Source organism: Paludisphaera sp. (genome assembly GCF_037189885.1).
GTDB lineage: Bacteria > Planctomycetota > Planctomycetia > Isosphaerales > Isosphaeraceae > Paludisphaera.
On record NZ_JBBCIR010000064.1, the window covers coordinates 1 to 56971 of the forward strand.

The window sequence follows — 56971 nt, forward strand, 5'->3', positions numbered from 1 at the left end:
TCCCCTTCTCCCCTCGTGGGAGAATGTGACCCGGCGGGGCGGCTGGGGGGGGCGGCGCGCGACCGAAGGCCGGCCGAGCCCCCCTCATCCGGCCTTCGGCCACCTTCTCCCACGAGGGGCGAAGGGACGCTTGGCGACGCCAAGCGGTAGGCCCGGACGCCGTCCCAAAAGTGTCGGGTCGTCAGCCCCCCGGGAGAGGGGACAGGATCGGGCCGGCGACCCTCTTCCATTGTGGTAGGCGTGGACCCTTGCCCACCACGCCACTGCTTCCGGATTGTCAAGGATCGGAGGAGACGGGCCCCTCCATCTCGACAACATCCGCGGGGCGGGCGGCCGGATTTCATGATTCCGGGGAAGTCGTCGGGACGATGTCGGGGGAGCGTTCCTCCACGACGGGGCGCGGGGGCGTGGCGGCGGCGACGGGGGGGCGGGCGGCGTAGGGGGAGCGCGAGGGCTCCAGCGGGAGGTGGATCGAGAAGCACGAGCCGCGGCCGACGGTCGACTGGACCTCGATCCGGCCGTTGTGCTCGCGGACGATGCCGTAGCTGATGGAGAGCCCCAGGCCGGTCCCCTGCCCCAGCGGCTTGGTGGTGAAGAAGGGGTCGAAGAGGCGCTCGCGGATCTCCGGCGGGATGCCGGCGCCGTTGTCGTCGATGTCGACGCGGACTCCCATCGCGTCGGCCTCGGTCCCGGTGCGCACCACGACCCGGCCGCCGTCGCCGCAGGCGTCGATCGCGTTGGTCAGCAGGTTGAGGACGACCTGATGGATCCGCGCGGCGCGGCAGCGGACCGGCGGCAGCGCGCCCAGCTCCATCGCGATCTCCACCCCCTTCTTCCGCGCGTACCCCTTGACCATGTTGATCGACGATTCGATGCCCGGGTTGAGGTCGACCTCGTTCCACTCCCCCTCGTCGACCCGCGCGAACAGGCGCAGCTCCTTGACGATCCGCTCGATGCGCCGGAGGCCCTCGCGGGTGCGCTCGATCAGCCGGGGGAAGTTCTCCAGGCAGTAGCGCAGGTCGACTCGCTCGACGATGGCCGCGGCCTCGGCGACGGCGGCCGGCCCGGGCGCGCGGCCGGGGTCGTCGGGCTCGGCGAATAGCTCGACCAGCCGCAGCAGGTCGACGAAGTCGCGCTCCAGCACGGCCACGTTGTTGCTGACGAAGGAGAGCGGGTTGTTGATCTCGTGGGCGACGCCGGCGACGAGCTGGCCGAGGCTGGCGAGCTTCTCGTTCTGGACGAGGAGGCTCTGCGCCTGCTTGAGCGCCTCGTGGGCCTGGTGCTCGGACCGGGCCAGGCATTCCAGCTCGACGTTCGTCTCGCGGAGCCGTTCCTCGGCGCGGACGCGGGCGGTGACGTCCCAGAAGATGGCCTGGGTGCCGATGAGCGAGCCGTCGGCGGCGTACAGCGGGGTCTTCATGACCTGGACGTGGAGCGTCTCGCCGCGAGGGGTGACGTGCCGCTCCACCACGTCCAGCATCCGGCGGGATTCGAGGACTTCGCGGTCGTCGGCGCGATATTTCTCGGCCAGGCCGCGGGGGAAGAAGTCGAAGTCGGTCTTGCCGATGACCTCCTCGCGGGGGTGGCCCAGCTCGTCGCAGAAGCGCTGGTTGGCGAAGGTGAAGCGGCCTTCCAGGTCCTTGCGGAGGAAGGATTGGGGGAGGGACTCGACGAGCGAGCGGTAGATGGCCGCCATCTCGTCGATGGTCTGCTCCGCGTCGGCGACGCGGTCGATCGCGCCGCCGGCGATCGCGTCCATCCGGCGCGTCTCGGCCCGGGCCCGGCGGGCCGCTACGGTCGCGACGACGGCCGCCGCGGAGGCGACGATCGCGACGGTCAGCAGCGCCCACTCGGCCGCCGGCGGCAGGGCCGCCAGCAGGGAGGAGGATTCGCCTTGTCCCAGGGGGAGCGCGGTGTCCATGACTGGAGGCCCGTGGAGGAGGACGACGGAGTCCCGGGGCCGGCACGACCGAACGATCCCCATCCTAGACGATCGCGTCGCGGAACGATACGACCCGGTGCTGGGTCGCCGCGGAGAGGACGGCCTCGCACAGGGCGATGGTCCGCAGGTTGTCGCGGCCGGGGATGTCGGGCTCGCCGCCGCGCTCCAGGGCGACGAGCAGGCCGGCCATGGTGCCGGCGAAGGCGTCCGGGAACCACGCCTGGGGCCATCGCGGGCGATGCCACGCGCCGCCGTCCGACGCGAGGGAGTAGTCGATCGTGCTGGGGGCGACCCGCGGCCAAGAGGGCCAGCCGATCGTCCCTTTCGCCAGGCCCTCGGTCCCCTCGAACCGCCACCGGACGCCCAGGTCGGCGGCGGCCCCCTCGCGCGCGGGGCCGGCCCAGACGTCGTCCCAGCACGACGCGCGGGCGCCGTCGGCGTACTCCAGGATCGTCAGGTTGATCCCGTCGACGTGCGGGAACTTCGTGCGGGGATCCGGCCGGGTGCTGGCGAGGACCCGCTCCGGGTCGCCCAGCCAGTATCGCATGGCGTCCAGGTGGTGGATGCTCATGATGAACGTCGACAGCGATCGGCCGTCGCGGGCCCAGGGCATCCAGTGGGGGATGGCGCGCATCTCGATCGTCGCCAGGACCGGCTCTCCCAGCACGCCGCGATCCAGCAGCCATTTGAGCGCCCGGACCGAGTGGTCGAGCCGCATGTTGTGGTTGACCTGGAGCGCCACGCCGGCGGCGTCGCAGGCGGCGACCAGCTCGCGGGCCTCGGCCAGCGACAGGGCCAGCGGCTTCTGCGCGAGGATGCCGCGGACCTTGCGCGGGCGGGCCAGGATCCGTCGGATCACCCCCGGCTGCTCGGCGGGGGGGACGGCCACGTCGACGACCTCGATCGCCGGGTCGTCGAGCATGGCCTCCAGCGTCGGGAAGACCTTCGGCACGCCCCGCAGCGCGGCGACCTCGCGGGCCGTCGCCTCGGTGCGCGAGGTGATCGCCGTCGCGGGGAATCCGGCCTGGCGATACGCCGGCAGGTGGCAGTCCCGGACGATGAACCCCGCGCCCACGACGCCGATCCCCCAGTCCTCGCGACGGGGAAGCTCCGGCAGGTGGGCGTCGGGGGGGAGGGTCGTGGCGGGCATGGGGGCCTCCTGGGTTGGGGCGACGTCGGCCGTAGGGGAGGGGACGGAGCTAGTATCGCGTCGGGGCGGGGGCCGAGGAAGGGCGCGGGGAGTAGGCTGGACGAACGGCGGCGGAACGGGGACAATCGGCGTCTGGCGCGCCCGGCGCGTGATCCCATCCCCGGAGAGGCTCGGCGGACTCATGCGGCTTCGGCTCGATCGACGGCGGCTCCTGGCCCTGGGGGCCTGCCTGGGGCTGGTCGGCTGCGGCGTGGGCGACCTGACGCCCGCGCCGACGATCATCATCGACGGCTCCAGCACCGTCTTCCGGATCAGCAAGGCGGCGCAGGAGGCGTTCGCGGACGTCGAGCCCGACGTCACGGTGATCGTGGACAACCACGGGACCGGCGGCGGGTTCTCCCGCTACCTGGAGGGCGAGGTCGACATCATCGACGCCTCGCGCGACGCCAAGCCGGACGAGAAGTCCAAGGCCTGGGCCCGTGGGATGGAGTGGACCCGGCTCCTCATCGCGTACGACGGCATCACCGTCGCGGTGAACCCGAAGAACGACTTCGCCCGCGAGCTGAGCGTCGAGCAGCTCAAGAGGCTGTGGGAGGCGGGCTCGACCGTCAAGACCTGGAAGGACCTGGACCCCTCCTGGCCCGATCGCGAGATCGTGATCTACTCGCCCGACGACGACTCCGGGACCTACGAGTTCTTCGTCGAGGCGATCCTGGGCAAGGGGAAGCAGCCGCGGGACGACGTCCAGCAGAACTCCGACGACAACATCCTGATCAACGGCGTGGCCGGCGACGTGGACGGCATCGGCTACTTCGGATACGCCTACTATAACGCCAACAAGGACCGGATCCGCCCCGTGGGAGTGAAGGCGACGGCCGACGCCCCCGCCGTGATCCCGTCGCCGGAGTCGATCGGCGGCAAGACCTACGTCCCGCTCTCGCGGCCCCTCTACCTGTTCGTCAAGAACTCGGCGGCGAGGCGGCCCGAGGTGGCGCGGTTCCTGGGCTTCTATCTCGACGAGATCTCGACGCTGGCGACGACGGCCGGTTACGATCCACCGACCCCGGAGGACGTCCAGGCCGGCCAGGCCGCGCTCGCCGGGATCACCGCCGCGGCGAAGGCCGAGGCCCTCGCGCCCGCCGCCGGCGAGCCCGCGACCCCCTGAGACAGCGATGTCATCGCCCCAAAAGCCCCCGAATCCACCCCCGCCGGGCGACGACCCGTGGCGGGGGCAGTCGCGCGCCTCGGCCGTCGCCGAGGTCGCCGCGCCGTCGATCCTGGCCCTCTGCGGGCTGGTCACGGTCCTGACCACGCTGGGCATCCTGGTGGTGCTCGCGGCGCAGTCGGTCCAGTTCTTCCTCAAGGCCGAGATCGGCCTCGGGGAGTTCCTGTTCGGCACGGTGCTGAAGCCCGAGGCCACGCCGCCGAAGTTCGGCATCCTGCCGCTGATCTGGGGGACGTTCCTGGTCGCGTTCGGGGCGTCCTGCATCGCGCTTCCGATCGGCCTGCTGAGCGCGATCTACCTGAGCGAGTACGCCCCCAGGGCCGTCCGCGCGGCGCTCAAGCCGACGCTCGAGCTGCTGGCCGGGGTGCCGACGATCGTCTACGGCTACCTCGCGCTGCTGATGGTGACGCCGGCCCTGAAGGCCCTGCTGGAGCCGATGGGGCTGCGGGTGGACCAGTTCAACGCGCTCTCGGCGTGCATCGTGGTCGGGGTGATGATCGTGCCGCTGGTGTCGTCCTTGAGCGAGGACGTCCTCTCGGCCGTGCCCCAGGGGCTGCGCGAGGCGGCCTACGGGCTGGGGGCGACGAAGTTCGAGGTCTCGACGCGGGTGGTGCTGCCGGCGGGGCTCTCCGGGGTGGCGGCGTCGTTCATCCTGGCGATCAGCCGCGCGGTGGGCGAGACGATGGCGGTGGTGCTGGCGGCCGGGACGATGGCGCGGTTCACGCTCAACCCGCTCACCTCGGTGGAGACCATGACGACGTACATCATCCAGGTGATCGGCGGCGAGGCGTCGTACGGCACGGCGAAGTACCTGTCGCTGTTCGCCGTGGGGCTGACGCTGTTCGCGATCACCCTGGGGCTCAACGTCCTTTCGAGCCTGGTGCTGCGGCGCTATCGCGAGGTCTACCAATGAGCGCGAAGTCGGCCGAGATGTTCCGGCCGCGTCGCCGGTCGCGGACGCTGGCGGGGCCCCTGTTCGCCGCGGCCTGCCTGCTGGCGACGCTGACGGGCGTGGTGGTGCTGGCCGTGCTGGTGCTGGCCGTGGTCGCCGCCGCGCTCTCGGGGGTCGAGGGGGGGCCCGACGTCGCCGGGGCCGCCCGCGAGCTGTACGACCTGCTGGCCCGGCTAATCTCCAACCGGCAGTCGAGCGACCCGGCGCGGGCGGGGTTCCGCGTCGGGATCGTCAGCAGCCTGTGGCTCCTGGCGCTGACCGCGGCGATCGGCATCCCGCTGGGCGTGGGGGCGGGGGTCTTCCTGGAGGAGTACATGCCCGACGGCCGGCTCCGGCGGCTGGTCCAGACGAACATCGCCAACCTCGCGGGCGTGCCGTCGGTGGTCTACGGGATCCTCGGGCTGGCGGTCTTCGCGCGGGGGTTCGGCTACCCGGGGCTGGCGCTGGGGCCGACCCTGCTGGCCGGGGCGTTGACGCTCTCGCTGCTGATCCTGCCGACGATCGTCATCACGACGCAGGAGTCGCTGCGGACCGTGCCGCCGTCGCTGCGGCAGGCGGCGCTGGCGCTGGGGGCGACGCGGTGGCAGGTGGTCAGCGGCCACGTCCTGCCGTCGGCCCTGCCGGGCATCCTGACCGGGATGATCCTGGGGCTGTCGCGGGCGGTCGGCGAGACGGCGCCGCTCCTGATGGTGGGCGCCGCCGGCTCGCTCCTGCGGGCTCCGGGCGGGCCGTTCGACCGCTACACCGCCATGCCGGTGGAGATCTACAACTACGCCAAGGAGCCCGGCCAGGCGTTCCAGCCGGTGACCGCCGGCGGTATCCTGATCCTGGTGGCCCTGCTGCTGTCCATGAACGCGGTCGCCATCGTGATCCGGAACCGGTACGGCCGCCGATGAGGCGGGCACGCCGGGCGCGGGCCCGCGAAACGACGACCATGTCTGTCGGTGCACCACGGCCGGGCGGCCGTCCCGTGGATCGAGGAGGGGCGGATGGAATTGACGGCGGTGTTCATGCGGGTGCCGGAGGGGGGCTACGTCGCCTTCGTCGAGGAGCTGCCCGGGGCCAACACCCAGGGGGCCACGCTGGACGAGGCCCGCGACAATCTCCGCGAGGCCGTGACGATGGTGCTCGCCGCCAACCGCGAACTGGCCGAGCAGGCGGTCCGCGGCCATGCGGTGATCCGCGAGCCGCTCGCGCCGAACGCATGAAGCGGCGCGATCTGGTCCGGCACCTGGAACGGCACGGCTGCCGGCTGCTACGCGAAGGCGGCAGGCATAGCATCTTTTTCAACCCCGCGAACGGCACGACCTCGGCCGTGCCTCGTCATGCCGAGATTTACGACTTCCTGGCGCTGAAAATCTGTCGCGATCTCCAGGTCCCGTCCCCGTGACCGGCCGAGGTCCGCTCGACTTCCGGCGGTTGGCCGACCGACCGTCCGACCGACCATGAACGCTCCGGAGCCCCGCCCGATGTCGGCCACGCTCGACGCCCCCCCGACCGCGCCCGCGACCGCCGCCCCCGACGACCCCGCCCTGCAGGCGCGCGGCCTGCGGGTCTGGTACGGCCGGTCGCTCGCCCTGAGGGACCTCGACCTCGACGTCCCGCGCCACAAGATCACCGCCCTGATCGGGCCGTCCGGCTGCGGCAAGAGCACGCTCCTGCGCTGCTTCAACCGGATGAACGACCTGATCCCCGACGCGCGCGTCGAGGGCGATCTCCGGTTCGACGGCGAGTCCATCATCGGGCCGAGGGTCGACCCGGTGACGCTGCGGCGCCGGATCGGCATGGTCTTCCAGAAGCCGAACCCGTTCCCCAAGAGCATCTACAACAACATCGCCTGGGGGGCGCGGATCAACGGCTACCGCGGCGACATGGACGAATTGGTGGAGCGATCGCTCCGCCGCGCCGCCCTGTGGGACGAGGTGAAGGACAAGATCCACCGCTCCGGGCTGGCCCTCTCCGGCGGTCAGCAGCAGCGGCTCTGCATCGCCCGGACGCTCGCCGTGGAGCCCGAGGTGATCCTGATGGACGAGCCCTGCTCGGCCCTCGACCCGATCTCGACGGCGAGGGTCGAGGACCTGATGAACGACCTGAAGGACGACTACACGATCGTCATCGTCACGCACAACATGGCGCAGGCCCGCCGCGTCAGCGACCTGACCGCCTGCCTGATGCCCGACGTCGACGCCGCCCGCGGCCAGCGGACGGGCGTGCTGGTGGAATTCAGCCCCACCGACCTCCTGTTCACCAACCCCAAGGATCCCCGCACCGAGGCCTACATCACCGGCCGCGTCGGCTGACGCCCGCCGCGCGGGGGCCGGTCCGTCGGGGGGGATCCACGTTCGCGAGGCAACGGGAGGCGTCGGTCGCATGGGAGTCATGGAGTATTTCGAGCGCGGCTACGTCATCAACCTGCCGCGCCGCCGCGACCGCCGCGCCGAGACCGAGGCGATGTTCGACCGTCGAGGCCTGCCCGGCTGGCGCGATCGCGTCGAGTTCTTCCCGGCCTTCGCCCCGGAGTCGGCCCCCGGCTACGCCTCGATCGGCGCGCGCGGCGGCCTGCTCAGCCACGCGGCCGTCCTCCGCCGGGCGCTGGACCGGGGCGCGAGGAACGTCCTGGTGATGGAGGACGACCTGGAGATCGGCCCGGAGTTCCTCGCGCGGGGGGACGAGATCGTCGAGCTGCTGGGGTCGCGCGACTGGTCGTTCGTCTACTTCGGCCACAACCTCCCGGACTCGACGACGCCGGAGGGGCCCCTCCTGCGGCCGCACGTCGGGCGCGTCATCCTGGCCCACTTCTACGCCGTGAACGGGCCGATCCTCCCGCGTCTGGTCGAATTCATGGAGACGGTCGACACGCGCCCCGCCGGCCACCCCGACGGCGGCCCCATGTTCGCGGACGGCGCCCTGGATTTCTTCCGCTCCCGGAACCCGGACGCCACGACGCTGATCGCCGACCCGAACCTGGGCTGGCAGCGAAGCTCGGCCAGCGACATCTCCACGAACTGGTTCGACAAGGTGCCGATCCTGGCCGGGATGGCCTCGACGGCCCGCAAGGTGAAGCGGCTCCTCCGCTGATCGACGAATCCCCCCGGAGGCCCCCGCGAGCCATGTCGGACTGGCGATTGATCCTGGACCGTCACATCGAGTCCCGCGCCGGGCGGATCCGCGACGTCCGCCGGCACCTGCACGCCCACCCCGAGCCCAGCCGCGAGGAATACCGGACCACCCGGTTCCTCGCCGATCGGCTGGAGGAGTCGGGCGTGCCGTGCTCCGTCGTCCCCTCCGGGCGCGGGCTCCTGGCCGGGGCGCTGGACGCCGACCGCCCGCTGGTGGCGTTCCGGGCCGACATGGACGCCCTGCCGATCGCCGACGCCAAGGACGCGCCGTACCGCTCGACGCGCGAGGGCGTGATGCACGCCTGCGGCCACGACGCCCACGCCGCGATGGCCCTGGGAGCCGCCGAGGCCCTCTGGGCCGCCCGCGACGCCCTGCCGACGCCCGTCCGCTGGCGCGCCGTGTTCCAGCCGTCCGAGGAGGTGGGCGAGGGCGCGCGCGAGATGGTCGCCGCCGGCGCGATGGGGGGGGTCAAGGCGATCGCCGCCCTGCACGTGGACACGGATCGGCCCGTCGGCCGGGTCGGCTGGCGGGCCCGCGAGCTGACCGCCTTCTGCCAGGATCTGGGCGTCGCGGTCCGGGGCTCCGGCGGCCACGCGGCGCGCCCCCACCTGTCGCGGGATCCGCTCCAGGCCGCGGCGCAGTTCATCACGTCGGTCTACCAGCTCATCCCGCGCGGGATCGACTCGCGCGACCCGACCGTGGTGACGTTCGGGATGATCCGCGCCGGGTCCGGCGGCAACGTGATCCCGACGGAGGCGACGCTCGGCGGCACGATCCGGACGCTGTCGCGCCAGGCGTCCCAGCGCGTGGCCGAGCGGCTCCAGCAGATCGCCCGCGGGATCGGCGAGGCGACCGAGACCCGCTTCGAGCTGACGCTCGGCAACCGGACCGACGGCGTCTTCAACGACCCGTCGTTGACGGCCGTCTGCGCCCGCGCCGCGGGCGAGGTCGTCGGCGTCGACGGCCTCGACGAGATCCGCCTGCCGAGCATGGGGGGGGAGGACTTCGCCGCGTACCTGGAGGAGGCCCCCGGCTGCCTGCTGCGGCTGGGGGTGGCGGGGGGGGGCGGGCCGACCCACCACCTGCATTCCCCCTCGTTCGACATCGACGAGCGGGCGCTGGCGCTGGGGGCGAGGATCCTGGCGCGGTCGGCCGTCCTCATGGCCCTGGAATTCGCCCCGTGAACCCCCCGCGACGGCGGGGGCGCCGTCGCCCCGGGGGGGGGCCGTCAGCGCTGCATCTCGCGATGCCGCGCGGGCCTGGGGAGGCGGCCGGCCGCGGCCTCGCGCTCCGGCACCAGCTCGGCCCGGACGACCGAGACGTCGCGAGGCGCCTCGATGCCGAGACGCACCTGGCCCCCTTCCAGCCGGACGACGGTCACGCAGACGTCGTCGCCGATGTAGAGCCGTTCCATGAGCTTTCTCGTCAGTACCAGCATGGCGTCGCGTCCTCCGGTCGTCCCTGACGTGCTCGTCGTCCCTCGCGGCGGCCGTCGCGGCCCCGCCCCTCTCCGGGGGTGTCTGCTGGAAATCTAGGTCATGAGCCTCTACGATTGGGATCGATCGGCGAGATTGCTCGGAAATTCTCCGGGAGCGAAGACCCGGCCGTCCCGACGCCGACCCCGATCCCGACGCCCGCTCTCCCGGAATCGGAAAGGGATATGATGCCTGCCGCCCATGCGTCCGTGATCGTCATCGGTTCGGGATCCGCCGGCCTCACCGCCGCGATCTACGCCTCGCGAGCCAACCTCGCCCCCCTCGTCTTCGAAGGCAGGGAGCCCGGGGGCCAGCTCACGCTGACGACCACGGTCGAGAACTTCCCCGGCTTCCCCGACGGCGTCGAGGGCCCCGAGCTGATGGACCTGATGCGCAAGCAGGCCCAGAGGTTCGGCGCCGACACGCGCTGGGAGACCGTCTTCGAGGCCGACCTCTCGAAGCGCCCCTTCACCGTCAAGACCACCGACGACCCCAGCGGCGACCCCTCCAGCGGCGAGATCCGCGAGTACACCGCCGACTCCCTCATCATCGCCACCGGCGCCTCCGCCCGCTGGCTGGGGATCGAGGGGCCCTACCGCGGCAACGGCGTGACCACCTGCGCCACCTGCGACGGGGCCTTCTACAAGGGGAAGGAGATCGCCGTCGTCGGCGGCGGCGACTCGGCCGTGGAGGAGGCCACGTTCCTCACCCGCTTCGCCACCAAGGTCACGCTGATCCACCGCCGCGACGAGCTGCGCGCCTCCAAGATCATGCAGGACCGCCTCGAGAAATTCCCCACGATCGAGTACGCCTACGACTCCGTGGTGGAGAAGATCCTCGGCGACGACTCCGACCGGCTCCCCGTCCTCCAGGGGGTCCGCCTGAAGTCGACGAAGGACGGATCCACGCGCGACCTGCCGATCGCCGGGCTGTTCCTGGCCATCGGCCACGACCCGAACTCGAAGGCCTTCAAGGGCCAGCTCGCCCTCACCCCCGAGGGCTACGTCCTGACCCGCGCGGCGCTGGCCTGGAAGGACGTGGAGGCCCCCGCCGGCATGCTCGACAGCCTGCCGAACTACGGCACCGCGACGAGCGTCGAGGGGGTCTTCGCCTGCGGCGACGTCGTCGACACTCACTACCGCCAGGCCATCACCGCCGCCGGCTCCGGCTGCGCCGCCGCGATGGACTGCGAGAAGTGGCTCGAAACCCAGGGCGAGTAAGGCGCGGAGCCGGATCACGGGCACGAGGATGGGTGGCGGCCCGACCCCGTCCCGTCTCCCGCCGGGTTGATGACCCGACGCTTATCCGGCGAGGCCGCATGGGCTTCGCGACCTCGCCGACGATTCCCGAGCGGCCATCCTAACGGCCTTCCCCCCTGGTGGGGGAAGGTGGCCCGCGGGGCCGGATGAGGGGGGGACCAGCGAAATGACCTCCGGGATTCGGGGCGGGGCCTCCGGGTCCGACGGCCTGGGCGGGGTCGCGAAACGCGAGGCTCCGCGGGCGGGCTCCCCCTCATCTGACCGCTGCGCGGTCTGTCTTCCCCCACCAGGGGGGAAGACCGTCGCCGTCCCGAGCCCGCGGTGATTGCGACGGCCCCCGGCATCTGTCCCCGAAAAAGCGTCGGGTCGTCATCCCTCCCGGAGAGGGGGCTCACGTTTCCCCGCTCGGGGATTACGGGGTCCCCTGCGCCGCGTCCAGATGCTTGCGCAGGCATTCGATGGAACGTCGCGCGGTCTCCTTGGCGCCGGGGGAGAAGTCGAAGACCTCGACGGAGACCCAGCGGTCGTAGCCGGAATCGACCAGGGCCTTGAGGATCGGCCCGAAGTCGACGTCGCCCATGCCGGGGCCTTGGAGATTCACGTCCTGGGCGTGGAAGTGGCCGGCGGCGCGGGCGTGGCGGCGGATCAGGTCGGGGACGGATTCCGCCTCCGAACTCTGCGCCTTCACGTCCATGTGCAGCTTGAAGTTGGGGTGGCCGACCCGGGCGATGACGGCCTCGGCCTGGGCGCAGGTGTTGAGGAAATTTGTCTCGGACGGCGCCAGCGGCTCCAGGCAGAGGTCGACCCCGTGGTCGCCGATCGCGGGCATGATCCGGCGGAAGGCCTCGACGGCGTAATCCTCGGCCTGCTCATAAGAGACCCCCGGCAGGAGGTCGCGCTGCTTGGGGGAGCCCAGGACCATGAGCGAGCCGCCGAGGTCTCGCGCCGCCTCGGCCAGGGCGACGAGGTAGTCGCCGGTGCGGCGACGGACGTCGGCGTCGGGGGAGGTCAGGTAGAAGCCGTCGGTCTTCGCCAGCAGCCAGTGCAGGCCGATGGTCGCCAGGCCGGCGTCCTCGACCGTGGCCCGGATCTCCCGGCGCTTCTCCTTGGAGAGGTCCGTGATCAGCGGGGCGAGGGTGAATGGGGCGATCTCGACGCCGTCATACCCCAGGCCCTTGACGACGCGGCAGACGTCGGCGAGCTCCCAGCCCTCGAACAGCTCGTTGCAGATTCCCAGCTTGATCACGGCGTCAGCCTCGGGGTGCGGCGGCGAGCCTGGCGGCGGCCAGGGTGTTCCTCAACAGCATGGCGACGGTCATCGGGCCGACGCCGCCGGGGACCGGGGTGATCCGGCCGGCGACGGGGGCGACCTCGGCGAAGGCGACGTCGCCGCAGAGCTTGCCGTCGGCCTTGCGGTGGATGCCCACGTCGATCACGACCGCGCCCGGCTTGATCCAGTCGGCCTTCACGGCCTCGGGGACGCCCATCGCGGCGATCACCACGTCGGCCTCGCGGGCGAACCGGGCGGGGTCCTTCGTGCCGGTGTGGCAGACGGTCACGGTCGCGTCCGCCCCCCTGCCCTTCTGGAGCAGCAGCAGCGAGACCGGCTTGCCCACGACCTGCGACCGCCCCAGCACCACGACGTGCGCGCCGCGGGTCTCCACGCCGGCCTCCTTCAGCAACTCCACGATCCCCAGCGGCGTGCAGGGGACGAACCGGGGCCGCCCCAGCGCCAGCAGGCCGACGTTCTCGGCGTGGAAGCCGTCGACGTCCTTCCGCGGGTCGATCCGGTCGAGGACCGCGACCGAGTCGATCCCCTTCGGCAGGGGGAGCTGCACCAGGATGCCGTGGACCTCGGGATCGGCGTTGAGCCGGTCGACGACCTCCAGGATTTGCTCCTGGGAGGCATCGGCCGGGAGCCGGACGACGGTGCCGTCCATGCCGGCCGCCTTGACGGCGTTCTCCTTGTTGCGGACGTAGACCCGGCTCGCCGGGTCCTCGCCCACCAGGACCACGGAGAGGCCCGGCGTGACGCCGGTCTCCGCGCGGAACGCGGCGACCTCCCCGGCCAGTTCTCCGCGAATCCTCTCCGCCAGGGCCTTCCCGTCCAGGATCTCGGCAGGCACTTCGCACGCCCCTCGTTCGGCTCGATGTCGGAACCACGGCTCTCGCCCCGGCCCGCCATTATGCCGGATGCGGGCCCCCCGTGACGAGCCGATACCGAGGACGCCCCGCGCGGCGGTCGCGGTCGGGGGCGGGCGAGTCGCTCCTCAGTTCCGGGCGGGCCGCTTGTTGCTCGGCTGGAAGTCGCGCTCCTTCCGCATGATCTCCATCTGCTTCTCCTTGAGCGCGGCGATGTCGCCGGCGTCCGGCGGGGGGGCGACGGCCTCCCCGCCGCACCCGGAGAAGGCGGGGGCGAGGGCGAGGATCGTCGCGAGCGTCGCCGGGATCGCGAAAATGGGCTTCACGGTAAGCTCCGGTGGATGTGAGGGGGGATGTGCGCGCGGGGCGCTACGCGACCGGGCCCGCCCGACGCGCCGGTCGGGCGGGGGGTCGGCGCGCTCAGTACGAGTCGGACGAGACGACCTCGCCTCCGCCTCGGGTGCTCAGGGCCATCCAGACGGGCTGGCTGATCGACTCCTTGAAGAACCGGACGCTGCCGTCGCAAAGCACGGCGTTGACGCCGCCGGAGTGGTAGGACGAGGCCGGCTTCATCAGGTACCACCACGACTCGGCGAAGACGCACGACTGGTTCGGCGTCCGGATCGTGTTGAACCAGCCCCGCCAGTGGCTGGCCTCGACCCAGGGATACCCCTTGTACCGCCAGCCGCCGGTCCAGGGGATGCTCGCCATGGTTTGCGGCGTGGCGTTCGCCCCGGCGATCGCCTGCGGGAGCGTGGAGGTCCGGCCTATCCCCGTCGATTCGTAGCAGTCGGAGACCCGCGTCATGGCGGCCCCCGGGACGAGCGGGCCGTTGGCGACCTCGGCGCACAGCAGGGTGTTGCTGGAGCCGTCGGTCAGCGAGGCGAACCGGACGACGGTCGGCGTGAAGGGCTGGACGGCGGGGTCGCCGTCGTCGCGAGACCGGCCGAAGACGCCGTCCCAGCCCTGCTTCAGCGGCCACCACGAGCCCGAATTCCACGCGTAGTTCGCCGCCCAGGAGTCCCAGCCGTCGGTGGATCGGTTGGAGTGGAGCTCCGACGGGCAGACGTAGCCCGCCACGCGCGACCGGATCACCGTGAGGTTGTGCGCCTCGGTCCAGAGCCAGTCAACGGCGATGTTGGTGTTCCACGAGGAATAGAGGGCCTGCTGCTCCACGTAGGGGAGCATCGCCACGTTGACGGCGGTCGCGCCGTAGCCCTCGCCCGGCGGGAACACCCCCCAGGAGCTTTCGTAATTGGCGAGGCCCAGCCCGATCTGCTTGAGATTGTTGGTGCACTGGGACCGTCGCGCCGCCTCCCGCGCCGCCTGCACGGCGGGGAGCAGCAACGCGATCAGGACCGCGATGATCGCGATCACCACCAGCAGCTCGATCAGCGTGAAGCCCGATCGTTCGCGAACGCGAGCGCGCATGAGTGGACTCCGATGGCTCGGGAGCTTCGGGACGAATCCGAAATGGCGGGAGAATCCCGGAGAAATGCGCCGGCGTGTCGCGGACCAAGATGCACCAGCCGGCCGGGGCATGCTCGCCAATATTAACACGCCTAATTGCGCACGCAAGGACTCGATCGCCTCGCGTGAACAGATTTTTTCCTCGCAATCTCTTTGCATGGCAAGTCTTATGAATCTCGTTAATCTCGCGAGCCAACGCCCGCGGGCACGCAGCCTCGGCATGAAGGGACATTGCATTCGCGCCTTATTGGACGCGCCTCCGCCCTTCGGGCGAGGGCCCGCGACCGCGACGGAGGCTTGACACGGAGGCCCCGGAGGAGCGATGATATGGGCAGTCCAATTGAGACTGAATCTCAATCGCTTCGGCGTCGAGCCATCGTGGGGGACGACGACCATGGATCAGGGCGGGGATGTGCTGGGCCGTTGCTTCGAGCTGGCCGGGTCGGGTCGGCTTGACGAGGCGGGTGACCTGGCGGAGCAGGCGCTCGGCTGGGACGGGGACCACGGGGGGCTGTGGCGGTTCGTGGGGCTCTTGCGGCACCAGGCGGGGGACTTCCGCGGCGCGCGCGACGCGCTGGAGACGGCCCAGGCGCTGGTGCCGTTCGACCCGGAGGCGAGCTGCGCCCTGGCGGAGAGCCTGGCGAGGACGGGCCGGGTCGGTCCCGCGCTGGAAGTCTACGACGCCCTGGCGACCGACGAGCGGTGCCCGTTGGGGCTGATGCCGACGATCGCGGCCGGGCTTGGGTATCTCGGCGAGGACCGCCGGGCGCTGGACGTCTGCGCGGAGCTGATCCGCCGCCGCCCGGACAACGCCGAGGCCCACTTCGGGGCCGCGTTCTACCTGCGACGGCTGGGCCACCCCCCGGAGGCGGCGATGTCGTTCGTCGCAAAGGCGCACGAGCTGGAGCCGAAGGAGGTCCTGTACCGGGTCTCCCTGGCCGCGCTACTGGACCACGCCGGGCGTCGCGAGGAGGCGTGCGACCTGCTTCGCGGCGTGGACCTGGACGGCGTCTCGTGCCGGTGCTGCCTGCGGCGTATGAACACGATCTTCCTGGCGGTCGACGACGCCTCCCGGCGCGGCGTTTGCCCCGATCGTCCCGGCGCGAGCGCCGAGGCCGATTGACGGGAGGAGCGAGCATCATGTCGAACCTGATCGAGCTGACCGGGACGATCCCCACCCCCGAGGAGGGGCGTCGCGTCGAGACGCTGTTGAAGACCGACGCCTTCGAGCTGAAGCGGCTCTCGCTGGCGAAGGGGGGCGAGATCCCCGAGCACCACGCGCCCGGGCCGATCACGGTGCAGTGCCTGGTCGGCCGCGTCAACTTCACGGTCGAGGGCCGGCCCAACGACCTCGCCGCGGGGACGCTGATCCACCTGGCCCCCCGCGTCCCCCACGCGCTGAAGGCCGAGGAGGACTCGATCGTCCTGGTCACCAGGATGGCCGAGAAGCGTTGACGGCCGCTCAGCCGTTCGCGACCCTCCGGGCATACTCGCCCTCGAAGGCGAGGCCGCGAAGGTTTTCCATGCGGTCGAGGAAGACGACGCCCCGGAGGTGGTCGTCCTCGTGCTGGAAGATCCGCGCGGGGAAGTCGACGAACTCCCGGACGACATGCGCGCCGTCGGCGTCCTGATAGCGCGCGAGGATCCGGCGGTGGCGGGGGACCTCGCCGCGAAGGCCGGGGATGCTCAGGCAGCCCTCCCAACCCATCTCCATCTCGGGCGATCGCTCCAGGATCTCCGGGTTGATCGCCACGATCGGCGGCTCCTCCACGGCGTCCGGGTAGCGTGGGTTGGGCCGGGGGGCGACGACGAAGATCGCCAGCGATTGATACACCTGGGGCGCGGCGATCCCCACGCCGTCGGCCTCGCGCATCGTGGCGATCATGTCGTCGATCAGCGCCCCGACCTCGTCCGGGAGCGGGAATGGCACGGCCTGGGCCGGCGTCCGGAGCGCGGGGTTCCCCAGCAGGGCGATCCGCCTGAGCACGGGCATGGGTCTTGGTCCTCGTTTCGTCGCGGGCTCGCCGCGCATCCCGATGATGCCCCCGCGAGGCGCGCGGCACAAGGCCGTTCGTCGCGGGCGGGCGTCGTGCTATCCTCGGGGCTCCCCTGGCGCCTCGTGAAATTCGGGAGTCCCCCATGAGACCAACCGTCGTCGCGGTCGCGTTGCTGTCGGTCGCCTGCGTCGTCGCGCGCGCCGAGCCCCCCGCGCCCGGCCCCGGGCCGTGGATCCGGGTGAACCAGGTCGGGTACCTGCCGGACGACCCGAAGGTCGCGGTCCTGTCCGGCCCGGAGCCCCTGGCCGGGACGTTCCGCGTCGGCGACTTCCAGGCCGACATCGGTCCCGACCAGGGGGCATGGGGGCCGTTCGCCCACAACTATCGGCTGGACTTCTCGGCCGTCCGGGGCCCGGGGCGGTTCCGAGTCCGGTTCGGCGAGGTGGAGTCGCCCGAGTTCGCCATCGGCGCCGACGCCTACGCCAGCGTGCCCGACGCCCTGCTGGGCTTCATGCGGCTCCAGCGCTGCGGCGACAACCCCGCGCCGGGCGAGCCGAAGTGCCACCTCCAGGACGCCATCGACGTCTACACGGACGAGAAGGTCGACCTCGTCGGCGGCTGGCACGACGCGGCCGACCGGCTCAAGCACATGATCACGACCTCGTACTGCGTCGCGGCGCTGCGGCTCGTGGACGATGAAGGCGCCCAGGCGGAGGCCCGCCACGGCGCGGCGCTGGTCAAGAAGCTGCACCCGAGGCCCGACGTCATCTACGTCCAGATCGGCGACGACCGCGACCATCGCCCCCCCGCGACGCTCTGGCACGACGACAGGTCGGACTACGGCCACGGCCCCGGCGGCCCGCGTTCGGCGTGGCCGGCGACCGGCAAGCCCGAGGGGCCGAAGTACAAGAACGCCTCCACCGGCAAGGCGAGCCTCGCCGGCCGCTGCGCCGCGGTCATGGCCCTGATGGGGGACGTGGAGACGGCGCGGTCGATGTACCGGCTCGGGCTGGACAACCCCGGCGTCGCCATGTCGGTCCCGGTCGCGGCCCCGCACTACTACGGCGAGAGCACCGATTGGGACGACATGGAATGGGCCGCCGTGGAGCTGTACCGCGCCACGAAGGAGCCGAAGTTCCTGGAAGACGCCGTCGCCCACGCCGACCGCGCCGGCGACAACGCCTGGATGGGGCGGGACGCCCACGGCCACTACGAGTTCTTCCCCTACGTCAACCTGGCCCACTGGCGGCTCCACGAGCTGGTCGGCCCCGAGGTCCAGGCGCGGCTGGCCGGGTATTACCGGACGGGGCTGGAGCGGATCCGCGAGCGGGCGCTGAAGAACCCGTACCGGATCGGCACGCCGATGGTGTGGTGCTCGACCAACGACGCCATCGCCTTCGCCACCCAGGCTCGGCTGTACGAGAAGATGACCGGCGACGACCAGTTCCGCGGCCTCGCCGCCGAGTCGCGCGACTGGATCCTCGGCCGCAACCCCTGGGGCGTGTCGTTCGTGATCGGCGTCCCCGAGGGGGGCGTGGCGTCGAGACGGCCGCACCACATGTTCCACCGCCTCGCCAATCGCCTCCCCGTCGGCGGCCTCGTCGATGGCCCGGTGACGAAGGAGATCAACGACTCGCTCAAATTCTCCCCGTTCGAGGACGACCCCCTCGCCCCGTTCCAGTCCGACTTCGCCGTCTACCACGACGAATTCGCCGACTTCTCCACCAACGAGCCGATCATCGACGGCACGGTCTCGTTGTTGCTGTTGCTCGACGTCTGGCATCGCTAGACGGGACCGGAGAGGAGCCCCCATGCGGATCGACAACGACCCCAAGCTGGACTTCGACGACGTGCTGATCCGCCCCAAGCGGTCCGAGGCCCCGAGCCGAGCCTCGGTGGAGCTGGAGCGCGAGTATCGGTTCCTCAACGGCGAGGGGACGTGGCGGGGGGTGCCGATCGTCGCGGCGAACATGGACACCGTGGGCACGTTCGCCATGGCGCGGGCGATCGGCCCGCCGATGCTCACCTGCCTGCACAAGTACTACCCCGAGGACGCCCTCGTCGAGTTCTTCCGCGACGAGGCCCGCGCCCGCTCCGCCTTCTTCACCGTCGGCCTGAGGGACGACGAGTACGACAAGCTCGTCGCGGTGAAGAAGCGGGCCGACGTGCCGATGGTCTGCGTCGACGCGGCCAACGGCTACACCAAGTATTTCGTCGAGCGCGTGAAGCGGATCCGCGACGCCTTCCCCGGGACGACCATCATGGCCGGCAACGTCGCGACGCCGGACATGGTCCAGGAGTTGCTCATATCTGGGGCGGCCGACATCGTGAAGATCGGCATCGGGCCGGGGAGCGTCTGCACGACCCGGCGCGTCACGGGCGTCGGCTACCCCCAGCTCTCGGCGATCATCGAGTGCGCCGACGCCGCCCACGGGCTCCGCGGGCACGTCTGCGCCGACGGCGGCTGCCGGTACCCCGGCGACGTCGTCAAGGCGTTCGCCGCCGGGGCCGACTTCGTGATGCTCGGCGGGATGCTCGCCGGGCACGACGAATGCGAGGGGGAATGGGTCGTGGAGGACGGCCGCCGCGTCGCCCTGACGTTCTACGGCATGTCCAGCCGCGAGGCCCTCGACCGGTACGCCGGCGGCCGGCGCGACTACCGCGCCTGCGAGGGCCGCGCCGTGTCCGTGCCGTACAAGGGCCCGGTCCTGGAGACCATGCAGGAAGTGTCCGGAGGGATCCGGAGCGCCTGCGCCTACGTAGGCGCGACCCGGCTGAAGGATCTGTCGAAATGCACCACCTTCGTCCTCGCCAACCGACCCCAGGGGGGCATGTTCGCGTAGCCCTCCCGGGCACGCGAACAACGCCGTCGGGGGGGCGTAGGACCGGAGGATTGAACCATAAACGCCCGATCAGGCGGCCATTTGCCATGAACACGACATCGCTGAAGGGACGACTGCTGATCGCCTCCCCCCAGCTCGACGCCCCGCTGTTCGCCAGGGCGGTGGTCCTGGTGCTGGAGCACGGCGACGAGGAGGGGGCCAAGGGGGTCATCCTGAACCTGCCAACCGGGGCCACCATGACGGACCTCGCCGGCAAGCTGTTCGACGAGGACTTCGCCTGGGACAAGCCGCTGCACCTGGGGGGGCCCGTGGCCGGGCCGCTGCTGGTGCTGCACACCCGCCCCAAGCTGGCCGACCTGGAGATCGCCTCGGGGCTCTACGTGGCGCTCGACGCGGCCAAGTCGCAGCACCTGATCACTCAGGAGATCGAGCCCTCGCTAGTGGTCGCCAACTTCTCCGGCTGGGCCCCCGGCCAGTTGGAGCGGGAGATCGCCGACGACGTGTGGGTCGTCGCCCCGGCCGACACCCGGCTCATCTTCGCCGGCGAGGGCCAGGATCTCTGGTGGGCGACCATGCGGGGGATCCGCTCGCAGGTCCTCCGGTCCCTGGTCCACCCGCGGCACGTCCCCCCCGATCCCAGCATGAATTGACCGACCGGCCCGGGGTTTGCGGGCCGATGGAGGCTCGGGGATGATCGGGGACGAGGACGACGGCGTCCGGCCTGGCCGGCGGCGTCCCGGCGTGACGGGAGCTTGCCCAACGTGTTTGGATGGGGCTGGAAGAGGCGGCTGGAGGCGAGGAAGCCCGACGTCCGGGTCGTGGTGATCGGCGCGGGGTTCGGCGGGCTGGCGGCGATCCGGGGGCTCCGGAAGGCCCCGGCGCGCATCTCCGTGATCGACCGGAAGAACCATCACCTGTTCCAGCCGCTCCTCTACCAGGTGGCGACCGCGGGGCTGAACCCCTCCGACATCGCCCGGCCGATCCGCCGGATCGTGCGCGGGCGGAAGTGGGCGGAGGTGCTGCTGGCGGACGTCACGGGGATCGACACCGAGCGCCGGGTCGTCACGCTGGCCGACGGCGAGGTCCCGTATGACTACCTGATCGTGGCCGCCGGGGCGACCCACTCGTACTTCGGCAACCCCGAGTGGGAGGAGTTCGCGCCGGGGCTGAAGTCGATCGAGGACGCGCTGGAGATCCGCCGCCGGATGCTCCTGGCGTTCGAGATCGCCGAGCGCGAGACCGACGAGGCGACGCGCCGAGAGTGGCTGACGTTCGCGGTGGTGGGGGGCGGCCCGACGGGGGTGGAGCTGGCCGGGACGCTCCGCGACGTCGCCCGGATGACGCTGGCGAAGGACTTCACGCACATCGACCCGTCCACGGCCCGGGTCGTCCTGATCGAGGGGGGCCCGCGCGTCCTGGGGGGCTTCGAGCCCGAGGCGTCCGAGAGCGCGCGAAAGCAGCTCGAAAGGCTCGGCGTGGAGGTGCGGACGGGCGAGCGGGTCACGCGGATCGACGCCGACGGGGTCATGGTCGGCGACGAGCGGATCGCGGCGCGGACGGTCCTGTGGGCGGCGGGCGTGGCGGCCTCCCCCCTGGGGCGAACCCTGGGAGCGCCGACGGACCGCGCCGGGCGGGTCATGGTCCATCCCGACCTGACCGTCCCGGGCCACCCCGAGATCCACGTCGTCGGCGACCTGGCCCACCTGGAGCAGGACGGCGCGCCGATCCCGGGCGTCGCCCCGGCGGCGACCCAGATGGGGGCGCACGCCGCCAGGAACATCGTCCGGGCCATGGAAGGCGAGCCGCCGCTCCCGTTCCGCTACGTCGACAAGGGCTCGATGGCGGCCATCGGCCGGGGGGCGGCGGTGGCGCAGCTCGGCCGGCTGAAGCTCTCCGGGGTGCTCGCCTGGCTGGCGTGGCTGTTCGTCCACATCCTGTTCCTGATCGGCTTCCGCAACCGGATGCTGGTCATGTTCCAGTGGGCCTGGTCCTACTTCAGCTACGATCGCGGCGCCCGGCTCATCACCAGCCGCGCCGAGGGGCCGCTGGTCACCGGCCTGACCGACGCCCGGCTCCCCTCCACGCGAGAGGCCGAATCGATCCACGACCAGGCCGCGCGGACCTGAGCCAGGTCGGGCCGGTCCGGGGGCGGGCGGCGCGGTGCCCTTGTGGTTTCCTCGCGGATGCCGATAATCCAGCGTCAGCGACGGGGGCGACGCGCCCCCGCCACGTCGGATCGTGCGGCGATCGCGAGGGTGACGAATTGAGCCGAGACAACGCCCGGCGCGCCCTGGTCACGGGGGCGACCGGACTCCTGGGCAGCCACCTCGTCGAGCGCCTCCGGGGCCGGGGGGACCGCGTCCGGGCCCTGGTCCGTGAGTCCTCCGACACGACGTTCCTGGACGAGATCGGCGTCGAGCCGGCGCGTGGCGACCTGCTGGACGTCCCGGCCGTCGAGCGGGCGCTCGAAGGGGTGGACGTCGTCTACCACTGCGCCGCGAAGGTCGGCGACTGGGGGAGCTGGGACGAGTTCCAGGTCGGCTGCATCGACGCCACCCGGACGCTCGCCGAGGCCGCCGCCCGGGGGGGCGTCTCCCGGTTCGTCCACGTCAGCTCCACCAGCGCCTACGGCCATCCCCGCGACCGCGAGGAGCCGATCGCCGAGGACCACCCCCTGGGCGAGAACATCTGGCCCCTGGACTACTACACCCGCGCCAAGGTGGACTGCGAGCGGCTCCTCTGGGATCTCTCCTCCGCCGGCCGCCTCCCCCTGACGGTGGTCCGCCCGAGCTGGATCTTCGGCGAGCGCGACCGCACCACGATCCCGCGCATGATCCGGGAATACCGCTGGGGCCGCGTCTCGCTCGTCGGCCCGGGGGACAACCCCCTGAGCGCGGTGTACGCCGGCGTCGTGGCCGACGCCATGATCCTGGCGGCCGACGACCCGGGCTCGCGCGGCGAGGCGTACAACGTCACCAGCCACTCGGCCATCACCCAGCGCCAGTTCCTGGACATGCTGGCCGACGCCGTGGGCGTGCCCCGGCCGACGTTCCGCTATCCCTACTGGTATGCCTTTTACGGCGGCTTCGCCCTGGAGCTGCGCGAGCGGCTCCTGCGCAACCCGAAGCCGCCGCGGGTCACCAGGTACGGGGCGTGGCTCCTGGGCCGCCGCCTGAGCTACTCCACCGACAAGGCCCGCCGCAAGCTCGGCTGGTCTCCCGCCCTGAGCTACGAGGAGGCCATCGCCCGCACCGTGCGCTGGTTCCTCGACGACGAGCCCGCCCGGCTCCCCTACCGACGCCCCCCGACCCTCGTGGCCGTCCGCCGGGCCCTCCTCGGCGGGTGACGGGCGAGGATCGGCGTCGACCCGCCTACTCCCGATCGTCTTCCTCGCGAGACTCGACCCAGGCCCGCAAATCCTCCGGCGCGATGTCGTCGGAGTAGCTCCGCCGGGGGACGGATCGCCGGCGGGGGTATGAGGCGTAGTGGATCATCCGGTAGATCCAGCGGCCGAGCGTGACGACGAACAGCACGGCCAGGACGATCAGCGACCAGCGCAGGACGCGGTTGGATTCCTCGGCGGGGGTGGGGGCGGCGACGCGATCCCAGCCGATCTTCCCCACCAGCACCGGCGCGGCGCGGGCGACGTCGCCGGCCTGGTACTTCATCAGCTTCAGGAAGTAGCCGTTGAAGGCGACGCGCTCGTGGACGTCGGTCCCGATCGGGAAGCCGTCCGGGGGCTCCTCGAACACGCAGGTATACAGGAGGCGGCGGACGTCCGGGGTGGTGACCCACGCCTCGTAGAGCCACCCCGTCGCGCTCAACTTGGACTCGAACCGGATGACGCGCAGGGCGGTCCCCTGGATGTGGACCGGGACGCCGCGATATAGCTCCGGCCGTTCCCACAGGTGCGTCAGGGCGACGTCGCGGCGGGCCTCGGCGGCGAGTTCGGCGGGGGTCTTCGCGCGGGCCTTCTTCAGGAGATGGGCGTAGGCGGCGTTGTCGCGGAAGCCCATGGGGGTACGGTCGGTCACGGTCTCGAAGGCTCCCGAGCGATCGGGCTCGATCGGCGGGGCCGGGGCGCCGGCCCGGGGGGGGGGCGCGGGGGCGGGCGCGACGGGGCGACGGGCGGCGTAGTAGACGGCGACCCAGCCGGCGACGGCGATCGCCGCCAGCAGGATCAGCCGAGGCAGCTCCGAGCCGTGGAACAGCGAGGGACGCTCGCGGCGGACGTCCAAGGCTAACCTCCGTCGCCGGGCCGCAGCTCGTCGAAGCTCAACTTGGGCTCCTTCTTCGCCCGGATGAAGGCGTCGGTGAAGCCGTCGATGATCGACATCAGCTCGGAGTAGCGGAGTTCCGGGTCCACCTTGATGAGCGTCTGGTCGAAGGGGACGTCGGGATCCTGGAGGTGATAATCCAGCACCTCGGCGAGCCCCTTGGGGTCGTTGGTGACGTCGGACTCGGAGATGGTCACCTGGGCCAGGCGGCCCTGGTCGTCGGCGCGGAGGAAGACGGGGAGGGTCCGCAGGCTGGCGGGGAGCTCGTTGGTCGCCGACGGCTCGGTCGCCGCGGCGGCCATGGCGGTCGCCGGCTGGGGGGGGAGCAGGTTCATGATGAACTGCCCCTCCACCGGCGCCGCGCGGTAGGTCAGGACGAAGAACGTCAGGAGCTGGAACGCCATGTCCAGCATCGGCGCCACGGGCACGTCGGGCCCTTCCATCTCGATCCCGCCGCGTTTGTGCCTCACGCCCGCCCCTCCCACAACGATCGGTCGATCGATCCCCGCCCCGGCGACGGCCCGGCCCGGGGTCAGCCCCGGATCATCGCCTTGAGCGCGAACTTACGGAACCCCTGGGCCTGGCACGCCTTGATGATGCCGAGGACGGCGCCGAAGCTCGTCTCCTTGTCGGCGCGGAGGATGATGGTGGTCGGCAGGGTGTCGGAGGCCGGGTCGAACTTCACGCCGGTCGACTGGAGGCCGAGCTTGACCAGGGCGGCCTCGTGGCGGATCTCGTCGGCGGCCTCGTCGATCCCCATGGCGCGATCCTTCCTGAGGAGCCGCCCCTCGGAGTCCACGTTGAGGACCAGGCGGTCCTCGGCGATCCGCGAATCGTCCTCGACCGGCCGGGCCGATCCGGCGTCGGGCAGGTTGATGCGCTGGTCGTAGTTATCGCCGGCGAAGTTGATCACGAGCATGAAGAACGTGATGAGCTGGAAGACGATGTCCAGCAGCGGCGTGAGGTTGGGCTCCGCCTTCGTCTTCGAGATCAGGCCCCCGCTCATGTCGACGGCTCCACGGACGCGGCGGTCGGTTCGATCAGGCGGCCGGCGACTTGGGGCCGGCCTTGGCGGCGGCGACCAGCGAGTTGATCGTCCGGTCGGCGACGCGGTTGGCCTCGATGGTCATCTGGGCCACCTTGTTGCGGAAGAACGCGAAGAAGAAGATCGCCGGGACCGACAGCGACACCCCCTCCAGCGTGATGAAGAGGGCGGTGCTGATGCCACCGGCGACCTTGTCGGGCCGGGGCTGGGCGCCGGCGGCGGTGGCGATCTCGCGGAACGATTCGATCATGCCCCAGACCGTGCCGACCAGCCCGATCATCGGGCCGAGCGTGCCGATGACCGCCAGGTAGCTGATCTTCATCTCCAGCTCCGTGACGATCTCGCCGGAGGCGACGGCCATCGCCTCCTTGGCCTCGGCGCGGCCGTTGGGGAGGTTGGCGATCCCGGTGCGGACCAGCCGCGCCAGGAACGAGTCGTTGTCGCGGCAGAGGTCGTAGGCTTCCTGGAACTTCTTATCCCGGATCGCCGCCTCCAGCTTCTCCACCAACGGGGGGGGGACGGCCTCGCTCACGCGATATTCGATGAACAGCCGGATCACCAGCGCCGTGAAGTAGACCGACAGGAAGACCAGGAACACGCCGATCGGCCCCGACGCGCGGATGGCCCACGACAGCATGGTCTCCGGCTCCGTCGGGGCGACCCCCTCGGCGGCGGGCGCGGCCTCTCCCCCGGCGGCGGCGGGCTCCTCGGCCTGGGGTTCCCCAGCGTCCGGTACCTCGGCGGGGGCCTCGGCGGCGGGCGCGGCCTCTTCGGCCGGCTCCTGGGCCGGCAGGGGCGACGCCCCGCCGGTCGCCAGCCAGATCAGCGCGGCCGTCGCCATGGAGAACGCCAGCCAGGCCCCGCCCGTCCCTCGTCGCAGAAGCATGAATGCCGCCCCCTCGCCGCTCGCCCGGGTAACGCCCGCTCGGACGCGACGTCGCCTCGATCGCGACATGGTCCAGGTTCAATATCCGACGCCGCGCCGGCCCTGTCAATCGACCGAGGCGCGGACATGCCCGGGCGGGGCGGAATCAGGCGAGCTTCCAGAACCCCGGCGTCATCAGTTCGGCGAGGTTGCCGTCCGGGTCGCGGAAATAAAGGCTCCGGGCGCCGCCGGGCCAGGTCGCCTCCCCCTCGATCGCGACCCCCTCGGATTCCAGCCGCCCGCGCCAGCCCTCGACGTCCTCCGCGGCGATCGCGAACGCGAAGTGGCCCCCCCCGGCTCGGCCGCCGTGCGGCGGGATCGTCCCGCTCCCGCCCGGCACCGGGGCCAGCCCGGACGACCCTCCCTCCGCGAAGAGGAGCAACACGTGCCGACCGGCCACGCCCAGGGCGATCAGCCTTTCCGTCTCCAGGAGGGTCGGGAAGTGGAACAGGCGACGGTAGAAATCCGCCGCGCGCCGCGGGTCGGCCGCGTAAATCGCCGTCTCCAGGATGCCGCCAACACGCATGGCCCGGTCCTCGGTGGGGGCGGGGAAAGGCTCGACGTGGAAGTCGCCGTTACGCCCGGCGTAGACCACCTTGCGGCCGACCAGATAGGCGACGTAGGACGCCGTCCCGGCGAGCATGATCTCGCGGAGGAATTCGGGATAGCCGATCTCTCCGCGCTGGGAGGCGGAAATCGCGGCCCGGACCCCTTCGGCGGAGAACACGTCCGGGACCGCCGGCGGGTCGGCGAGCGGGATGAGCTCCGCGTGGGTCGAGCCGTCGACGCCGTAATGGACCTTCTCCAGCCGCGTCAGGTCGGCGGCGTAGCGTTCCACGCCCGCCTCGACCATCCTCGCCACCGTCTCGGGGAAGGTCGTCCGGCCCTCGAAGGCCCTCGCCAGGCAATCGCGAAGCACGGCGCCGTCCATGTGGCTCACTCCAGGGCCCCGCCCCGCCAGTCGTTCTTCTCCAGCAACGCCTTGACCGTCGCGAGCAGCCTGGCGCGCTCGTCCGCGTCGATCACGCAGAAGAACTCCGCGTCGTTCCGGTCGGCCTCCCGCGCCAGGACCGGCACGAGCTTCCGGCCGGCGTCGGTCAGCCCCAGCCGGACGGCGCGACGGTCCGAAGGGTGGGCCTCGCGCGAGACCAGCCCCTTTTGCACCAGCCGCTCGACCATCCGGGAGAGGGCCCCGTTGTCGACGCCGACCTCCCGGGCCAGGTCGCCCAGCGGCGCCCCCTCCATATCGAACAGGCACCGGAGGGCCACCCACTGCGGCACGCTGACCCCGCGATCCTCCAGCCTGCCGGCGAACGAATCGCTGACGAGGTTCGACAGGCACCGCAGCCAGTAGCCGAGATGGTCCTCCAGGCGGCTCGGTCGTTCGTCCTTCATGCCGGCCATTATGTTGCCCAGGCAATGATTGTCAAGGCAATCGACAGGACGAGCCGATCGGACGGCCGTCAGTCGGCGGTCTCGCCCTCTTGGACCGGAGCGTCGTCGGTCGTCAGCTCGACGTCCGGGAACCGCTCCTTCGCCCAGGCGATGAGGCGGCGGACCTCCGCGAGCTTCCTGTACGTCGGCTTCAGTTTGTCGGTGACGGGAGGCGCGTCCGGGACCCGTCCCCGTTCCTGGTCGGTCATCCATGCGGGCTGGGCCATACGGCCGAGGGCCCTGCCCAGGCTCTGGAATCTCAGGGAAGATTGTTGATATTCCTCCATGGCTTCAATTCCCTCTTCGTCCTTAACGCCTTTCGGCGGGCCGAACGGCGGGACGTTCACCTCCTCGATCCCCGCCCGCTTCAGAGCTTCCCGGGCCCTCTGGAATCGCTCCTCGGCCTTCTCGAAGAGATCGTTGATGGCGGCCAGGGCGCGGTCGGGGTCGTCGAGCGTGCCGGCGGGGAACCCGTATTGGTCTTGAACCTTCGCCAGCTCACTGCGGCCCTCGTCCTCCATCTCGCGCAATCGCGCCACCAGTACGCGGGCGGGGGCGATGGCGTCCTCGCGAAGGTTCTCGGCCTGGAGGCGGGGGATGAGGTCGTTGCGATCCCCGAGGTAGCGGTCCACGATCCGGTACTTCCGCTCCAGGCCGACGAGTTGGGCCTCGATCTCGCGGAGGGTCCGGGCCTCGACGGCCGGCGGCGCCGCGGGCGTTAGTTCGGGGGGCGCACCCGCGTTCGGGGACGGTGCGGGCGCCAAGGCCCGCGCTGGCGGCGACTCCATCAGGCCGATCAGCCGGTCCAGCTTGCGCTCGACCTCGGACAGCCGGCCCTCGACGTCCCCGGCGGGCGGGGCCTCGGGAGCCGCCGGCTTCTCGGCCACGGGCGGGGGCTCGGCCTTGGGGGGATCTTGCGGGCCGCCGGGGGCCTCGACCGATCCGGCGGCGAGCGCCGCGGCGGTGACGCCGGCGCAGGCGAGGGCGATCCCGAGGGCTTTCCAGGGCATGGTGAACATCGTCGCGGAGACTCCGAGGGCCAGCCGCGCGGCCGGCCAGGTGGACGACGAGGGGGAGGCCCCCAGCCAGGCCAGGCCCGCGGGGAGCCCCGCGAACCGGACGGCGGCGGAGGCCGTCGCCGCGACGAGCGACGACGGGACGGACGGGATCGCGGCGACCTCGGCCCGGAGCGCCGCCAGGCACGCCGGGGCTTCGACGCCGCGACGCGACAGCCGATCGCGCAGGATCGACCGTCCCTTCGCCATGCGGCTCCGGACGGTCCCCACCGGCCAGCCGAGCTCGGCCGCCGCCTGGTCGTGGGTCCGGCCCCGGAGGTAGCACAGCACCAGCGGGGCGCGGTACTTCTCCGGCAGCCGGGCCAACTCCGCGTCCATCGCCTCGAGCGCGTCGTCGACCGGCCGCGACGGCTCGGCGGGGGCGTCTCGCAGCCCCTCGCGTTCGCCTTCGCGGGCGCGGCGTTTCAGCGCGTTGGAGCGGGCGCGGACGGCCACGCGGTAGGCGACGCCGTACAGCCAGCTTGAAAGCGCGTCGGCGTCGCGGAGCCCGCCCGCCTTGCGGACGAGCACCAGGAACGTCGCCTGGAACGCGTCCTCCGCGTCGGCCGGGTCGCGCAGGTAGCGCCGGCAGACCGCCATCACCGGCGGGCCGTGACGGTCCACGATGGCCTCGAACGCCGCCGGGTCGCGATCGGCCAGGAAGCGACGCAGCAGCCGCGCGTCGCCGCCCGGCGGGTCCACCCCGTCCCGCAGCAGCCGCCCGACTTCCCGCCCCACCCCCCGCCCCGATCGCGACATCGGCAGTCCCTCCCCTTCCACTGAGAGTACTGCAACGAGTCGTCGGACCAATCTCGGTTTTTTCGCGATCGTCGCCCTCGGCGTCCCCGGGGCACGTCGTTGCGACGGCCGGCCGGGGCGGGCACGATGGAGGCTTCGTTGATCCGCCGCGGTCCATCCCGGAGGTTGCGATGTCCCGGTTCCGCCCCGCCCTGCTCGCCTCGCTTGTCCTGTCAACCGCCGTCGCGCGCGGAGGAGAGGCCGACGACGGCTTCACCCCCCTGTTCAACGGCAAGAACTTCGCCGGCTGGACGGTCCCCGAGGGGGACGGCGGCCACTGGAAGGTGGTCGACGGCGTGATCGACTACGACGCCCAGAGCCGGGCGAGCGGGGACAAGAACCTCTGGACCGAGCGCGAGTTCGGCGACTTCGTCCTCAAGGTCGACTGGCGCATCAAGGAGACCCCCTTCGTCAACGAGGGGATCCCGTACATCCTCCCCGACGGCACCCACGCCCGCGACGTCACGGGGAAGGAACTCCGGCTCGCCCTGCCCGACTCGGACTCCGGGATCTTCCTCCGGGGCGACGGCCGATATCAGGCGAACATCTGGTGCTGGCCGATCGGCTCGGGGGAGATGTACGGCCTGCGCACCGACCCGTCGACCTCGCCCGAGCTGCGCGCCGCGGTCACGCCGAGGCACCAGGCGGACAGGCCCGTCGGCGAGTGGAACACGTTCGAGATCACGGTGAAGGGGAAGGTCGTGACGACGAAGCTCAACGGCGTCGTCGTGATCGACGGGGCCGAGATCCCCGACCTCCCCCCGCGCGGGCGGCTGGCCTTGCAGCATCACGGCGGCAAGAACTCGGCGGGCGAGTGGACCGGCCCGCCGAGCCTCGTGCAGTTCCGGAACATCGCCATCAGGGAACTCGACGCGGCGAAGTGACCCGGGTCAGGGCTTCGGGGCGTCCGCCGCCGCCGCCGTCGCGGCGGGCGCCATCTCGCGGAACTTCTTGAGCCAGGCGGCGGTGATGGCGTGGGGCATGTCGCCGACCTCCTCGCACTCCTCGATCGTCTTGCCCCAGTAGAAGCTGACCCAGCCGTCGACGAACGGCCGGGAGCGTTCGATGAACTCGGCCGTCTCCTCCAGGCTCGCGCCGAGGGGGAAGATCTCCTCGATCACCAGCGGCTTGCCGACCTCGTAAACCTTCAGCGCCTCCATCGTCTCGTCGAGCTTGCCGGCCTTGGGATAGAAGTGGACGGCGACGAAGTCGAGCGGCTCGCCGACCTCGGGGTCGTGGAACAGGGGCTTGGCCCCCTTGAATACCTGCGCCCACGGGATGACGCCGACGGTGACGAGGGTCTTCTGGTCGACCTCTCGGATCGCCGAGGTCAGCCGGGCGATCCACGCCCTGGCGATCTCGCGATTGTCCCGGCCGCGGGCGTCCAGGGTGATGCGCTGGACGAAATACTTGCCGCCCAGCGGATCGCCCGCCAGCCAGCTCTCGGGGTTCTTGCCCCCGGTGAGGACGGGCTCGTTCATCAGGTCGTAGCAGAAGACGGCGGGGCTATCCTTGCAGACCTCCGCGACGGCCTTCCAGAACGTCGCCTGCGCGTCCCAGCGGGCGGACTCGTCGAGCGCGTCGTACCAGTCGGGGACGTCCTGCTTGTGGTAGCACCCCAGGCCGGTGACGTCCAGGTAGAGCCCCGTCTCCTCCGCCAGCCTCACCAGGTCGCCGAGCCGCTTCAGGGCGGCCTCGTTGGGCCTGTCGGCGGCCTCCAGGAACTTCCCCGTCTGGAGGTGGACCCGGACGAGGTTCGCCCCCAGCGCCTTGATCTCGCGGAAGTCCTCGACGACCGTCGCCCACTCGTCGTCCCAGTAGTCCTCAAGCAGCCGGCCGGACTCGGCGTCGTCGTGGTCGTAGTTCACGCCCCAGATCACGAACCGCTTTCCCGTCCCCTCCTCGACGAAGTGGGAGCGGTCGTCGCTCACGCGGATGCGCGGCAGCGGGTCCGCCGCCGACGCCGGCGCGGCGACGAGGAGGGAGGCCGCGAGGAGCACGGTTGCTTTCATGGTCATGACGGGTCACCTCGATGGATGGCGACGAGGGGGAGGCCAATCGGCCCGAGTCTATCCGATCCCGCGACGCGGCGGGCATCCGTGGCGGGAGGATGGATCATCGGCCGGGGCCGCCCGGCGAGGGTTCCTGGTCGTCGGTAGTCGTCTCCGGCTGGGCGAGGACGCGGCGGGCCTCGATCACGCGCCAGGAGGTGTCGATCCCTTCCAGGCGGAAGCGGGCGAGGGTCAGGCGCATGGGGACCGGCGGGTCGCCGGCGGAGCCGAGCGCGTCCTGGACGTTCGCGACGACCTCGGCGCGGTCGTAGATGAACGGGCCGTCGGCCTTGAGCGTGAAGAACGGCCGCTTCAGCAGGGCGTCCCAGGTCTCCGGCGATTCGCCCACGGCGAGGGCTAGCGCGCGGGCCTCGTCGGGGAGCGGGGGTTTGGCCTCGTCGACGAGCATCTTGTACGTCGGCAGGATCCGCTTCGGCGCCAGGGTGGTCGTGGCGAGTTGCTCGAAGACCTTGCCCAGCCCCTCGGCGGCGTCGAAGATGTCGTCCGGGTCGCCGCTCTTCATCTTGTCGTAGAGGCCGGAGGTCTCGGCGTCGGCTTTCGCCTCGTGCAGCGCGTCGAGCGTCTCGGCGGCCGGTCCCAGCGGGTTCCTCGGCGTGAACCGGCCGATGGCGGGGTCATAGGCGTATTCGCCCTCGATCTTGCGATGCAGCGCGGCGATCGGGGCGAACGAGCCGCGGGTCGATCGGGTCCGGGCCTTGTCGCGGACCGGCTCGGAGAAGCCGGCGATCGCCGGCGGATCCGCCACCACGGCGAGCCGGCCCTGGGCCTCCTCGTCGCGGTCGACGAGCGCCTGGAGATACGCCGCGGCGACCCGCTCTGCGGCGTCCAGCGGGCGCCTCCGGAATCGGGGCCAGACGACCAGGAACGCCGCGACCCCCGCGAAGATCAGGAGCAAAAGCGCGGCGGCGATCCACTTCCGCCGCGACGATCTTCGCTCGCGGGCCTCGGGCGACGGGCGGAAGACGGACGAGGCCTCGTCGGGCTGGTCGTCGGGCTCGGGGTCCGGCCGGGCGACGGGTAGGGATTCCGAGGGCATCGACAGCGTGGAGGCCTCTTGCCTCGCGCCGCACTTGGGACAGGCGACGGCGCGGTCGGCCATGTCGTCCGGGACGAGGAACGCGGCCTGGCATCGGGAACAGCGGACGCGGACGCTCATCGGGGCTCCTTTCCGGCGGGCCTGGGGGCGCAACGGCCGCAGAGGTCGCGACCGCCGGCCACGGCCCGGCCGCAGAGGCGGCAGAGCCCCGCGCGGCCTCGGATGTCCGGCAGGGCGGCGCGGATGGCGGCGGCCTCGGGCTCGTCCCCTAGGCTGTCGACGGCGCGGGCCGCCCAGCGGGCGACCTCCCAGTCGACGTCCCTGGCCTTCAGGCGCGCGTCGATCAGCCCGCGCGCCCAACGCGCCAGGTCGCGGTCGAGCCGCCGCAGGTCATCGCCGCGGAGATGTTGCGTCAGCTCGTCGCGCAGGTCCAGGGCGCGGTCGACGTCCTCCTCGGCCCGCGCCTCGTCCAGCTCCCGGGCCAACGCCCGCGCGCGGTCTGAGTCCGGGCGTCGGGGCTCGGCGGCGCCGGGCGACGCCGGCGCCGCGGGGGGAGAGTCGAGCCTGGCGGCGATCCGGCCGAGGGTCGGTATGACGTGGATTTCCATCAGGTCGACGGCGCGCCACGACGCCTCGGCCTGATCGGCCAGCACTTCGAGCAGACCGGCCGCCACCTTCAGGGCGGTCCCCAGGATCCAGCCCGCCAGGCCGAAGCCGACGACGGTCGCCAGCGCGATGAGCCCCGCAATCCGCCGCTCCGCCCAGGTGAACTGGGCGTCGGAGAGCAGGGCCTGGGCCTGGGCGAGGAAGTACGCGACCCCGAGGAATCCCACGCCGAACCGAGCCACCGGCGCCAGCCTCTCCAGCGCCCGGCCCCCCGATCGGATCGATGCGTATCGATGGCGGCTGTTCATGCGTCGGGGACCTCCGGGCCTCATTATAGGGGCGCGCGAGCCCGGACGCAGCCGCCACGCGCGGAGGAAGGTCGTTCGAGATCGGCCTTGGGTGCCGGCCTTGAGGATTGCGCCGCCGGCAGCCTTTCCCGAGCCCGGAAACTCGACGCAATCGAACGCCTTTCCCCAGCCGGACGTGTTAGAGTTCCGGTACACCACCAGGAGCGGCAGCGATGAGCGCGACGACGACGACAGGACAGGCGGCATCGGGCGTCCCCGCGGAATTGACCGCGCTTCGGGACCGGATCCGGGCCCTCCCCCCCGAGGCCAGGGCGGAGGTGGAGCCGCTGATGGACGAGGTGCTGGAGCAGGCCGTCTACCGTTCGCGGGTGCTGACGCTCGCCCGCGACGCCCTGGCGCGGTATCGGCTGGACCTGGCGGCGACGCGGTTCGACCTGGAAGCGACGCGCCGGGAACGCGACGCGGCGCGTGACGCGGCGGGCCGGTAAGCCGGCCGGCCGCTCAGGAACCGTCGGGGCCCGAGTCGGCGATGATCCGGGCGAGGGCGGCGGCCTCGACGGGCTTGACCAGGTGATGGTCGAATCCGGCCTCGGCGGATCGGCGGCGGTCATTGGCCCGCCCCCAGCCGGTCACGGCGACGAGGACGACGTCGCGCCCCCAGGGCTCGCCGCGGATCGCCTCGGCCACCTCGTAGCCGTTCATGCCCGGCAAACCGATGTCGAGGATGGCGAACTCGGGGCGGAGCGACCCGGCCATGCGCAAGGCCGTCATGCCGTCGTGGGCGAGCTGCACCTCGCAGCCGTGAAGGCTCAGCAGGCGCCCCAGCGATTCGGCGATGTCCTCGTTGTCGTCGACGACCAGCACCCGGCGGCGGTCGCGGCGGTCCTCCTCATGTTGGCGCGCGGAGGGCGGCGATGGCCGCCCCTCGGACGTGGCGGGGACCAGGGGGAGGCGGACGATGAACGTGCTCCCCTGCCCCGGCCCGGGGCTCAGCGCCTCGATCGTGCCGCCGTGGAGCTGGACGATCCCCCGCGCCAGGGCCAGGCCGATCCCCAGCCCCCCCTGGGCGCGTTCCAGGATCGGGGTGAACTGGGCGAACATCTCGAAGACGCGGGGGAGCTGATCGGCGGGGATCCCCGCCCCCTGGTCCGCCACGCGGATCTCGACGCTGCCGTCGCCGCGGGCGACCCGCAGGTCGATCGTCGCGTTGTGGTCGGAGAACTTGGAGGCGTTGTCCAGGAGGTTGGCGACCAGCTGCGTCACGCGGGTGCGGTCGGCGACCATCGGGATCGGCCCCGGCGGCAGGTCGACCCGCAGGCGCTGACGGCGGGCGTCGACCGCGGGCCGGACGATCTCGACGGCGTCGGCGGCCGACGCCGCCAGATCCATCCGATCGGGCCGCAGCTCCAGCTTGCCCCGGCTGATCCGCGAGACGTCCAGCAGGTCGTCCACCAGGCGGGCCAGGTGCGTGACCTGGCGGTCGATGACGTCGTGGGCCCAGCGCGAGTCGGGGTCGGTGGCGCCGCGGAACCGCAGGATGGAGACGGCGTTGCTGATGGGCGCCATGGGGTTGCGCAACTCGTGGGCGAGCGTCGCGAGGAATTCGTCCTTGCGGCGGTCGGCCTCGCGGAGCCGGTCGAGCAGCCGGGCGTTCTCCAGGGCCACCGCGGCCCTCGCGCCGAGGTCGACCGCCAGCGCCAGGTCGTCGTCGTCGAACCGGCGGCCCGAGCGCGAGGTCACGAACGACAGCGCCCCTAGCACCCCCTCGTGGCCGACCAGCGGCACGCACATGTAGGACCGCGGCGCGAACGCCCGCAGCGCCGTCAAGTGTTCCTCGTTCCGCGCCGCGGCGCGGAGGATCTCGTCGGTCAGGTCCGCGATGAGCGAGGGCCGCCGCTTCGCGAGCACTTCGAAGAGGCCCCCCGACACGTCCGGGCGCAGGCGGTACCGGTGCGAGACCGTCTGGACCACCCAATCGGGGTCGCGCTCGTCGTGGACCGCGGCCACGCGCCGCAGCCCCCCCCGGGAGTCCAGGATGTCGGCGGCGCACCAGTCGGCGAAGGCCGGCACGGCCAGCCGGGCGACCTCGCGGAGGGCCGTCTCGGCGTCGGTCAGGGCGGCCAGCCGCGCCCCGGCGTCGGCCTGGAAGCGCGCGGCGCGGACGGCCCGCTTCTGGTCGTCGATGTCCGTCGCGGTGCCGATCCTGCGCACCAGCTTGCCGTCGTCGTCGCGGATCCAGACCGATCTCCCCAGGAACCAGCGGTAGTTGCCGTCCCGGCCCCGGATGCGATACTCGATCTCCGTGCCGTCGCCGTGCTCCCTCGATCGCGACCGCGCCCCGAGCACCAGCTCGACGTCGTCCGGGTGGATGGCGGCCAGCCATGCGTCCTTGACCTCGGCGTGGTCGCGCGCCGCGCCGGTGTAGTCGAACCAACGTCGGTTGAGGAACTCCAGGGAGTCGTCCGCGGCGGTGATGTAGACGATCTGGGGGACGGCCTCGGCGACCTGCCGGAACCGGCTCTCCTCGTCGTCCCCCTCCGACGGTTCCGGCGGATGCTCGGGGGGGCCGCCGGCCGGGGCCGACGCGGCCGGGCCCGCCTGATCGCGACGGTCCGCCGACCATCGCCGGCGCCCGCCCGAGGCCCCTCCATCCCCCCTCGAAATCGAGTGCAGCCCCTGCCCCATCGCCGTCGCGCGGCCCGTCGACCCATGGGAAGCCGGCCGCGCGGGGAGCCACGGCGAGGCCGCGAGCATCACCCCCAAGGTCGCCGCCGCCGGGCCCAGGCCCCCGAGGAAGGCCGCCGCCGCCGTCGCGACGCCGTAGATCGGCAGCGCGGCGCCCAGGAGCGGCGGTCGCGAAATCCTGGCGGCGCCGGCGTGGCCGGGAGCCAGGCCCATCCAGTGTTCGCTAGGATTCATGCCAACCTCGCCGCGCCGGGCGGATCCCGGCGTCCCAGGTCGGCCCCCCCCCTCGGTTCGCCCCCCGCGATGGACGTTCTTCCACTTCGCCCCTCCCGTCGTCTCAGGCCGCCGGGCCGCGTCAGGTCGAGGGCCGACTCGACATCGCGGACCCCTAACCCGGCCCTTAGATTGCAGCAAAATTCGAGCCGCGGATCACGCCGGGCTAAAACAAGGACAAAACCGCAAATCACATGCCGACATCATGGCCGCGACGGTCTCATCGCCGGCTCAGCCGCCCCGCCATCTTGCGGAAGGAGAACGGGGCGCGGAACCGCTGATCCAGGCGGGTCGCCGCGGCGCTGATCTCGGTGGGGGTCATGGCCTTCTCGGCGGTGGAGGCGACGACGACGTAACCGTCGTAGCCCTGGAGCCGGAAGACGTAGACGTGGGGGAACGCCTCGCGGATCGTCTGGATGTCCTGCCCGACGGAGAGGTGGGGGTTGAGGTTGAAGACGACCGCCCCCTCGGGCGCGAGCCGCTTCTTGACCTGCTCGTAGAACGCCAGGGTCTTCAGGTGGAGCGGGACGCCGACGTGGTCGGTGCCGCCGGAGGGGCGGAGGAAGGCGTCCATGTAGATGACGTCGTAGCTGGCGTCGGAGTCGCGGATGAAGGCCATCCCGTCCCCCACGTTGATCGAGACCTCCCCGCCGGACCGCACGCCGAAGAAGCGGTCGGCGACGCTGACGATCAGCGGGTCGATCTCCACGACGTCCACCTTCGCCTTGGGGTCGTGGATCTTGAGGAAGTGGACCATCGCGCCCCCCCCCAGCCCCACGATCAGGACCCGCTCGGGCTCGGGCCGGAAGGCGTAGCTCATGAACATGAATCGCGTGTACTCGACGAGCAGGTCGTCGGGCCGGCCCAGGTCCACCTTGCTCTCGATGACGTGCTCGCCGCTGTCGCGGACGAACCAGAGGGTGCGGACGTCGCCGTCGCGCGTGACCTTGACGTGGGAGAACTTCGACACCTGGTCGAGCTCGAGTCGGCCGGGGGCCTGGGAAAGCGCGCCTCGCGCCGCCCCCGGCGGCGCGAGCCAGGCGAGGCCGAGCCCCGCCACCAGCACCGTGGCGACCGTCGCCAGGGGCGGGGCCTTGCGAATCAACCGGACCAGCGACATGCAAGACTCCTCATCCTGGGCGATCTCCCCCGGCCCGGGACCGACGGCCCCGCGCCCCCGATGGTATGGGAGCCCGCGCGGGCCGGTCAAGGCGAGACCGCGCTGGCCGCGAACCTCGCGCCGTGGTAAGAATGACGTGAACGCCCGCACCGAAAGCGTCGCCGGAGAGGCCGCCATGAGCACCGCCGAACGCCCGTCGCGCCGGGGCGCGATCGAACTCGCGGATCCCCCGTACTGGGACCCGTTCGATCCCCGATTCCCCGACGGCGACGGCGAGCCGATGGCCGACAACCAGACGCAATACAAGTGGATGGTGACCATCGCCGAGGGGCTGGACGACCTCTTCCGCGACCGGCTCGACGTCCTGGTCGCCTGCGACCTCCTCTGGTATTTCGACCCGACCAACCCCCGCCGATGCGTCGCGCCCGACGTATTCGTCGCCTTCGGCCGCCCCCGGGCGCTGAGGCATTCCTACAAGGAATGGCTGGAGGGACACGCGCCTCAGGTCGTCTTCGAGATCCACTCGCCGAGCAACACCCCGGCCGAGATGGACCGCAAGCTCAAGCTGTACGACGATCGCGGCGTCGAGGAATACTACTATTACTTCCCCGAGGAGGCCGCCGGCCGGCTCGACGGCTGGCTCTGCGGCCCGAGCGGGCTGGAGCCGATCGCCTCCACCGACGGCTGGACCAGCCCGCGGCTGGGCGTGACGTTCGAGACGCCGCCGGCCGACAACGCTCTGGTGCTCCGTCGACCCGACGGCGAGGCCTTCCAGCACGTCCAGGAGATTATGGAAGACCGCCGCGCCGCGAGACGGCTCGCCCGTCTCGAACGCCGGCGCCGCAAGCGGGCCGAGGAGCTGGCCCGCGAGGCGAGCGAGCGAGCGGAGCGGTACGCGGCGATCTTGCGCCAGATGGGCGTTGAGCCCGACCAACCCTGACCCCCGGCCCCGGAGCCCGACCTTGAGCCTCTCGATCCTCCTGCGCGCGGCGTCGGCCGCGCTGATCGTCGTCCTCGCGGCCGGCGGCCGAACGGCCGTCGCGGAGGAGCCCCCGGTGATCCTGCTGACCGGCTTCGAGCCCTTCGGCCCCGACCGCCCGGACAATCCGTCGTGGGAAGGGATCAAGGCCCTGGACGGCCGCGAATGGCGCGGGCGCAAGCTCGTCGCGCGGCGGATCCCCGTCGTGTGGGGCGAGCCCCTGAAGCGCCTCGAGGCCCTGGCGGAAGAGCTGAAGCCGGTCGCCGTCTTCTCGTTCGGCCAGGGGCTGCCCGGGTCGTACACCGTCGAGGCGGTGGCGCGGAATCGTCGCGCGCCATACCCGGACAACAACGGCCGTCGGCCCGATTCGCCCACCGTGACGCCCGACGGCCCCGACGAGCTGCGCGCCACGGCCGAGGTCGACCGGCTCGTCGGCGAGCTGGCCGCGAAGGGCCACGTCGTCCGCCGCTCGGAGGACGCCGGCCGCTATCTCTGCGAGGAGACGCTGTACAGCCTGGAGACGCTGAAGGGGGCGGGCAAGCTCCGGGGGACCGTCGTCTTCAGCCACGTCCCCCCCCTGGGCGCGGAGGTCGGCGGCCGGCCCGTCGACGCGGAGGCCGTGCAACGATACGTCCTTGATCTGCTCGACGCCTGGGGAGGGCCCGCCAAGACGCTGGAGGTCGAGCCGACGGCGTCCCGCCAGGGCGAACCGGCCCCGACGCGCGAGAAGGAGGCGAGGGCCCTCATCGACCGCTACTTCAAGGTCTGGTCGGATCGCGACATGGAGGCCTACGACGACTGCTTCATGTCCGACGCGGTGATCCAGCACGTCGACGCCGCCGGCCGGCTCGTCTCGATCCCGCGAGGGAAGTTCGTCGCCGGCCAGCGCGAGGCCCATCGCCGCTCGCCGGACCCCATGGTGGAAGTCCCGGAGTCCGTCGAGCTACGCTTCGAACGCGACATCGCCCGCGCGGTCGTCTACTGGAAGCTCACCGCCGGCGCCCGCGTCGAGACGGGCTACGACCACTTCACCCTGATGCTCGACCGGGGCCGCTGGCGCATCGCCAACCTGCTGTTCTACTCCACCGACGGGGAATGACGGACGCCGCCGCGAGCCCGAGCCGGAGCCGGCCGCGCCCCTTCGAAACGACGACGCCCCGCGAAAACATCGCGGGGCGTCGTGGCGGATTCCGTCAGGGGGCGACGATCAGGCGTCGGCGGCGGGGTCGACGCCGTTGACCCACGCGCCTTCGAGCTTCTGGTAGGCCGGGGGCTCCAGGAGCGAGCCGGTGTCGCCGGCCTTCCAGCCCATGACGTGGTTGGGCTTGCCGCGGAGCTTGCTGCGCTCCTCCCAGCGGGCGGCCCAGGCGGAGTCGGCGTCGACGACCGAGCCGTCTTCCTTGTTGAGGTAGAACGCCTTGCCCTCGCGGTACGAGCGGACGCCCAGGTTGACCGTGGCGATCGCGGCGTAGCCCAGCTCGACCGGGCAGAGGGTCTCCGGGTTGCGGGAGCGGGTGCACTCCAGGAAGTGCTCCCACAGGGCGCGGGTGTCTTCCTTGGGCTGCTCGGGGGTGAACTTGTCGCCCCCCTCGCCCATGTTGGCTCCCGGAGGGGCCGGGCGGCCTTCCAGCTTCTGCTGGGTGACCGAGTAGCCGCCGGCGGGGTTGCGGTCGAAGTTAATCGTCGCGGTGTGGCCGCGGATCAGCTCGGGCAGCTGCACGTCGTTGCCCATCGTGGCCGAGATGAGAACCTGGCAGCCCTCGTCGTAGTCGGCGACCACGGTGGCGACGTCGGGCACGTCGCGGCCGTCATACTCGAAGAAGAGGCCGCCGGCGCCGACGACCCGGCGCGGCAGGCGGACGCCCATCGCCTCGATCAGGTGGGTGGTCTGGTGGACGAACAGGTCGGTGTACATGCCGCCGCCGAACTCCCAGTAGCAGCGCCACTGGGCGTACCTGGCGCGGTCGAAGGGCATGTCCGGGGCGAGGCCGAATTCGGTCCCCAGGAACATCTTCCAGTCGACCGTCTTGGGGCTCATGTCCTTGGTCAGGGGGTAGTACCGCCACTGGCCGACGCTGCTGTTGCGGTAGTACGAGGTCTGGCCCTGGAGGACCTTGCCGATCTTGCCCTCGGCGATCATGGCGTGGGCCTCGCGCCAGCGGGGGTCGGCCATCGACTGCACGCCGACGGTGAAGACCTGCTTGGTGCGATTGACCGTCTCGACGAGCTTGCGGGCCTCGTCGATGGTGTGGGTCATCGGCTTCTCGCAGAAGACGTCCTTGCCGGCGAGCATGGCGTCTTCGGACATCTTGGCGTGCCAGTGGTCGGGCGTCGCGATCAGCACGACGTCGACGTCCTTGCACTCCAGGACCTTGCGATAGTCCTTGGTGACGCGGTCCTTGTCCTTCCCCTCGGGGTCGAGGCCGCACTTCTTGGCCGAGGGGTAGAGCCCGCGCTTGACCTCGTCGTTGCCGTCCCAGACGTCGGCCAGGGCGATGATGTCGACGAGCTTGGTCTCTTCCTTCAGCCGGCCGAGGATGCGGATGTGCTCCTGGGCGCGGCCGCCGGGGCCGAGGATGGCGACGTTGATCCGCTCGTTGGCGCCCTTGACGGCGCCGATGGCGGGATGGGCGAACGTGCCGGCCGTGGCCGCCGCTCCGGCCGCGACTCCGGCCGTCTCCAGGAAGGTGCGGCGGTTCACCATGGGTTTGCTCTGCATGCTGGGATCTCCGAGCAAATCGAAAGGAGAGGGGAGGGACGGACGTCCGCTCGATCGTTCGGGGGGAGGGTGGCCCGGGGCGGCGAGCGCCCGCGAGGGATGGCCCTGGGAGGCCCCCGGCCGACGGTTCGACCTCAAGGCTACCCCTGCCCGGAGCATCCCGTCAAGGTTCCGCCGTCGGGCGGGTCGGGCCGAAAGGCCCGTGCCAGTATGGCACCCCCCGCCCCCCCCGGCGCGACGGAGGCCCCCGCGGGGCCCGCCGGATCCCCGCCGCGACCCGCAACCGCCGGATTCTCCCGCCATGTTTACAGATCCTCAATCATCGCCTAGCCTGTAGGGACGTGGGGCGGCCGGACGGCCGGGGGGGGGAGCTGATGCGACGCTTCGTGAAGGAATCCCGGATCCCGGCGCCGCCGGCCGAGGTCTTCGGCTTCTTCGAACGGCCCGGCGCCTTCGAACGGCTGCTGCCCCCCGGCGAGCGGGTCCGCGTCGCGCGGGCCCCGAGCTCGCTGAAGGTCGGCGAGCGGGTCGTGCTCCGGGCGCGCGTCGGCCCCTTCAACGTGGAATGGGAGGTCGAGCACGTCGAGTACGTCCCCGGCCGCCTGTTCGTCGACCGCCAGGTCCGGGGGCCGTTCGCCGCCTGGACCCATCGCCACGAGTTCGAGGACGACGGCCAGGGCGGCACGATCCTCCGCGACGTCGTCGACTACGCCCCGCCGCTGGGCATGATCGGCACCCTCCTCGGCGGCCCCATGCTGGAGGCCAGGATCGCGCGGGCCTTCGACCATCGGCACGAGGTCCTGCGTCGCGAGTTCGACCCGGAAAGGCTCGACGCCTGATCGCGCCCGACCCCGATGATATCCGGGGTCGCGACGCGTCGACTTCGCGAATCTTCCAAATCGTTTCATCGCGCGATCCCGTCGATGTTCGCTCCCCGACGGTCGTAGGGTAGAATGAGAATGTCGGTCGAACAATCGGAGGCTCCCGCGCGCCCGCACCGTGGCGAGGGCCTGGGTCGGGACGAACCAGGGACAGGCGACGGGAACATGCCGCGCACCATCCGTTGCGAACAGTGCCAGGCCACGCTCAACCTCCCGGACCAGGTCCCCCCGGGGAAGCGGTTGAAGTGCCCCAAGTGCGCCCATCGCTTCACCGTGACGGAGAAGGACGCGAACTCGGCCTCCACCCGCCCCGGCGAGCTGGACGCCGACACCGCCTCCACCTACGAGATCCCGAAGGCGCGGCTCCCGGACCCGGACGACCTCCCCATCCCCCGCGCCGAGGGGGACCTGCGCGAGGCGCTGGACCTGCCCCTCCTGGCATCGGACGCGGAGAAGAGCGTCGGCGGCGGCTCGCGGCCCGCCGCGCGCCCGGAGGGCGACGCCGCCGCCCTGTTCCAGGACGAGCCCCGCCGCGCGCGGAAGCGGACCGGGGCCGAGGCCCGCATGAGCGCCCGCCGGTGCTCGCGATGCGGCGGCTTCGTCCCCCAGGGAATGTCCATCTGCCAGTCCTGCGGGACCGACCAGGACACGGGCATGATGGTCGGGCTGGACGACGACCTGACCCCGCCGCCCCCCCCGCGGCCGACCGGCGCCCCGCTGTACATCACCATCCCGGGCATGCTCTGTGGACTGGCCGGCGGCATCATGGCGATCCTGGCCCTGGTGCAGTCGGCCCGGACCGAGGAGGGCGTCCACCGCTACGGCTGGCTGATGCTGGCGGTGGTCGCCGGCTACGGCGTGTACGGGGCCGTCCAGTTCCTCCGCGGGAAGTCGGTCAAGGTGCTGATCCTGGCCCTGACCCTGGGGGCGATCGTCGACGTCATCGCCCTGATCGGCCTGCCGATCTTCGAGGCCAACTTCGCCGACACGGCCGACGTCGTCGTCCGCACGACCGTCCCGGCCGACGACCCGGACGCCGCCGAGCTGGCGGACTACGAATACCGACCGCTCGTCGACCGCCTGGACCAGCAGCGCATCAAGCTCGGCGTGGCGCTGCTCGTCGGCTACGCCCTGTTCGCCGCGTACCTCAACTCGCCGCCGGTGAAGAGGTTCTTCATCCGGCGCTCGCTGCCGCCATTCTGAGGCCGGCCATGGGGGCCCCCCGCGAGGAGAGCATCCGCGCCGAGCATCGCCGCGCCATCCGCGCCTGCGGGACCTGGGGCGGGGTCGTCACCGCCTCGACCTTCCCGCTCGTCGCGCTGGGGCCGATCGTAGGGGTCCCCCTCCTCGCCCTGGCCGCCTTTGTTGAGATTCAGACTCGCCGCCGCGTGGCGCGCCCGCTGGCCCATGGGGCGTATCACTGGCGCCTCGTGGGCGAGGCGTTCCGGCACGCGAGCCGACCGCCGCTGGTCGCGGGCGTGCTCGCGGCCCTGGCGACCGCGGCGCACCGGGCCGCCCCGACCTCCGCCGGCGCGGCGACCGCGGCCGTGGCCCTGGGGGTCGTCCTCTTCTTCTCGATTGCCTACGCACTGGGCGTCCCCCAGGACGTCGCGTTCGAGCACCGCGTCGAACTCCTGCTAGAGCGTCGGATCGCCGGCGGCATCTCTCACAAGACGACCCTCCTGCTGATGAGCAGGGCCGAGGATGTCGACCGCAGGGCGATCGCCCTCTTCGGCGGGCCGATCATCGGAGCCGCGATCGAGGGTGCCCCTCCATTCGAGGCGGCCTTCGACGGCCCCGACGAGGCGGCCGGGACGCACGGGCGGCTCTCGGCGCTGGCCGATTCCTTCGAGATGGATCCCGACGCCGAGCTGGCCGGGGCCCTGCGCGAGATGGCCTCGGCCATGGCCGCGGCCGGGGTGGAGGGCGTCCGATGCCGGCTCGTCGCCGTCCCGCCGTATCCCTCCGCCCAGGCGCTGGATCTGATGGGTTCGCCCCGCCGATACGCCTGACGGCTTCACGCCGTGGCGGAGTCGAGGGGGCTGCGCCAGACGGGCTGGACGGGGAATAGGACGCGGGCGGCGTCGAGGGCGGTGGCGGTGGAGGCGCTGAAGCCGTCCTGCTCGGCCGCCTCGTCGACGTCGACGTGGCCCATCGCGAGCCGGACGAAGGCGGCGCTCGTGAGGGTCAGGTGGCGACGGCTGAGCTTGTCGGGCTCGATGCGGGAGTCGTTGCCGTCCGCGTGGATCAGCCAGCGGTGGTCGCCGACGGTCAGCCCCAGCTCCAGCGGCCCGTTCCCCCCCGCCTCGCGCGCCCGACGGCCCAGCTCCGGCAGGATCGCCCGGAGGAACCGGCCGACGTCCGGGACGTGGTACATCGAGACCGAGCCGTCGGCCGCCTCGTGGTCGAAGATCCGCCCCCCGCCGGCGCGGCAGGCGTCGAGGGCCGGGTGGCCCATCGGCGCGCTGACGATGACCTCGGGATAGGCGCGCTCCAGGGCCTCGGCGCGGACCCGGCCGAGCAGGGCGCGAAGCGCCTGGGGATGGGCCGGGTCGGCGGCGATCTCCAGGACGCGATGGTCCTTGACGAACGCATAGCCCCGGACCGCCTCCCCCTGGCAGGCGACCCAGACGACGTGGGCGTAGCGACGCCCGATCAGCCAGCGCCAGTAGTCCTCGGAGCGGACCACGGCCCCGGTGACGTCGCGGAACTGGGCCTCGTAGAGGGCCATCAGGTCGCCCAGCTCCACCTGGCGCCAGGGCCGGACGTGCCAGGCCGGCCCCTTGGCCTCGACCAGGCCGTCGGCCGCCTGGGGGAGGTTGCGGCTGAGGATCTGGGCGAACGTCTGCCGGCCGCAGAGGCCCCACCCCAGGGGGAAGTAGAATCGCGGCATCCGGGTCGTCAGCGCCTGGATCGCGGCCCCGGTCGCGCGCGAGCGCTCGTCGGCGAGGCGCATCAGGTTCTGGGCGAACCCCAGGCCGCGATATTCCGGCAGCGTGCCGGTCCAGACCACGCCGTTCATCGGGATGGCGACCGATCCGAAGCGGATCTCGCGCTCCGTGAGGTGGATGTGGCTGGCGACCCGGCCGTCGACCTTCACCAGCAGGCGCTGGTCGGGGCGGTACGCGGGGTCGGCCAGGCCCCCCAGGAACGTCTCGCGGTCGGGGCCGTGGAAGACGTGCAGGAGCGTCTGGTAGACGGCCTCGTGGTCCGCTTCGGTCCCCAGGCTGTACTCGACCGATCCGCGACGAAACGGGAGCCGCGTCTCCTGGGTGGAGGCTTTCATCGGGTCGACCATCTTTCCGGACGAGCCGAATGGTTGGAGGTGTCGGGACAAGCGACGGCGGGCGCGACGTCGCACGCGAGACCGGACGACCCGGTCGTTCCATTGTACGGCGTCGGGGAGGGGTCGGCCCGAAAAACCCCCCTCGCCGGCGCTTTTTCGGGCCGCGTCTCCGGGATAGGACGGCTCAACGGCCGATCGTCCCCCCCGCCACCCCCCCGGCGTAGGGCAGGAGCGTCCGCCGGAGCCTCGCTTGCGAATACAAGACCATGGAGTATTCCCGGTTGCGCGCCAGCCGGTCGACGTCCAGCGCCGCGGCCGTCCGCGCCCTCTCCTCGCGCAATTCCTCCAGGCGAGTCGCCACGAGGGGCCGCAACGAGTCATTGATGGCGCGAAAGCGGCGGAACCGCTCGCGACGCCTCGCGGGGTCGTCCGGGTCGTCGGCGGCCAGCGCCCGCTTCTCGGCGATCAGCCGCGCCGCGTCCGGCGGGGCCTGGCCGTTCAGGGAGCGGTCGGGGTTGAACTCCAGGTCGCGGATCCGGCGATCGATCCCGGCCAGCGCCTCGGGCGAGGCCGAGGCCTCCGGCAGCCCCAGCCACGCGGTCAGCGAGAGGGTGAGGAAGTCGGGGGGCTCGGCTCGGAAGAATCGCCCGGCGATCGCGTCGCCCAGCTCGTCGTACTTGGCCCCGCCGATGCCGTGGATGAACAGGTCGCCCAGGAGATACCGGCCGAACATCGTGGTCGTCAGCGCCCGAGTCCGCAGCCGGACCCCCATCGCCGGCAGCCCCAGAAGCCGCTCGACGGCGCAACACGCCTCGCGATCCGGCGCGAGCGGCAGTTCGAGCAGCGCGTCGGGCTCGCCGTCGATCCGCAGGAGCATCGTCCTGGCGTCCTGCCGGACCATCAGCGGCCGGCGTCGCGGCGAGGACGCCCGCCAGACCCAGAACGGCGCCTCCCGCCATTCCCCGTCCGCCTTCAGCGCCGAGACCGGGTGGTTCTTGCTCCGGATGCCGTGGATCGCGCGATACTCGCCGAGCGCCCGGTTGTAGACGTCCTGGAACCTCCCCAGGTGCGCCAGCAAGTGGCAGGCGAACCAGGCGAAGGCCTCGGTCTGGCAGAGGCGGCTGAAGGGGACCTCCAGGTTGGCGACGCCCCACGCCCCTTCCAGGCGGCGGCGGGCCGCCGCCAGCCGATACCCCAGCGCGTGGCCGCCCTCGCGGAACCGGGCGACTTCCGGCCAGTAGGCGTCGATGATCGGGTCGGCCACCAGGTCGCCGAGCGTCCGGCGCGCGCGGTCGTCGAAGGCGGCGAAGTAGTCCTCGTCGCGGACGGGGAGATCCTCGTAGGGTGCCTCGCCGCTCCAGCGGTCGAACTCGACGCGGCGGACGACGAGCCGGCCCCCGTCTACCGTCGGCACGCGGATCGAGGCCGACTTGGGGATGTCGTCGTCGATGACGAGGTTGAGCGCCAGCCCGCCGCTCCGGCCGGCGATCCCGGCGGCGGCGAAGTTCTTGACCCAGACGCCGGGATGGAACATCTCCGGCTGATGGCCGGTGACGACAAGCGGGCCGGCCGCCCCCGCGTCGACGGAGGGCGGCTCGACGCCGATCTCGCGCAGGTACGCGACCGCCTCGGCCACGGCCTGCCGCCGCGCCTCGGCCCGGAGCCACGAGGCGGGCCGGCCCTGGAAGTCGTGCTCCCAGGCCGCGGCTCGCCCGACGTTGGCCGCGATGAGCGAACCCGCGTCGTCGAGGGGGGGCGACGCCAGCAGGCCGCCGTCGTTCGAGGGAGCCCGCAGGCGGGTCGACTTCATCCGCGACGTTCTCCGGCCGGTTCCAGCCCCGCCCGCTTCATGGCGGCGGCGAAGACCTCGCGGTAATGGTTCAGTCGATACGTCGAGTCGTCCAGCGAGCCGCCGAACGCCCGCGACTCGTCCAGGTAGATCAGCGGCACCGGCGCCTCGACGATCGTCAGCCCGTGCTGGACGGCCTGCACCCACACCTGCAGCGGCATCGCGTAGCCCAGCTCGGTGATGTCGAAGCACTCCAGCGCCCGGCGATTGTACGCCTTGAAGCCGCAGAAGGCGTCGGTCAGGTCCAGGCCCAGCCCCTCGTTGAGCCAGCGCGTCACCTCGACGTTGATCTTGCGCCGCTCTTCCGGAGGCTTCTGGGTCGGGTCGAAGACTTCCAGGTAGCGGCTGCCCGAGACGATGTCGGCGTGGGACAGGCCCCCGGCGATCTGGGGGATCAGGGCGGGCTCGTGCTGGCCGTCGCAGTCCAGCGTGACCAGGCCGTCGTATCCCCCCCGCAGCGCGGCGTCGAAGGCGGTGCGGAGCCCCGCGCCGTAGCCGAGGTTCGTCTCGTGGCGGATGACGCGAGCGGCGGGGAAGTCCTTGAGCAGCTCCGGGGTGCGGTCGGTGGAGCCGTCGTCGACCACCAGGACCTCGTCGGCGTGCTGGAGGACCTCCCGCAGGACGTCCTCCAGGTACTTCTCCTCGTTATGGACGGGGATCGCGGTGAGGAGCTTCATCGACGAGGTTTCCCGGCGTGGACGAGGTAACGGGCGCGAGGTGCCTTCGAGCGGGGGATCCCGGCCGGTCACGGTTGCGAACCCTCGCATTCTAGATCCGGCCGAATCGAAGTCAACGACCCGGCCGGCCAGCCCCCTTGACCGCCCTCCGCCGCAACTCCTAGCATGAAGCCGCCCCTCGTCGACCCGGGCGCGCGCCGCGGTCCCGCGCCCGGGCCGAGTTCGCCATCATACGGATCCCTTTGCAGCTAAGTCTCATGACACGACCCGACCCGTCCACCCCCGCCCCCGACACGCCCCGGGACGAGGCCCTCGCCGCCGTCGAGGCGCCCGAGCCGGAGCCCCAGCCCGAGCCCTGGACCCCCGAGCGCGTCACGGTCTGGAACGCCTACTACGACATGTACGTGCTGGGCGCGGCGCTGCTGCTGGTGTTCATGGCGTCGGCGATCCGCACCTCCCACGCGCCGCTGTGGTCGCACCTGGGGATGGGGCGGCAGATCATCGCCCAGAAGTCGCCGCTGCTGGCCGACCCCTTCTCCTATACCGAGGGGGGGAAGACCTGGGTGAACGTGCCGTGGCTGTTCCAGGCGGCCTCCGCCGGGCTGCACGACGCGGCCTACGGGCTGGTCCCCGTCGCCCCGGACGACCCGACGGCCAACCGGGCCTCCGCCGAGCAGGTGGCGGCCGGGGCGCTGGTGGCGCTGACCGCCCTGCTCCGCCTGGCGACGGCCTTCGTGCTCATCAAGATCCGCCACCGAGGCCCGGGGCTCTGGTGGGCGGCCCTCTGCACGGGCCTGGCCTTCGGCGCGGCGGTCGGCCCCAAGGGGCTGATGCTAGGGGGCATCGCGCAGCCGGCCATCGTCGACCCCGCCACCTGGGGCATCCTGTTCCTGGCGATCGAGATGCTGCTCCTGTTCCGGGGCCTCGGCCAGGATCGCCGCGGCGCGCTGTACGGGCTGGTCCCGCTGTTCTTGCTGTGGGCGAACGTCGACGAATCGTTCCTGTTCGGCCTGATCGTCCTGGCCTGCGCGACGGCCGGCAAGCTGCTGGACGGCCGCAAGGCCGTCGCCCCGGCCGCCGGCGAGGGCGCGCGGCCGCCGGTCTCGGCCGGGCTGGCGGCGGGCGTGCTCCTGGCCTGCGCCCTGGTCGTGCTGGCGAACCCGTCGCACGTGAAGATCTACCCGGCCGCCCTGGAGCCCGTCACCTCGCTGTTCGTCGGCCGCGAGGCGCCGGCCACGACGAGCCAGCTCTCGTACTTCGGCAAGATGACCCGCGACGTCTACGGCGACTTCGCCAACCGGCTGATGCTCTATTATCTCGCGACGGTCGCGCTCGGCGCGGCGACGTTCGCGGTGAACGCGGCCGGGTTCCGCTGGTCGCGGTTCCTGCCGTTCGCGTTCGCGGCGGTCGCCTGGGGCGTCTACATGCGCCACAGCGCCGAATTCGCCACGGTGCTGGCGGCGGTGGCGACGCTGAACGGCCAGGAGTGGTATCGGCGAAGGTTCGGGACGGAGGGCCGGACGGAGACGGGCTGGACCGTCTTCTCGACCGGCGGCCGGCTGGCGACGCTCGCCGCCGCCTTCGCGTGCGCGGCCCTGGCGATCACCGGCTACCTCAAGGAGCCGGGCGAGGCCCGCTTCGGCTTCGGCTTCGACCGCGACGACTTCGCCTTCAAGGCGGCCGACTATCTCGCCTCCCGCGACGACCTGAAGGGGAACGTCTTCAACTGGAACGCCTTCCAGGGCGACGCCATCATCTGGCGCGCCGGGCCGGGGCGCAAGACCTACACGGACTCCCGCTCCCACCTGTTCCCCGACGCCCTGCTCGCCCAGCATCGCGAGATCCAGAACGCCCTCCGCGACGACGACCCGTCGGCCTGGCGGCCCGCGCTCGACGAGCACGGGATCACCGCGGTCATGGTCGACGCGCAGGCGGCCCGCAACACCTACCGCCGGCTGTCCCAGAGCCCCAACTGGATCCCGTTCCACGACGACGGCAAGGTCGTCATGTTCGGCCGCGCCGACGCCCCCGAGCCCGACCTGGCGATGTTCCGGGCGAACCGGCTGGACCCCGACCTGCGCGCGTACAAGGTCTCGGTCACGCTCCCCGCGGCCGACCGCCCCCCCACCCCCGTCGGCATGCTGGACGATTTCTCCCAGGCCCGCGCCCTGACCCCGGCTCGCGCGGCCGTCGACGCCGCCCGGCGATGGCTGGCCGGCGGGACCGACCCGGACGGGACGCCCGCCCCCCCCGACCCGGCGCGCTGCCTGCTGGCGATCCGGGAGGCCCGCGTCGCCCTGGCCGAGAACCCGGACGACACGGACGCCTACCGCATCCTGGCGCTGGCCTACCGCTCGCTCGCCCAGTTGGAGGCCGCGATCCTCTCGGGCATCGAGCCGACGGCCGAGAACCGCCAGCGCGTCGCCGCCATCCGCCCCGGCGGGCCCCTGATGGCCGAGCGCGTGAAGCAGATCATCACGGCGGTCAACTACGCGATCCAGACCACGCCCTCCCCGCGGACCGCCGACCAGCGCGGCGAGCTGATGGGGCTGCGGCTCGAGCTGTTCGAGCTGTACGGCCAGCTCGGGTTCGTCGACCTGGCCCGCGACCAGCTCCGCGCCGCGCTCGACCTGACGAGGCGGGGCGAACTGGCCCCGGAGGCCCGCCTCCAGTACCAGTCGCAACTCCAGCAGCTCGACCAGCAGGTGAGCCAGGTCGAGCAGGCGGCGAGCGAGCTGCGCATCGAGCGCCAGGCCGGGCCGGTCGAGCTAGGCCAGTTCGCGCTCTCCCAGGGCGCGGCCGGGCTGGCGATCGCGGAGTTCGAGGACGCCCACCGCAGCAACCTCAGCCCGACGCTGGTGAAGCCCCAGTTGCTGGACCTGTATTGCGCCACCGGCCAGCCCGAGCGGGCGCTGGAGGTCATCGCCCCCACCGGCGCGACCGACCCCAGCCTCGGGGACCCGGCGACCGCCGCGTTCCGCCAGGGGCTGGTCTACAAGCTGATGGGCAATTACTCCTACGCCGTGGTCCTCTGGCGCAATCAGGCGCTCCCCCGCCTGGCCTACGACCGCACGTCGAGCGCCCTGGAGGTGATCGGCAGCCTGAGGCAGGGCTCCGTGATCGGGGCGGTCAACGCCGCGCAGGGCGTCCCCGGCATGCTCCAGCGTCAGGCGAGCTGGAGCTTCGACCTGGCCCAGTGCCTGCTCGAATCGGGCGATCCCGAGGGTGCGGCCGAGTCCTTCACCACGTCGCTGGAGCTGGTGCCCGACCTGGCGATGCGGCCGCTGATCGCCTATTACCTGGAAAAGCTCGGCCGGCCCGTCCCCCCCGAGAGGCCCGCCGAGGCCGCCCCGGCCCGCGCCTACAAGCCCGAGCCCCCGCCCGACCCGATCGACGAGCCGAAGCCGGCCGAGGCCGAGGCCGAGGCGGGCGAGAAGCCCTGAGCGCGGCCGACGCCCCGGCCCACCCGCGTCCCACCTCCCGCCGGGAGGGGGGACGGCTTGATCCCCCTCGCCTCACGAGGCCCGGGCCGCGGCGGTCGGGCCCGTCGGGGGCACGCCCCGCCGGTCCAGGCTCGGCAGGAAGCCGGTGAGCAGGCCGGCGAGGGGGAGGAACGAACAGACCTGGTAGACGAACTCGATGCTCGTGCGGTCGGCCAGCACGCCCAGGACCGCCGCGCCCAGGCCCCCCATGCCGAACGCGAAGCCGAAGAACAGCCCGGCGACCGTCCCCACGCGGCTCGGCAGCAGCTCCTGCGCGTAGACGATGATCGCCGAGAAGGCCGACGCCAGGACGACCCCGATCGGCACCGTCAGGACGACCGTCCAGAACAGGTTCGCGTACGGCAGGGCCAGCGTGAACGGCAGGACGCCGAGGATCGACGCCCAGATCACCGCCTTGAACCCGATCCTGTCGCCGATCGGCCCGCCGGCTAACGTCCCGGCCGCCACCGCCCCCAGGAAGACGAACAGATAAAGCTGGGCCGCCCCGATCGACGTCCCGAAGTGCTCGATCAGGTAGAAGGTGTAATAGCTGCTCAGGCTCGCGAGGTAGAAATACTTCGAGAAGACCAGCACCAGCAGGATGCCGATCGAGGCCGCCACCCGGGCCCGCGAGACGTCCGCCCGGCGCGCGCGGCTCGCGGGCCGCGCCCCCGCCCCCGCCGTCGACAGGCGGCCGGCGTACCATCGGCCGACGGCGATCAGGAGGACCATCGCGGCCAGCGCGGCGATCGAACACCACGCGATGCTCGCCTGGCCCCAGCGCACCACCACGAACGCCGCCAGCAGCGGCCCCAACGCCGAGCCCGCGTTGCCGCCGACCTGGAACAACGACTGCGCGAATCCGTGCCGCCCCCCCGAGGCCAGCCGGGCCACCCGCGACGCCTCGGGGTGGAAGATCGACGAGCCCATCCCCACCAGGGCCGCCGACGCGAGGATCGCCGGGAAGCCGTCGGCCGCCGCCAGAGCGAGCAGCCCCACCAGCGTGAAGACCATCCCCCAGGCCAGCGAGAAGGGCCTCGGGCGTCGATCGGTGGCCAGGCCCACCACCGGCTGCAACAGCGACGCGGTCGCCTGGAAGGTGAAGGTGATGAGCCCGATCTGCGTGAAGTCCAGCGCGTACTTCACCTTCAGCACCGGGTAGACCGCCGTGATGAGCGACTGCATCGCGTCGTTGAGCAGGTGCGAGACGCTGAGGGCCGCCAGCACCGTAAGCGCGACCCCCTCCGAAGATACCGACGTCCCCGACCCCTCCAACACCCCTTCGCTCGCGCTCACGGCCCTCTTCCCCCGTCCTGGAACTCGTCATCGCGACGCGGCCCGTCCACGCCCCGCTTCCGGTCATTATGAGAATCCGTCAATGACACCCCCGACGCGCCGCGGGTTCATGGGCTCCCCGGACGCGGGCGCGGTCGCCTAACTTCGCGACCCGTTGGCACGGAGATTGTTGCGAAAGAAGCGATGGCGAGGCCCGACGCGAGTCGCGCATCGCCCCCGCGACTCGCCGGGCCGTTCTTCCTCGCGGCCAATCGCGCACCTTGACGTCAACAATTCGGTCCCTTAGATTGTCGGGCATGCGACGCCCGCGGACGACCCTCGGGCGGGAACTTGAGAGGGGTAGCCATGCGTCGATTGTGGTGGGCGTTCGCCGCCGTGGTGGTGGGCTCGTTCCTGGTGCTGGGATGGATAGGGACGCGGATCTACCAGGAGATGCCGCCGATCCCCGACCGGGTGGTGACGACCGACGGCCGCGAGCTGATCGGCCCCGGCGAGATCGCGGCGGGGCAGAACGTGTGGCAGACGATGGGGGGGATGCAGGTCGGCTCGGTCTGGGGCCACGGCAGCTACGTCGCCCCCGACTGGACCGCCGACTGGCTGCATCGCGAGGCGGTCTTCATGCTCGACAAGTGGGCCGCCGCCGAGTTCGGCAAGCCGCACGACGAGCTGGGGCCCGAGGACAAGGCGCGCCTGGAGGCCCGGCTGACGACGGCGATGCGCGCGAACACCCACGACCCGGCGACCGGCGCGATCACGATCGACCCGGCGCGGGCGGAGGCGTTCGACGCCAACCTGGCGCATTACTCCGAGATCTTCTCCGAGGGCCACGCCCCCTACGCGATCCCCGCCGGCGCGGTCAGCGACCCCGATCGGCTGCGCAAGATGTCGGCCTTCTTCTGGTGGACGGCGTGGTCGGCGGCGGCGAACCGGCCGGGCGACTACGTCTCCTACACGAACAACTGGCCGCACGAGCCGCTCGTCGGCAACCGCCCCACCGGCGACAACGTCGTCTGGACGGGCGTCAGCATCATCATGCTGCTGGCCGGCATCTCCGCGATGGCCTGGTGGCTGGCCACCCGCAAGGAGGGGGAGCCGATGCCCGCGCCCGAGGACGACCCCCTCGGCGCCTGGGACGCGACCCCCTCGCAGCGCGCGACGATCAAGTATTTCTGGGTGGTCGCCGCGCTCATCCTGGTCCAGATGGCCCTGGGCGTGGTGACGGCCCACTACGGCGTGGAAGGCGACGCCTTCTACGGATTCCCGCTCTCGAAGTACCTGCCGTACAGCGTCTCGCGGACCTGGCACGTCCAGATGGGCCTGTTCTGGATCGCGACCGCCTGGCTGGGGGCGGGGCTGTTCATCGGCCCGATGGTCAGCGACCGCGAGCCGAAGGGCCAGCGGCTGGGCGTCAACGTCCTGTTCGGGGCGCTGCTGGTCGTGGTCGTCGGCTCGCTCGCGGGCGAGTGGCTCAGCGTGCAGAACCACCTGTCCGACGAGGTCTCGTTCTACCTGGGGCACCAGGGGTATGAGTACGTGGAGCTGGGCCGCGTCTGGCAGATCGGCCTGATGGTCGGGCTGGCGCTCTGGCTGTTCCTCATGCTGCGGTCGCTCTGGCCGGCGCTCCGGACGCCGAACGAGGCCAGGTCGCTGGTCTGGCTGCTCGCCGTGGCGACCGGCGCCATCGCGCTGTTCTACGGCGCCGGGCTGACGTGGGGCCGGCACACCCACCTGTCGATGGTCGAATACTGGCGCTGGTGGGTCGTCCACCTGTGGGTCGAGGGCTTCTTCGAGGTCTTCGCCACCACCGTCATCGCCTTCGTCTTCATGCGGCTGCGCCTGATCCGCCCGGGCGTCGCGGCGGGCGCGGCGCTGCTGTCGGCGACGATCTTCCTCTCCGGCGGCATCATCGGGACGCTGCACCACCTGTACTTCTCCGGCACGCCGACGGTCGCCCTGGCCTGGGGCTCGGTCTTCAGCGCCCTGGAGGTCGTCCCGCTGACCCTGATCGCCTTCGACGCGACCGAGGACCTGCGGCGCTCGCGCCAGACGGAGTGGGTGCGGCGGTATCGCTGGCCGGTCTACTTCTTCGTCTCGGTGGCCTTCTGGAACATGGTCGGCGCGGGGCTGTTCGGCTTCATGATCAACCCGCCGATCGCGCTGTATTACATGCAGGGCCTGAACACGACGCCCCTGCACGGCCACGCGGCGCTCTTCGGCGTCTACGGCATGCTCGGCATGGGGCTGATGCTGATGTGCCTGCGCGTGCTGCGCCCCTCGATCCCCTGGAGGGAGGGCCTGCTCAGCTTCTCGTTCTGGTCGCTGAACATCGGCCTGTTCGCCATGTGCGTCCTGAGCCTGCTGCCCGTCGGCCTGCTCCAGACGTGGGCGTCGGTCGAGCACGGCTACTGGTACGCCCGCAGCAGCGAGTTCATGCAGACCGACCTCATGCAGACCCTGCGCTGGCTCCGCGTCATCGGCGACACCATCTTCTTCGCCGGAGCCGTGGGCTTCGTGGTCTTCATCGCCGGCCTGCGGTTCGGCTTCTCGTTCCAGCAGCCCTCCGAGGGAAGCAGGAGCGAGGTCAAGATCGGGGCGTGAGCCCACCGGCACGCCGACCTCGACGCCCCCCCCGCCCCGCCGGCGGCGGGGGCGTCGCCTTTCCGCCCGTCGCCCCCTCGCGTCTCCCCCCTCGGCTGGATAGGCTGGACTACCTCTCCAACCGGCCCATTCCGCCCCGCCGGCCGCGCGAGGGCTTTGAAGAGACACCGAGGAATCCGCGACGATGGCACTCTCGTCGATCCTGCTGCTCGCGCTGCTGACACAGGCCCCCTCCCCGACGGCCGACCTCGCGACGGTCGCCGAGCGGTCCGACTTCAAGGCCACGGCGCGGCACGAGGACGTCGTCGCCCTGTGCGACCGGCTCGCCGAGACGTCGCCGAACGTCGTCCGCGCGAGGCTCGGCGAGACGACCGAGGGCCGGGAGATCCCGCTCCTGATCATCGCCGACCCGCCCGTGAAGACCGCGGCCGAGGCCGCGCGCTCCGGCAAGCTCGTCGTCATGGCGATCGGCAACATCCACGGCGGCGAGGTCTGCGGCAAGGAAGCCCTCCTGATGCTCGCCCGCGAGCTGGCCGAGGACCCCCATCCCGCCATCCTCAAGGACGTCGTCCTCGTCATCGCCCCGATCCTCAACGCCGACGGCAACGAGCGGATCGCCAGGGACAACCGCCCCGGCCAGGTCGGCCCCGAGGAGGGCGTCGGGACGCGCGGCAACGCCCGCGGCCTGGACCTCAACCGCGACTTCATCAAGCTCGAGGCCCCCGAGACCCGCGCCCTGGTGAAGGCCCTCAACGAGTGGGATCCGCACGTCTTCATCGACACGCACGCGACCAACGGCTCCCACCACCGCTACGCCGTCACCTACGACGGCCCCCGCAACCCGGCCGGCGACCCGAACGTCATCCGTTACGCCCGCGAGACGCTGCTCCCGGCCGTGAAATCGGGCTTCAAGCAGACCACCGGCCTGGAAGCCTATTACTACGGCTCGTTCGGCGGCGATTTCGAGCGATGGGAAAGCTTCCCCGCGCTGGGGCGGTTCGGCGCCAACTACGTCGGCCTGCGGAACCGGATCGGCATCCTGGCGGAGGCCTACGCCTATGACCCGTTCAAGGCCCGCGTCGAGGCCACCCGCGACTTCGTCCGCGAATGCCTCAAGCAGTCCGCCGCGCGCAAGGACGAGATCCGCAAGCTCCTGACGGACGCCCGCGACGCCGCCACGGCGAAGCGCCCGGTCGAGCCCCGCCGCGTCGCCCTCCGCAACGAGGCCCGGCCGCTCGCCGACGCCGAACCCATCCTGGGGTTCGTCGAACGGGAGGCCGACGGCCGCCGCGTCGCCACCGACGAGCCGAAGGAGTACCCCGCGCGGGTCCTCGTCGACTTCGAGGCCGTCGAGACCGTCGACCGCCCGTTCGCGTACATCCTCCCGCCCGACGCCCGCGACGCCCTCGCCCTGCTCCAACGCCACGGGATCGCCGCGCGGGAGCTGCGCGAGGATATCGACCTCGACCTGGAGGTCGATCGGGTGGACGAGGTCTCGCCCCAGTCCCCCGGCGGCTGGGACCATCAGGACGTCGTCGAGCTGAAGACGACCCGTCGTGGGGAAACCCGGCGCGTGCCGGCGGGGTCGCTGGTCGTCATGGACGCGCAGCCGCTGGGCGCGCTGGCCGCCTACCTGCTGGAGCCTCGCTCGGAAGACGGCCTGGCGACATGGCGGATCATCGCGACCGCGGGCGGCGCCGACTCCCCCGTCGTCCGCCTGCCGAAGCCGACGGCGCTCCTCACCGCCGACGCCGAGGCGATCGCCGACGCCCCCGCGGCCCCGAAGCCGATCGCCTTCGACGCCGCCGGGAGCACGCGCGGCCTGAACTTCTCGGGCTCGCCCGTCTCCGTGGAATGGATCGACCCCGACCACTGGGTCCGTCAGACCGAGGACGGAGCCATCAAGGTCGAGGCCCGCACCGGCCGCTCCGAGCCGTTCGGCCCGAAGCCGGAGACGCTGCTGGAATCCCTGAAGCGTATCCCGTCGATCGATGA

The 56971-nt window shown here is 71.8% G+C and carries 51 protein-coding genes (1 of these 51 cut by a window edge); 26 read left to right on the top strand and 25 right to left on the bottom strand.

Features of this window, described 5'->3' with window-relative positions:
- Positions 1–340 precede the first annotated feature (340 nt).
- On the bottom strand, positions 341–1921 hold the full coding sequence (locus WG209_RS17810; protein WP_337176429.1) for an ATP-binding protein: 1581 nt from the start codon (positions 1919–1921) through the stop codon (positions 341–343).
- Positions 1922–1985: 64 nt separating this feature from the next.
- Positions 1986–3092, bottom strand: a complete 1107-nt coding sequence (locus WG209_RS17815) for a Gfo/Idh/MocA family oxidoreductase (RefSeq protein WP_337176430.1) — start codon at positions 3090–3092, stop codon at positions 1986–1988.
- A gap of 181 nt (positions 3093–3273) precedes the next feature.
- On the opposite strand from WG209_RS17815, the gene WG209_RS17820 reads away from it, so the two are divergent.
- The 8 genes from WG209_RS17820 to WG209_RS17855 all read left to right on the top strand — a co-directional run bounded on the left by WG209_RS17820 (position 3274) and on the right by WG209_RS17855 (position 9573).
- Positions 3274–4257: a PstS family phosphate ABC transporter substrate-binding protein gene (locus tag WG209_RS17820; RefSeq protein WP_337176431.1), complete on the top strand. Its 984-nt coding sequence runs from the start codon at positions 3274–3276 to the stop codon at positions 4255–4257.
- A gap of 7 nt (positions 4258–4264) precedes the next feature.
- Complete coding sequence (gene pstC, locus WG209_RS17825; protein ID WP_337176432.1) at positions 4265–5230, top strand: phosphate ABC transporter permease subunit PstC; 966 nt, start codon at positions 4265–4267, stop codon at positions 5228–5230.
- Positions 5227–6165 (top strand): phosphate ABC transporter permease PstA, encoded by a 939-nt coding sequence (gene pstA / locus WG209_RS17830; protein WP_337176433.1) that lies wholly within the window; start codon positions 5227–5229, stop codon positions 6163–6165. Before pstC ends, pstA begins: the two co-directional genes overlap by 4 nt.
- A 93-nt stretch (positions 6166–6258) precedes the next feature.
- Positions 6259–6477 carry a type II toxin-antitoxin system HicB family antitoxin gene (locus WG209_RS17835; protein WP_337176434.1) on the top strand — a complete coding sequence of 73 codons (219 nt, stop codon included), beginning with the start codon at positions 6259–6261 and terminating at the stop codon, positions 6475–6477.
- Positions 6474–6659 (top strand): type II toxin-antitoxin system HicA family toxin, encoded by a 186-nt coding sequence (locus WG209_RS17840; RefSeq protein ID WP_337176435.1) that lies wholly within the window; start codon positions 6474–6476, stop codon positions 6657–6659. Before WG209_RS17835 ends, WG209_RS17840 begins: the two co-directional genes overlap by 4 nt.
- A 79-nt stretch (positions 6660–6738) precedes the next feature.
- The gene (gene pstB, locus WG209_RS17845; protein WP_337176436.1) at positions 6739–7569 is read left to right on the top strand and encodes a phosphate ABC transporter ATP-binding protein PstB; all 831 of its coding nucleotides are present in this window, start codon (positions 6739–6741) and stop codon (positions 7567–7569) included.
- A 70-nt stretch (positions 7570–7639) separates the two neighbouring features.
- Positions 7640–8347 (top strand): hypothetical protein, encoded by a 708-nt coding sequence (locus WG209_RS17850; protein ID WP_337176437.1) that lies wholly within the window; start codon positions 7640–7642, stop codon positions 8345–8347.
- A 32-nt stretch (positions 8348–8379) separates the two neighbouring features.
- Entirely contained in the window at positions 8380–9573 is a 1194-nt protein-coding gene (locus WG209_RS17855) for an amidohydrolase (protein WP_337176438.1), read from the top strand.
- 44 nt (positions 9574–9617) lie between these two features.
- Here the strand turns inward: WG209_RS17855 and WG209_RS17860 are convergent, their stop codons facing one another.
- Positions 9618–9827 carry a carbon storage regulator gene (locus WG209_RS17860; RefSeq protein ID WP_337176439.1) on the bottom strand — a complete coding sequence of 70 codons (210 nt, stop codon included), beginning with the start codon at positions 9825–9827 and terminating at the stop codon, positions 9618–9620.
- Positions 9828–10049: 222 nt separating this feature from the next.
- Here WG209_RS17860 and trxB point away from each other — a divergent pair, with 222 nt between their 5' ends.
- Positions 10050–11084: a thioredoxin-disulfide reductase gene (trxB, locus tag WG209_RS17865; protein ID WP_337176440.1), complete on the top strand. Its 1035-nt coding sequence runs from the start codon at positions 10050–10052 to the stop codon at positions 11082–11084.
- Between the two features lie 451 nt (positions 11085–11535).
- Here the strand turns inward: trxB and WG209_RS17870 are convergent, their stop codons facing one another.
- The 4 genes from WG209_RS17870 to WG209_RS17885 all read right to left on the bottom strand — a co-directional run bounded on the left by WG209_RS17870 (position 11536) and on the right by WG209_RS17885 (position 14696).
- A complete protein-coding gene (locus WG209_RS17870) occupies positions 11536–12369 on the bottom strand; it encodes a sugar phosphate isomerase/epimerase family protein (protein ID WP_337176441.1) in 834 nt (277 codons plus the stop codon).
- A 4-nt stretch (positions 12370–12373) separates the two neighbouring features.
- The gene (locus tag WG209_RS17875) at positions 12374–13249 is read right to left on the bottom strand and encodes a bifunctional 5,10-methylenetetrahydrofolate dehydrogenase/5,10-methenyltetrahydrofolate cyclohydrolase (protein WP_337176442.1); all 876 of its coding nucleotides are present in this window, start codon (positions 13247–13249) and stop codon (positions 12374–12376) included.
- Between the two features lie 144 nt (positions 13250–13393).
- The gene (locus tag WG209_RS17880) at positions 13394–13591 is read right to left on the bottom strand and encodes a hypothetical protein (protein WP_337176443.1); all 198 of its coding nucleotides are present in this window, start codon (positions 13589–13591) and stop codon (positions 13394–13396) included.
- A gap of 94 nt (positions 13592–13685) precedes the next feature.
- Entirely contained in the window at positions 13686–14696 is a 1011-nt protein-coding gene (locus WG209_RS17885) for a DUF1559 domain-containing protein (RefSeq protein ID WP_337176444.1), read from the bottom strand.
- Between the two features lie 433 nt (positions 14697–15129).
- Here WG209_RS17885 and WG209_RS17890 point away from each other — a divergent pair, with 433 nt between their 5' ends.
- Positions 15130–15858 carry a tetratricopeptide repeat protein gene (locus tag WG209_RS17890; RefSeq protein ID WP_337176445.1) on the top strand — a complete coding sequence of 243 codons (729 nt, stop codon included), beginning with the start codon at positions 15130–15132 and terminating at the stop codon, positions 15856–15858.
- Between the two features lie 17 nt (positions 15859–15875).
- Complete coding sequence (locus WG209_RS17895) at positions 15876–16190, top strand: cupin domain-containing protein (protein WP_337176446.1); 315 nt, start codon at positions 15876–15878, stop codon at positions 16188–16190.
- A 7-nt stretch (positions 16191–16197) separates the two neighbouring features.
- Here the strand turns inward: WG209_RS17895 and def are convergent, their stop codons facing one another.
- On the bottom strand, positions 16198–16728 hold the full coding sequence (gene def, locus WG209_RS17900) for a peptide deformylase (protein WP_337176447.1): 531 nt from the start codon (positions 16726–16728) through the stop codon (positions 16198–16200).
- Between the two features lie 146 nt (positions 16729–16874).
- On the opposite strand from def, the gene WG209_RS17905 reads away from it, so the two are divergent.
- The 5 genes from WG209_RS17905 to WG209_RS17925 all read left to right on the top strand — a co-directional run bounded on the left by WG209_RS17905 (position 16875) and on the right by WG209_RS17925 (position 22921).
- On the top strand, positions 16875–18521 hold the full coding sequence (locus tag WG209_RS17905) for a glycoside hydrolase family 9 protein (protein WP_337176448.1): 1647 nt from the start codon (positions 16875–16877) through the stop codon (positions 18519–18521).
- A 22-nt stretch (positions 18522–18543) separates the two neighbouring features.
- Complete coding sequence (locus WG209_RS17910) at positions 18544–19575, top strand: GMP reductase (protein WP_337176449.1); 1032 nt, start codon at positions 18544–18546, stop codon at positions 19573–19575.
- Positions 19576–19661: 86 nt separating this feature from the next.
- Positions 19662–20225: a YqgE/AlgH family protein gene (locus WG209_RS17915; protein ID WP_337176450.1), complete on the top strand. Its 564-nt coding sequence runs from the start codon at positions 19662–19664 to the stop codon at positions 20223–20225.
- 111 nt (positions 20226–20336) lie between these two features.
- Positions 20337–21701, top strand: a complete 1365-nt coding sequence (locus tag WG209_RS17920) for an NAD(P)/FAD-dependent oxidoreductase (RefSeq protein WP_337176451.1) — start codon at positions 20337–20339, stop codon at positions 21699–21701.
- A 137-nt stretch (positions 21702–21838) separates the two neighbouring features.
- Positions 21839–22921, top strand: coding sequence for an NAD-dependent epimerase/dehydratase family protein (locus WG209_RS17925; protein WP_337176452.1), 1083 nt, complete (start codon positions 21839–21841; stop codon positions 22919–22921).
- A gap of 25 nt (positions 22922–22946) precedes the next feature.
- Here WG209_RS17925 and WG209_RS17930 read toward each other — a convergent pair whose 3' ends face one another.
- The 7 genes from WG209_RS17930 to WG209_RS17960 form a co-directional block, all read right to left on the bottom strand.
- Positions 22947–23813, bottom strand: coding sequence for a hypothetical protein (locus WG209_RS17930; protein ID WP_337176453.1), 867 nt, complete (start codon positions 23811–23813; stop codon positions 22947–22949).
- Positions 23814–23815: 2 nt separating this feature from the next.
- Positions 23816–24322, bottom strand: a complete 507-nt coding sequence (locus tag WG209_RS17935) for a biopolymer transporter ExbD (RefSeq protein WP_337176454.1) — start codon at positions 24320–24322, stop codon at positions 23816–23818.
- 62 nt (positions 24323–24384) lie between these two features.
- Positions 24385–24858, bottom strand: coding sequence for a biopolymer transporter ExbD (locus tag WG209_RS17940; RefSeq protein WP_337176455.1), 474 nt, complete (start codon positions 24856–24858; stop codon positions 24385–24387).
- 34 nt (positions 24859–24892) lie between these two features.
- Positions 24893–25783 carry a MotA/TolQ/ExbB proton channel family protein gene (locus WG209_RS17945; protein WP_337176456.1) on the bottom strand — a complete coding sequence of 297 codons (891 nt, stop codon included), beginning with the start codon at positions 25781–25783 and terminating at the stop codon, positions 24893–24895.
- Positions 25784–25928: 145 nt separating this feature from the next.
- Positions 25929–26753, bottom strand: a complete 825-nt coding sequence (locus WG209_RS17950; protein ID WP_337176457.1) for a VOC family protein — start codon at positions 26751–26753, stop codon at positions 25929–25931.
- A 5-nt stretch (positions 26754–26758) separates the two neighbouring features.
- Entirely contained in the window at positions 26759–27217 is a 459-nt protein-coding gene (locus WG209_RS17955) for a MarR family transcriptional regulator (protein ID WP_337176458.1), read from the bottom strand.
- Positions 27218–27285: 68 nt separating this feature from the next.
- Positions 27286–29070, bottom strand: a complete 1785-nt coding sequence (locus tag WG209_RS17960; protein WP_337176459.1) for a sigma-70 family RNA polymerase sigma factor — start codon at positions 29068–29070, stop codon at positions 27286–27288.
- Between the two features lie 170 nt (positions 29071–29240).
- Here WG209_RS17960 and WG209_RS17965 point away from each other — a divergent pair, with 170 nt between their 5' ends.
- On the top strand, positions 29241–29993 hold the full coding sequence (locus WG209_RS17965) for a DUF1080 domain-containing protein (RefSeq protein WP_337176460.1): 753 nt from the start codon (positions 29241–29243) through the stop codon (positions 29991–29993).
- Between the two features lie 6 nt (positions 29994–29999).
- On the opposite strand, the gene WG209_RS17970 is transcribed toward WG209_RS17965, so the two are convergent.
- From WG209_RS17970 to WG209_RS17980, 3 genes are all read right to left on the bottom strand, one after another.
- Positions 30000–31127 carry a cellulase family glycosylhydrolase gene (locus tag WG209_RS17970; protein WP_337176461.1) on the bottom strand — a complete coding sequence of 376 codons (1128 nt, stop codon included), beginning with the start codon at positions 31125–31127 and terminating at the stop codon, positions 30000–30002.
- A 97-nt stretch (positions 31128–31224) separates the two neighbouring features.
- The gene (locus WG209_RS17975) at positions 31225–32337 is read right to left on the bottom strand and encodes a hypothetical protein (protein ID WP_337176462.1); all 1113 of its coding nucleotides are present in this window, start codon (positions 32335–32337) and stop codon (positions 31225–31227) included.
- Entirely contained in the window at positions 32334–33131 is a 798-nt protein-coding gene (locus tag WG209_RS17980) for a hypothetical protein (protein ID WP_337176463.1), read from the bottom strand. The genes WG209_RS17975 and WG209_RS17980 overlap by 4 nt, the downstream gene beginning before the upstream one ends.
- 212 nt (positions 33132–33343) lie before the next feature.
- On the opposite strand from WG209_RS17980, the gene WG209_RS17985 reads away from it, so the two are divergent.
- Complete coding sequence (locus tag WG209_RS17985) at positions 33344–33619, top strand: hypothetical protein (protein WP_337176464.1); 276 nt, start codon at positions 33344–33346, stop codon at positions 33617–33619.
- Between the two features lie 13 nt (positions 33620–33632).
- On the opposite strand, the gene WG209_RS17990 is transcribed toward WG209_RS17985, so the two are convergent.
- Both WG209_RS17990 and WG209_RS17995 read right to left on the bottom strand, forming a co-directional pair.
- A complete protein-coding gene (locus WG209_RS17990) occupies positions 33633–36050 on the bottom strand; it encodes an ATP-binding protein (RefSeq protein ID WP_337176465.1) in 2418 nt (805 codons plus the stop codon).
- Positions 36051–36309: 259 nt separating this feature from the next.
- Positions 36310–37209 carry a fused MFS/spermidine synthase gene (locus WG209_RS17995; RefSeq protein WP_337176466.1) on the bottom strand — a complete coding sequence of 300 codons (900 nt, stop codon included), beginning with the start codon at positions 37207–37209 and terminating at the stop codon, positions 36310–36312.
- Positions 37210–37384: 175 nt separating this feature from the next.
- Here WG209_RS17995 and WG209_RS18000 point away from each other — a divergent pair, with 175 nt between their 5' ends.
- Both WG209_RS18000 and WG209_RS18005 read left to right on the top strand, forming a co-directional pair.
- Positions 37385–38149, top strand: coding sequence for a Uma2 family endonuclease (locus WG209_RS18000; protein WP_337176467.1), 765 nt, complete (start codon positions 37385–37387; stop codon positions 38147–38149).
- Between the two features lie 22 nt (positions 38150–38171).
- Complete coding sequence (locus WG209_RS18005; RefSeq protein ID WP_337176468.1) at positions 38172–39287, top strand: nuclear transport factor 2 family protein; 1116 nt, start codon at positions 38172–38174, stop codon at positions 39285–39287.
- A gap of 108 nt (positions 39288–39395) precedes the next feature.
- Here WG209_RS18005 and WG209_RS18010 read toward each other — a convergent pair whose 3' ends face one another.
- Positions 39396–40907, bottom strand: coding sequence for a Gfo/Idh/MocA family oxidoreductase (locus WG209_RS18010; protein WP_337176469.1), 1512 nt, complete (start codon positions 40905–40907; stop codon positions 39396–39398).
- Between the two features lie 374 nt (positions 40908–41281).
- Between WG209_RS18010 and WG209_RS18015 the strand changes: the two genes are divergently transcribed.
- From WG209_RS18015 to WG209_RS18025, 3 genes are all read left to right on the top strand, one after another.
- A complete protein-coding gene (locus WG209_RS18015) occupies positions 41282–41746 on the top strand; it encodes an SRPBCC family protein (RefSeq protein ID WP_337176470.1) in 465 nt (154 codons plus the stop codon).
- 207 nt (positions 41747–41953) lie between these two features.
- Positions 41954–42991: a hypothetical protein gene (locus WG209_RS18020; protein ID WP_337176471.1), complete on the top strand. Its 1038-nt coding sequence runs from the start codon at positions 41954–41956 to the stop codon at positions 42989–42991.
- An 8-nt stretch (positions 42992–42999) separates the two neighbouring features.
- Complete coding sequence (locus tag WG209_RS18025) at positions 43000–43800, top strand: hypothetical protein (protein ID WP_337176472.1); 801 nt, start codon at positions 43000–43002, stop codon at positions 43798–43800.
- Positions 43801–43805: 5 nt separating this feature from the next.
- Here the strand turns inward: WG209_RS18025 and WG209_RS18030 are convergent, their stop codons facing one another.
- The 3 genes from WG209_RS18030 to WG209_RS18040 form a co-directional block, all read right to left on the bottom strand.
- A complete protein-coding gene (locus tag WG209_RS18030) occupies positions 43806–45074 on the bottom strand; it encodes a GNAT family N-acetyltransferase (RefSeq protein WP_337176473.1) in 1269 nt (422 codons plus the stop codon).
- A gap of 184 nt (positions 45075–45258) precedes the next feature.
- Complete coding sequence (locus WG209_RS18035) at positions 45259–46884, bottom strand: hypothetical protein (protein ID WP_337176474.1); 1626 nt, start codon at positions 46882–46884, stop codon at positions 45259–45261.
- Positions 46881–47600: a glycosyltransferase family 2 protein gene (locus WG209_RS18040; RefSeq protein ID WP_337176475.1), complete on the bottom strand. Its 720-nt coding sequence runs from the start codon at positions 47598–47600 to the stop codon at positions 46881–46883. Before WG209_RS18040 ends, WG209_RS18035 begins: the two co-directional genes overlap by 4 nt.
- Before the next feature lie 257 nt (positions 47601–47857).
- On the opposite strand from WG209_RS18040, the gene WG209_RS18045 reads away from it, so the two are divergent.
- Positions 47858–51043: a tetratricopeptide repeat protein gene (locus tag WG209_RS18045; protein WP_337176476.1), complete on the top strand. Its 3186-nt coding sequence runs from the start codon at positions 47858–47860 to the stop codon at positions 51041–51043.
- Between the two features lie 72 nt (positions 51044–51115).
- Here the strand turns inward: WG209_RS18045 and WG209_RS18050 are convergent, their stop codons facing one another.
- Positions 51116–52378 carry an MFS transporter gene (locus tag WG209_RS18050; protein ID WP_337176477.1) on the bottom strand — a complete coding sequence of 421 codons (1263 nt, stop codon included), beginning with the start codon at positions 52376–52378 and terminating at the stop codon, positions 51116–51118.
- A 345-nt stretch (positions 52379–52723) separates the two neighbouring features.
- On the opposite strand from WG209_RS18050, the gene WG209_RS18055 reads away from it, so the two are divergent.
- Both WG209_RS18055 and WG209_RS18060 read left to right on the top strand, forming a co-directional pair.
- A complete protein-coding gene (locus WG209_RS18055; RefSeq protein ID WP_337176478.1) occupies positions 52724–54976 on the top strand; it encodes a nitric-oxide reductase large subunit in 2253 nt (750 codons plus the stop codon).
- A 184-nt stretch (positions 54977–55160) separates the two neighbouring features.
- Positions 55161–56971: the 5' portion of a DPP IV N-terminal domain-containing protein gene (locus WG209_RS18060; RefSeq protein ID WP_337176479.1), read on the top strand. It continues 1918 nt past the right edge of the window; only the first 1811 of its 3729 coding nucleotides appear in the window; it begins with the start codon at positions 55161–55163; its stop codon lies off the right edge, out of view.

Bases quoted from the DNA above. Each gene is read 5' to 3' on its own strand.
- pstA (WP_337176433.1), top strand. From the start codon at position 5,227: ATGAGCGCGAAGTCGGCCGAGATGTTCCGGCCGCGTCGCCGGTCGCGG.
- WG209_RS17895 (WP_337176446.1), top strand. From the start codon at position 15,876: ATGTCGAACCTGATCGAGCTGACCGGGACGATCCCCACCCCCGAGGAG.
- pstB (WP_337176436.1), top strand. From the start codon at position 6,739: ATGTCGGCCACGCTCGACGCCCCCCCGACCGCGCCCGCGACCGCCGCC.
- WG209_RS17955 (WP_337176458.1), bottom strand. From the start codon at position 27,217: ATGAAGGACGAACGACCGAGCCGCCTGGAGGACCATCTCGGCTACTGG.
- WG209_RS17810 (WP_337176429.1), bottom strand. From the start codon at position 1,921: ATGGACACCGCGCTCCCCCTGGGACAAGGCGAATCCTCCTCCCTGCTG.
- WG209_RS17850 (WP_337176437.1), top strand. From the start codon at position 7,640: ATGGGAGTCATGGAGTATTTCGAGCGCGGCTACGTCATCAACCTGCCG.
- WG209_RS17840 (WP_337176435.1), top strand. From the start codon at position 6,474: ATGAAGCGGCGCGATCTGGTCCGGCACCTGGAACGGCACGGCTGCCGG.
- WG209_RS17945 (WP_337176456.1), bottom strand. From the start codon at position 25,783: ATGCTTCTGCGACGAGGGACGGGCGGGGCCTGGCTGGCGTTCTCCATG.
- WG209_RS17940 (WP_337176455.1), bottom strand. From the start codon at position 24,858: ATGAGCGGGGGCCTGATCTCGAAGACGAAGGCGGAGCCCAACCTCACG.
- WG209_RS17835 (WP_337176434.1), top strand. From the start codon at position 6,259: ATGGAATTGACGGCGGTGTTCATGCGGGTGCCGGAGGGGGGCTACGTC.
- WG209_RS17970 (WP_337176461.1), bottom strand. From the start codon at position 31,127: ATGACCATGAAAGCAACCGTGCTCCTCGCGGCCTCCCTCCTCGTCGCC.
- WG209_RS17910 (WP_337176449.1), top strand. From the start codon at position 18,544: ATGCGGATCGACAACGACCCCAAGCTGGACTTCGACGACGTGCTGATC.
- WG209_RS17980 (WP_337176463.1), bottom strand. From the start codon at position 33,131: ATGAACAGCCGCCATCGATACGCATCGATCCGATCGGGGGGCCGGGCG.
- WG209_RS18045 (WP_337176476.1), top strand. From the start codon at position 47,858: ATGACACGACCCGACCCGTCCACCCCCGCCCCCGACACGCCCCGGGAC.
- WG209_RS18010 (WP_337176469.1), bottom strand. From the start codon at position 40,907: ATGCAGAGCAAACCCATGGTGAACCGCCGCACCTTCCTGGAGACGGCC.
- pstC (WP_337176432.1), top strand. From the start codon at position 4,265: ATGTCATCGCCCCAAAAGCCCCCGAATCCACCCCCGCCGGGCGACGAC.
- WG209_RS17855 (WP_337176438.1), top strand. From the start codon at position 8,380: ATGTCGGACTGGCGATTGATCCTGGACCGTCACATCGAGTCCCGCGCC.
- WG209_RS18000 (WP_337176467.1), top strand. From the start codon at position 37,385: ATGAGCACCGCCGAACGCCCGTCGCGCCGGGGCGCGATCGAACTCGCG.
- WG209_RS17820 (WP_337176431.1), top strand. From the start codon at position 3,274: ATGCGGCTTCGGCTCGATCGACGGCGGCTCCTGGCCCTGGGGGCCTGC.
- WG209_RS18035 (WP_337176474.1), bottom strand. From the start codon at position 46,884: ATGAAGTCGACCCGCCTGCGGGCTCCCTCGAACGACGGCGGCCTGCTG.
- WG209_RS18025 (WP_337176472.1), top strand. From the start codon at position 43,000: ATGGGGGCCCCCCGCGAGGAGAGCATCCGCGCCGAGCATCGCCGCGCC.
- WG209_RS18040 (WP_337176475.1), bottom strand. From the start codon at position 47,600: ATGAAGCTCCTCACCGCGATCCCCGTCCATAACGAGGAGAAGTACCTG.
- WG209_RS17965 (WP_337176460.1), top strand. From the start codon at position 29,241: ATGTCCCGGTTCCGCCCCGCCCTGCTCGCCTCGCTTGTCCTGTCAACC.
- WG209_RS17960 (WP_337176459.1), bottom strand. From the start codon at position 29,070: ATGTCGCGATCGGGGCGGGGGGTGGGGCGGGAAGTCGGGCGGCTGCTG.
- WG209_RS18055 (WP_337176478.1), top strand. From the start codon at position 52,724: ATGCGTCGATTGTGGTGGGCGTTCGCCGCCGTGGTGGTGGGCTCGTTC.
- trxB (WP_337176440.1), top strand. From the start codon at position 10,050: ATGATGCCTGCCGCCCATGCGTCCGTGATCGTCATCGGTTCGGGATCC.
- WG209_RS17885 (WP_337176444.1), bottom strand. From the start codon at position 14,696: ATGCGCGCTCGCGTTCGCGAACGATCGGGCTTCACGCTGATCGAGCTG.
- WG209_RS17995 (WP_337176466.1), bottom strand. From the start codon at position 37,209: ATGTCGCTGGTCCGGTTGATTCGCAAGGCCCCGCCCCTGGCGACGGTC.
- WG209_RS17890 (WP_337176445.1), top strand. From the start codon at position 15,130: ATGGATCAGGGCGGGGATGTGCTGGGCCGTTGCTTCGAGCTGGCCGGG.
- WG209_RS17985 (WP_337176464.1), top strand. From the start codon at position 33,344: ATGAGCGCGACGACGACGACAGGACAGGCGGCATCGGGCGTCCCCGCG.
- WG209_RS17950 (WP_337176457.1), bottom strand. From the start codon at position 26,753: ATGGACGGCGCCGTGCTTCGCGATTGCCTGGCGAGGGCCTTCGAGGGC.
- WG209_RS17905 (WP_337176448.1), top strand. From the start codon at position 16,875: ATGAGACCAACCGTCGTCGCGGTCGCGTTGCTGTCGGTCGCCTGCGTC.
- WG209_RS18020 (WP_337176471.1), top strand. From the start codon at position 41,954: ATGCCGCGCACCATCCGTTGCGAACAGTGCCAGGCCACGCTCAACCTC.
- WG209_RS18015 (WP_337176470.1), top strand. From the start codon at position 41,282: ATGCGACGCTTCGTGAAGGAATCCCGGATCCCGGCGCCGCCGGCCGAG.
- WG209_RS18030 (WP_337176473.1), bottom strand. From the start codon at position 45,074: ATGAAAGCCTCCACCCAGGAGACGCGGCTCCCGTTTCGTCGCGGATCG.
- def (WP_337176447.1), bottom strand. From the start codon at position 16,728: ATGCCCGTGCTCAGGCGGATCGCCCTGCTGGGGAACCCCGCGCTCCGG.
- WG209_RS17915 (WP_337176450.1), top strand. From the start codon at position 19,662: ATGAACACGACATCGCTGAAGGGACGACTGCTGATCGCCTCCCCCCAG.
- WG209_RS17815 (WP_337176430.1), bottom strand. From the start codon at position 3,092: ATGCCCGCCACGACCCTCCCCCCCGACGCCCACCTGCCGGAGCTTCCC.
- WG209_RS17990 (WP_337176465.1), bottom strand. From the start codon at position 36,050: ATGAATCCTAGCGAACACTGGATGGGCCTGGCTCCCGGCCACGCCGGC.
- WG209_RS17860 (WP_337176439.1), bottom strand. From the start codon at position 9,827: ATGCTGGTACTGACGAGAAAGCTCATGGAACGGCTCTACATCGGCGAC.
- WG209_RS17975 (WP_337176462.1), bottom strand. From the start codon at position 32,337: ATGAGCGTCCGCGTCCGCTGTTCCCGATGCCAGGCCGCGTTCCTCGTC.